Consider the following 55382-nt stretch of genomic DNA (forward strand, 5'->3'; position numbering starts at 1 on the left):
TGATGCGGGCGGCATCCTGATCGACGAGGGCGGCCTCCTCCTGGCTGAGCGAGTAGCCCAGCTCCAGCCGGATCTGGCCGTAGAGCCGGCTGAGCGCCGTCTGCAGCGTCTCCGCGACATAGGCGTCCTCATTGTGGCGGCGCACGAAGCTGGGGCCGAGGCGCAGCGGGAACAGGACGCCGCACAGCGCCGCGATGATCTTCTCCAGCGCCAGGCGGGAGGGGAAGCCCACCGAGCCATATTCCGCGTTGCGGCTGCGGGCCGAGCGCCAGGCCTCGCGCGCGTCGCGCAGCTGGCCGACGATCGCGTCCGTATCCCAGTAGATCCCGACGGAGCCCTCGTCGTCCTCGGCAACACTCATCCCGTTCTTCCTCGTGCGCGCGATCATCGTCATGGTGTCAGCTCAGGCTCGTCGGCAGCGCGTCGTAGCGGTGCGGGCGGACGACCTCGAACCCGCCGATCAGCGGCGCGGCCACCGCCGACGGCAGGGCGTCGTCGGCCGCATGCAGCTCCGGCCGGTCGTACATGCCGAGCGAGGCGGTGCGGAGCGGGGTCATCCGGAGATGCCCGCCCGCTGGACAAAGCGGTGCGCCGGGTGGATCAGCGCGTCGTGCGGGCGCAGCAGGAAGCGGCGGGCGACGTCGCCATAGCCGCGGTAGAGCAGACCGCCATTGGCGGCGATCAGGCGATCCCGGTGGCGACGATAATAAGCCGGCAGGCGGTACCAGGCGATGCCGGGCGCGCGGTGATGCGCGGCGTGCAGATTGTTGTTGAGGAACAGCAGCGCCAGCGGTCCCGCTTGCTCCACCACCGCAACCCGCCGCGCCGGATCCGCATCGGCGCGATGCTCCGCGAAGGAGCGCAGCAGCGACAAGGCGGTGCCGGGATAGACGAAGGTGAGCAGGTACAGCGGCAGATCGAAGCCGCACAGGCGCAGCCAGGCGATCACGCAGGCGACGCCGGCGAGGTGCGGCAGCCACTCGCGCGCCACGCCGCGCGGATCGGCGCGGCCGCGCGCGACCTCGCCGAGCAGGAAGCGGGCGACGGTGAGCGGCGGGCCGAGCAGCAGGCGGCCGATCAGCGGCGCCTGCGCCATCTCCGCCCAGCGGGACAGGCGACCGCGCCAGCCGGGTCGGGCGGCCAGGTAGCGCGATTCCGGATCGTCGAACGGATCGGTGACGGCAGCCGTCGCATGATGCGCCAGATGCGTGCGACGGTAGACGGCGTAGGGCAGCCACAAGGCGAGCGGCACCGCCCCGATCGCCGCATCAAGCCGGGCGATGCCGGTCGGGTGGCCGTGGATCGTCTCGTGCTGGAGCGAGCCGTGCCACGCGATCAGCCATCCGCCGGCCACGGGCAGCAGCCAGGCGGGCATGGCGGCGTGCCACCACGTCGCCGCGATCCACCCGCCGTAAATGGCGGCGGCCAGCAGGATCGTCGGGATCTCGATGCCGGCGGGGCGGCGGAGGGGGTTCATGCCGGGATGAAGCTGCATCTGTCTCGTCGCGCGGGGTGGATGGAGCCTATGTCTATCTAAAAGGTAGTAATGAGCCACTGGCCTTATCTATCCCGCGCGATAGCTCCGCTTGGCGGCATGGCGACGCGGCTGTGGAGGGCGGGTAACTTCGGTGGCTTGTGGAGCAGCAATGCCAGCTGATGATCAGACAGAGAAAGAAGGATAATCCTCTATTTGCCACTTGGTAAAGATAAGTGCTTCATCAAAATTTCCAGAATAAAGGACGATGTAAGTCGCTTGATGTTCTCGTGTCGGCGCGGTAGCGACCATGCGATACAGAAGACAAACCTTTTAGTCCCGGATGGCGGACTTGGTCGCGTCGCTTTGGCCTTAGTGGCGCTTTGCCTAACGGCATTGGTGGCGGGCATCGATCGGTAATTATGTAATTGAGTGAGCAAGCGATGGACGTATCCGGATCGGGACAGGCCGGCGCTCAGTTTTCTAGTTCAGCGAATGTCCGCCTCAAAAGCGCCGACGATCTCTTCGACAATTTGGCCAAATTGCCGGAGGGTTGGAATAACCGACTCGCCATCGACAATGCGTCCCTCGCCAAACGCTACCGTGAAAGAAACCTCCACGTGTGGGTTCGCGCCCGGCTCAATGTCCGTGAAGGTTACGAGTATTGCGCCGTCTTTAAGGGGGTAGGTGGCGTCGCCCAAGGCCATCGTCAGTCCAACGGACAAATCCCCTCCGCCAGCGGGCACCATGAAGCCGTAATCCCCGTCGATGATGGCCGCTCCAACCGGCACAAGAATTACGTGCTTGTCCAGAATGTCAAGATGGTGAAGCTTCCAAAGCAGTTCGCCTTTCCCTCCCTTGTATGGTTCGAGCTCGCTGATACGTTTCTGAGCAGGGGCGCTCAGGCGCCCTATTTTGCGCAGTCCGGCGGCTTTAAATCCATCTCGACTATCCGAGATTGGGAAGTAGGTTTCAGAGATGGCGGTTCTGCTGGTGTGCCCGTTCTCTCCAGCCAGCTCGACGGCAAGAACGTCAAGGGCAGACCGCAGGTTGTGGACGACGTCACCGACCATCGGTCCGAATGGCGCGGGGATCTCGGCCTTAACGCTAGCGCGGACCTCATACTTTCCAATCTTCGCATCAAAGTCCTCAACAATTCCATAAGGGCGACTCTCCATAAAGGCGTGAATGGCTGCGTTGAGCTCATCGAAATGGCGTTTGGACCTTTCGATCTTTAGCCTCGATTGATGATAGCGCGGCGTTGGAGTAAGCGGTTCGGTCATGGAAAAACTCAAAGTTTCAGATGGCGACACCTACTCCGAGGCGGAGACGGTGGCCCGACGCGAGGCTGAACTCAAGCGGATGCTCGCAACCCCCGCCAAGCCCCACGAAGCTATGCGGAAGAAGCGAGTCGAGTCTCAGGGAAAGTAGCGCTTACGGAGCGTCCCGATCGGCGCTGGCACGCCCGCCCACTTAGGCGGCGAGCTTATCAATCCGCCTATAGGTGAGGCGACGGCCGATCCCACCCTCAAGGATCATCGCGGCGCGCTGGCCGTCGTTCATGGTGTGCGTGCTGTAGCGCATGTCGAACTCCGCGCAGTCGCGGCCAAGGTGCGCCTCGCTCATGTCGTAATAGGTGCCGATCAAGCCGGGCTTGAACATCTAGAAGAAGTTTTCGACGGTGTTCGAGTGCTTGAAGCCGCCGGTCGTGACGTACTCCGATGCGCTGTGATTGACCGTGCTGTGGCCGTTAAACTCGCGGCCGACGCGGGTGTAAACGCCGCTCTCGTCGGTCATCAAATGCGAGGCGCGATCGACGTTCGTCACGATCAACGGGCCATGTCGATCTTATGACACGTCCCGATTGGTCACTCAAGTATATAAGTGCCGATCGGCTTTCTCGTTGTCTGACGCCGTAATGCTGGAGTTTGAAATCGCCACTGTCAGTGAAAGTCTGATGAAGAAATATGAAGAATCGCCTAAGGTTTGACGCTTCTGATCTCTGGAGCGCCGGAAGATGTCGCGCGGAGTTCATCCGGTCGCACGCCGCTGTATTGCCACCACGAGCGGCAGGAGCCGCATGGTGCGTGGCTCAGCGCGAGTGGGCGCCACATTGCGAGCTCTCTGATCGACAGCTAACCCTATGTAAGTGGTGCTTGCCGTATTGTTGATCGCCGGCGTTACTTCAGCGCGTCGAGCACCACCGATCGCGGCCGGTCGATCAGGATCTTGCAGGATGTGCCGGTGGTGCCGGCGCAGTCTCCGCCGAAGCCGGCCGGCTTCAGCGGCTGGGTGGTGCCGTTGGTGTAGGTGATGACCGGGTTGAAGCTCACCTCCACGCCGGCCGGCAGGTCGCCCTGACAGTAGAGGGATTCGTAGGGCACCGCCGTCTGCTGGCATTTCGGCGTCCAGCCGGGCACCATGTGGATCGACTGGTAGAAGCCCTTTGCGCCCTGCGTGTGCAGGGTGAACGGCCAAGTCTTGCGGCTGAACGTCGCCACGATCTTCGTCAGCTTGGCGGGGGTGAAGCTGCAGGTGGGATCGGAGGTGCAGCCGGCCACGCCCGTCCAGCCGTCGAAGCTGTAGCCGCTGGTCAGCGGGTGGGCGTAGAGGACCAGCTTGCTGCCTTCCGGCACGATCATGTCGCAGACGCCGGCCTGCCCCTCGCCGACATGCGCCTTGCACTGGATGAGGCCGGCGACATCGGGATATTTGCCGTCGACATAGCCATCGTCGACGACGCTGACCGTCACCTTGGTGCCCGTCGTCAGCTTGGCGCCGTCGCGCAGGATGCGCGGATCGACCTTCACCGGCCCGGTCGGCTGCGGCACCCGGCCGACCGGCGGCAGCGTGGCTGGGATACCGCCCGCCACGGCCGCGCCCGGCACCAGCAGGGACAAGGCGACAATCAGGCGGACGGCCATCGAAGCACCCCATGCGCAGGCGAAAAGATCTGTTGCCGCCAGCGTAGCCGGCCGCCGCCGCCAGTCAACCGCGCGCATGACGAAAAGGGTGGCGAGACCGGCATGATCTTCGCCGTTACTGTCGAAGATCGCAGCCGCCGAGCCGGAGCACTCGAAACCCGCCCGTCCAATTCGGACAGGGCGGTTCAGCAGCAGCGCGACATGCCGCCCGGCCCGCCGCCATAGCGGCGATCCACCCGGTCGCGGTGGAACTCCGCCAGGGTCATTACCGGCTCGCCGGGATGCTTCTCGCGCCGGTGGGCGACATAGTCGCGATAGTCCGGCACCCCCACCATCAGCCGGGCGGTGCGTGCCGCCAGGCGCAGCGCGTCACGCGGGAACGGCATCGCCAACCTCCCGCGTGGTGGGCCGGTCGCTCGCCATCGCGCGGCGGGCGCCGGCCACGCCGTAGAAAAGGATCGCGAGGACGACGGCCATGAAGAAGGCGCACAGCGCGGCATCGATGCGATCGTTGAGGATGATCCGCCGCATCTCCGCCGCGGATTTCGCCGGCGCCAGCAGCCGCCCCTCGGCCAGCGCGGCGGCGAAGCGGTGCGCGTGGGCGAGGAAGCCGATGCGCGGATCGGCATGGACCATCTTCTGCCAGCCCGCCGTCAGCGTGCAGATCAGCAGCCAGCCGGTCGGCACGATCGTCACCCAGGCATAGCGTTCCCGCTTCATCTTGAAGAGTAGGACGGTCGCGAGGGTGAGGGCGATCGCGGCGAGCATCTGGTTGGAGATGCCGAACAGCGGCCACAGCGTGTTGATGCCGCCCAGCGGATCGGTGACGCCGCTGTAGAGGAAGTAGCCCCACGCGCCGACCGCCATGGCGGTGGCGATCAGGTTGGGCAGCAGCCGGCTGGTATCCTTCATCACCGGCACCACGCTGCCGACCAGATCCTGGATCATGAAGCGCGCCACGCGCGTGCCGGCATCCACCGTCGTCAGGATGAACAGCGCCTCGAACAGGATGGCGAAATGATACCAGAAGGCCATCATCGCCGGCCCGCCGAGCATGCGGCTGAGGATGTGCGCCATGCCCACGGCCAGGGTCGGCGCGCCGCCCGCGCGCGACAGGATCGTGCTCTCGCCCACGTCGGCGGCGATCCCGTCCAGCATGGCCGGCGTCACGGCGAAGCCCCAGCCGGAGATCGCCCGCGCCGCCTCCGCGCTGGTCTGCCCGATCAGGGCGGCGGGCGCGTTCATGGCGAAGTAGACCGCGGGATCGAGCACGCAGGCGGCGATCAGCGCCATCACGGCGACGAAGCTCTCCGTCAGCATCGCGCCATAGCCGATGAAGCGCAGATCGCCCTCGCTGCGCACCATCTTGGGCGTGGTGCCGCTGGCGATCAGCGCGTGGAAGCCGGAGACCGCGCCGCAGGCGATGGTGATGAACAGGAACGGGAACACGGTGCCGGAGAAGGCCGGGCCGCTGCCGTCAACGAAGCGCGTGACGGCAGGCATCTGCAGATCGGGCCTGACGATCAGGATGCCGAGCGCCAGCCCGGCGATCACCCCGATCTTGAGGAAGGTGGAGAGATAGTCGCGCGGCGCGAGCAGCAGCCACACCGGCACCACCGAGGCGACGAAGCCGTAGACCATCAGGATCAGCGCCAGCGCCGGCCCGCCATAGGTGAACAGCGGCGCCAGCGCGGCGGAATGGGCCACCGGCTCCCCGCCCACGATCGCCGCCATCAGCAGCACGAAGCCGATGGCGGACATCTCGGCGATGCGCCCCGGGCGGACGAAACGGCCGTACACGCCCATCAGCAGCGCGATCGGGATCGTGGCGAACACGGTGAAGGTGCCCCACGGGCTGCCCGCCAGCGCCTTCACCACCACCAGCGCCAGCACCGCCAGCAGGATCACCATGATCATCAGCACGCCGACGAGCGCGATGGTGCCGGGCACCGCCCCCATCTCGCTGCGGATCATGTCGCCCAGCGAGCGCGCGTCGCGGCGGGTGGAGAAATAGAGGATCAGGAAATCCTGCACCGCGCCTGCGAACACGACGCCGGCGAGCAGCCACAAGGTGCCCGGCAGATAGCCCATCTGCGCCGCCAGCACCGGGCCGACGAGCGGGCCGGCGCCGGCGATCGCGGCGAAATGGTGGCCGAACAGCACGTTCCTGTCCGTCGGCACGAAATCCAGCCCGTCGTCGCGGCGGACCGCGGGGGTGGGCCGGGCCGGATCGACGGCGAGCACGCGGCGGGCGATGAACAGCCCGTAGAAGCGATAGGCGACGGCGTAGACGCACAGCGCCGCGACGACGATCCACAGGGCGTTGATCGTCTCCCCCCGGCGGAGCGCGACGACGGCGAGCGCCACCGCGCCGGCCAGCGCCACCGCCGCCCAGCTCAGCCGCCCGGCCAAAGTGGCGGGGATGATGCGATCGCCTGCGTTCGCCGTTCCGGGTCGCGGCAGTGTGGCGGCCATGCGTTCCTCTCCCTCATTAGCGGCAGCGCGCCTGATCCGCGCGTTGCACCAGCCCGCACGCCGCCGCAACCGTGCGGACCAGATCGCGCCGCTTCCGTCGCCGGGTGAGCCGCTGCATCCTCCGGCCGCCATGGCGCGTTGGCGCTGCGGCATGACGATCCTCATACCCATTCTCGGCGATCAGCTCTCCCACGGCCTCGCATCGTTGCGCGGCGTGGCGCGGGACGAGGCGGTGCTGCTGCTGATGGAGGTGGCGGACGAGACCACCTATGTGCGCCACCACAAGCGCAAGATCGCCCTGATCCTCTCCGCCATGCGCCACTTCGCCGCCGAGCTGCGCGCCGACGGGTGGACGGTGGACTATGTCCGCCTGGACGATCCGGCCAACAGCGGCAGCTTCACCGGCGAGGTGGCGCGCGCCGTGGAGCGGCACCGCCCCTCCGCGATCCGCATCGTCGAGCCCGGCGAGTGGCGCGTGCGGGCGATGATCGAGGGCTGGGCCGCGCGCTTCGGCATCGCGGTGGAGATGCTGGCCGACGACCGCTTCGTCTGCGGCATCCTGGAGTTCCAGACGTGGGCGCAGGCGCGCAACGATCTGGTGATGGAGTTCTTCTATCGCGAGATGCGCCGCAAGACCGGCCTGCTGATGCGCGAGGACGGCACACCAGAGGGCGGCCAGTGGAATCTCGACAAGGAGAATCGCGCGCCGCCGAAGCGCGGCCTCAACTATCCCGAGCCGATGCACTTCGCGCCGGACGAGACAACGGCCGAGGTGATGGCGCTGGTGGAGGCGCGCTTCGCCGGCCATTTCGGCCGGCTGGAGAAGTTCGCGCTGCCCGTCACCGCCGGGCAGGCGCGACGCGCGCTGGCGCATTTCGTCCGCACCGCGCTGCCCGATTTCGGCACCTATCAGGATGCGATGGTGACGGGGCAGGACTGGCTCTATCATAGCTGGCTCAGTCCGGCGCTGAACCTGGGCCTGCTTACCCCGCTTGAGGTGGCGCAGGCGGCGGCGCAGGCCTATGCGGCGGGCGCCGTGCCGCTGAACGCGGCGGAAGGCTTCGTCCGCCAGATCATCGGCTGGCGCGAATATGTGCGCGGCTATTATTGGATGGAGATGCCGGAGGTCGCGCAGGCCAACGCGCTGGGGGCCACGCGGGCGCTGCCCGAATTCTACTGGACCGGCGAGACGGACATGCTGTGCCTGGCCGAGGCCGTGCGCAACACGCGCGATCATGGCTACGCCCACCACATCCAGCGGCTGATGGTGCTGGGCAACTTCGCCATGCTGGCGGGCGTCAGGCCGCAGGACGTGGCGGACTGGTTCCTCGTCGTCTACGCCGACGCCTATGAGTGGGTGGAGCTGCCCAACGTGATCGCCATGAGCCAGCATGCCGATGGGGGCCGCCTGGCCACCAAGCCCTATGCCGGCGGCGGCGCCTATATCGACCGCATGTCGGACCATTGCGGCCGCTGCCGCTACGACGTGAAGCGGAAGACGGGGCCGGGGGCCTGCCCGTTCAACGCGCTCTACTGGGATTTCCTGGCACGCCACGAAGGCCGCTTCCGCCGCAACCGGCGCATGACGAACATGTACGCCACGTGGGACAGGATGAAACCGGACGCGCGCGAGGCGTACAGGGCGAGCGCCGCCGCCTTCCTCGACACGCTGGAGCCGGCCGCTGCCGGCTGGGCGCGCTAGCGGGCGGCGGCGCGTACCCCGATCAGTGGAGCAGGCGGCTCGCCGCCGGGCCACGCGCCTGATGCAGCGGCTCTATCATGTCGTCGAAGCGCAGGATGGTGCAGCGGCGGCCGCCCGCGTCGCAGCTCTCCTTCACCTCCGTCACCACGAGATGGTCGAGCGCGGCGAAGGCCGGGTGGCCGGTGAGCCGGCCGATCGGCTGGCGGAGCGCCGCCGCGCGGATCGCGGGCGACAGGCTCATGCCGGGCAGGGTGATGCTGGCGGCGCCGATCGTGTCGATCGTCATGTCGCCCTGGCCGTAGGGCATCGGCAGCAGCAGGGTCATCGCGATATGGCCGCCGTCGCGGCTGATCCCGCCGATGCGCAGCTCGTGATGGTCCGCGGCCGGCGCCGCCGGATCGATCGCGAAGTGAGCGAGGATCGCCCGGCAGCAGCCGCTGATCGTGGGCGGTGCGCGACGGATCGCGCGATCCTGAACCGGGCGTCCGCCCGCCGTACCGCGGCTGGTCTGCGCTGCCGGAGCCTTGTCCATCCCGTCCTCCATGGCCGGCGCTGGGGCACGGCAGTGCGGAGCCATGGCATGGACGTCTTAACGGGCGGTCAACGAACGCTCCGGCGGGCCGCGACGGGGACACCGTCATATTGGCGTAATGGCTTGGGCGGATGTGATTGCCTAAAGCAGTTGGCTGAAATATGCTGTCTTCGCGAATAAGCAACGGACGAGCGCCAACCGCTTGCAGTCTGATAAAAAGGTGTCGCCGGAACATGGATGACCTGCTGATCACTACCTTCGCGGAATCCCAAGAGATTGCCAGCGCAGCCGACGAGGTCGAGAAGGCCGTGTGGTCGCGCTTGGGATTTCTTAATTTCTCCGAGCCGTTCGTTCATTATTTTGACTTGATGGAGCAATATCCTGACTATCAGGTCGCCGTCGTCGATCGCAAGCGCGACTATGTCGTCGCTACCGGCAACCTGATCCCGCTGCACCATGACGACCCGACCGATCTGCCGGACGGCGGGTGGGACTGGGCGCTGGAGCAGGCGGCCCGGACGGTCGGCGTGGCGCCGAACATGGTGGTCGGCCTGTCGGTTTCGGTGCCCGATGCACATCGCAATCGCGGCCTGGCGCGGCTGGTGCTGGGCGCCATGCGCAACATCGTCGCCAGCAAGGGCCTCGGCACGCCGTATCTGCCGGTGCGCCCGACCATGCGGGAGCAGCATCTGGACGTGGACATCGCCGATTACGCGGCGTGGCGGCGGAACGACGGCAAGCTGTTCGATCCGTGGCTGCGCGCGCACGAGTCGGTCGGCGGGCGGATGATGGGGATCTGCCACTCCTCGATGGTGATCGACAAGCCGGTGGGCTTCTGGGAGGCGTGGTCCGGCCAGGTCTACGAGGCTTCGGGCGACTATCCGATCGCGGGCGGGCTGGCGCCGGTGGCGATCGATCTGGCACGCGGCATCGGCACCTATATCGAGCCGAACGTCTGGTATCACTGATCCGCCGGGCCGCTCGCGCGGTCAGGTCCGCACGCCGATCTCCCGCAGCGCGGCGAGCACGGGCAGGCCGAGGATGACGATGGCGAGGCCGATGCGCTGCACGCCGTGCACCGTCTCCTTCATCACCACGCTCGCCAGCAGCATCGTGACGGCGCTGGAGAGGGTGGCGACCACGCTGACCACGGCGATGCCGCCCTGGCGCAGCCCGCTATTGTAGCAGCCGTAGCCGGCGACGCAGCCGATCGCGATGCCCAGCACGATCAGCCAGGTGCGCCCGCCCTCCGGCGCGGCCAGCCGCGTCTGCGTCGGCCACAGCAGGGCGCAGAGGCCCAGCAGCAGGAAATTGCTCAGCAGCACGTCGAACACCGGCACGCTCGGCAGCACGTAGGTGGCGGCCAGCCAGATGGAGAGGCCGCTCGCCAGCGCGCTGCCGATCGCGGCGGCGGCGCCGGCGCGCGGCCGCAGCCCGCGCGCGCCGCCGCTCTCCAGCATCACCAGCAGCGCGCCGAGGCTGATGAGGCCGAGAATGAGCAGCAGCGGCAGCGACACCGCCTCGGTGCCGGTGGCGAGGCCGATGGCGGTGGCGACTATCGCATAGGATCCGATCAGCGGCGCGACCACGGCGACCCGGCCGTTCTGGAAGGCGGCGTAGAGCAGGCCGAGGCCGACCGCGTTGGACAGCGCGGCGGCGACCAGCATCGGCGCAACCCCGGCATCCAGCGTGGCCCATGGCAGCCGCCCTTCGGCCAGGATCGCGCAGAGCACGATCAGCGAGGCGGCGCCCTGCGTCCACACGATCGAGCCCTTCAGCGACAGCCTGTCGCCGAGCAGCTTGATGAGGAAATCCGCCGCCCCCCAGAAGAAGGCGGTCAGCAGGCCGAAGATCATTGCGCGCAACCGATCATGCGAAGAAGGCGAACGTCCGCGTCTCTATGCTCGCGCGGCCGGGCGTGCCCGGCGGGCAGGCGGGATCGTGGAAGGCGGCGTGGAAGCAGCCGTCGCGCCCGGCATAATCGTGGCCGAGGAACAGCAGCAGCTCGTCCGGCACCATGTCGCGATAGCTCCACCATGCCTGCTTTGGCGCGTGGCGGAGCAGGCGAAGCTCGGCGCGGTAGGTGCCGTTCTCGCCATAATCCTCGATGAACTCGCCCGCGCGCACATCCTCCGGCGCCACGCTGCGCACGTCGCACACGGCCAGCGGCCTGTCGTGCGGCGGCGGCGAGAGGACGCGCCAGGCGTGGATGCACAGCGTGCGGGACCAGCGCGTCGCCATGATCCGCGCATGATCCGCATCCGCCTGCGCCGGATCCTCGATCGCGCGGTCGCGGCTGTCGGCCATCAGCATCCGCGCGGTTTCCGCGGTGAAGTCGGAATGGACGTGCATCAGCGGGATCTGGGTGGTGGCGCCGCCGGGCAGGCGCATGACGCTGAGGTCGCAGATCACGCGATCGGCGCCCAGCGCGGCCGCGATCCTTGTCTGCACCGCGGCCAGATAGGGGCCGTTGCGCTGCGCCTCGTCCATGAAGTCGATCGCCGGCAGCGGGTGCGGGTGAAGCGCGAACCCCTCGCGTTCGATCGAGGCGGAGATCATCCGCGCATCGTGGATCGCCACCTCGCGAACGTCCTCGTCCAGCCGGGATCGTTCGGGCATGCTGGTGTGGTAGAGCGCCTCGCCCGGCGTGTCGCCGAGGAAGCGCAGCATCGCCCTGGTGTCGCCGTCCGCCATGGCGGCCTTCTAGCGGGGCCGCTTGCGGAAGGCGAGGCTCAGAAGCGCTGGCTAACCGTCAGGCCCGCCGTGCGCGCGAGGATCGGCCCCCACAAGGTCGCCGGCGACGTGCCGCCGCCATTGTCGGCGCCGGCGTAGCAGACCGCGTTCGTCACGTTGCGGACATAGCCTTCGATGCGCCACCCGGCATCGGCGGCATAGCCCGCGCGGGCATCGCCGCGCCCGCATGGCGGCACCCGCCCGAAGCCACGATCGTCGAACGAGCGGCGCGCCCGCCCGGCATAGCTGGCCTCGCCCTGCGCGTATATCTCGCCCGCACCGGCCGGCGCGTGGACGCGCAGGATCGCGCCGCCGGAGAGGGTGGGATTGCCGAGGCCGCCGCAATCGCTCGCGTCGCAGTCGCGGTCGCCGGTTTTGCGCGTATGCACCCATGCGCCCTCGATCGTGAGATCGATGTGGGCGCCCAGGGTCAGCGCGGCCTCCGCCTCCACCCCGGTGCCGCGCACGCGGCCGATATTCACCACCTGCGTGCTGCGCAGGTCCGGATCGAAGATGTTCGCCTGCAGATCCTTGTAGACATAGTGGAAGCCGGTGATCGCAGCGGTGCCGAGGCCGGCGGGCAGCCGGCCCTTCACCCCCAGTTCCACGCTGCGGATGCTCTCCTCGCCATAATCGTCCGGCCGGGTGCCGGCGGGGACGAGGCCGTGATCGTCGAGCGGCGCCGGCCCGATCAGGCTGAACGTGCCGAAGCCGCCGGCCTTGGTGCCCTTGGTGGCGCTGGCGTAGACCGTCCAGGCCCGGTTCGGCTGCCAGCGCGCGTAGAGCCGTGGCGAGAGGCCGTCCCAGCTCCTCGCGGCGCGGACGTAGCCGTCGGTGAAGTAGGTCGAGAGGAAGACGTTGCCGAGCGAGCTGGCGACCGGCGGCACGTCCAGATCGAAGCGCTTGCGATCGTGCGTCCAGCGCGCCCCGGCGCCGATCGTGAGCGTGGCGGTGGCGCTCCAGTCGATCGCACCATAGGCCGATACGCCGCGGTTGGCGCCGCGCGCGCGGTTGATGTCGACGAGCGTGCCGTCGGACGATGGCGTGTAGGCGCTGCCGTAAAAATCGGCGGTGAAGCTGTCGCAATCGGGATAGCCATAGGCCAGGCACACGATCGGCTCGGCGATGGCGTTGGTGAAGCGGCCCTTCACGCGCTCGCGATAGCCGGATACGCCAAGGTTCCAGCGCAGCGCGCGGGCGGGATCGGACGTGGCGGTGAACTCCTGGCTGGCATAGCTGCCATGCTGGCGCGCGCGATAGGTGTCGATCGTCAGCGGCGTGCCGTCATAATCCTCGACATAGCGGTAGTGGTGCGCGCGCACGCCGGTGAGCGACGTGAGCGTCCAGCCGCCCGCCTGTCGATCGATCCGCAGGGTGAGCGAACCGACGCGGGAATGATCGGTGAGGCGGGGCACGTCGCTGTCCACGTCGCGGCGGCCGCCACCGATCGTCAGGTCCGCCGCCAGGATGCGCAGCAGGTCCAGCACCTCGGCATCGCCGGCGCGGGCGCGGTGCGGCGTGCCGCCGATCTCGCGATCCTCATACTCGCCGGTGAGCCGCACCGTCGTCGTCTCGCCGCGATGGAGCAGCGAGGCGCGGACGGCGGCGACATCGCGCCCGCCGAGCGGGGCGGCAGCGGGGAAGGCGACGTTGTCGGTCGATCCGTCCTCGGTCTCGCGGTCGGCGGCGACGCGCAATGCCCATCCGTCGCCGAGCGCGGCGTTGTAGGCGCCCTGCACCTCCACCCGGTCGCGCGTGCCGAAGCGGCCCATGGCGTAGCCCGACGACGCATCGGGATCGGGCGCGACGGTGACGATGGCGAGCGCGCCGGAGATGGCGTTGCGGCCGAACAGGAACAGCTGCGGCCCGCGCAGCGCCTCGATCCGCTCGATATCGTAGGCGGTCGTGATCGCGGTGCCGGTGCGCCCCTGGTGGATGCCGTCGCGGAACACGCCGATCGAGGGATCGCCGCCGATGCCGTAATCGTTGGAGGCGATGCCGCGGATGGTGATGCCGTCGACGAAATTATTGTCGGCGAAGCCCGAGAAGCCGGGAGTGAAGCGGATCGCCGCCTTGGCATCGGACAGATCGGCCCCCTCCATCGCCGCACCGGACGTCACGGTGATCGCCGCCGGCACGTCGAGCAGCCGTTCCGGGCGCTTCTGCGCGGTGACGATGATGTCGCCCGCCTGATCGCCGCCGGCCTGATCGACGAGAGCCTGCGCGGCCAGCGGCTGCGCCAGGATGCCGAGCGCCGCGACGAGGATGCGCCGCGGGCACGCGCCCGTGATCGCGCATCGGGTGCCGGCCGTCATTTGATCGCCAGCCGCAGGGCGGGGGCGGGGGCGCTGGCCGGCGTCTCGGCCAGCGTCGCGGCGAGTGCGCGGAGATGCTCAGTCGCCTTCGCCGGCGGCAGGGCGCGGCCGTACAGCCAGCCCTGGATCTGGTCGCAGCCCAGCATCTTCAGGATCAGCGCCTCGCGCAGATGCTCGACCCCTTCGGCCACCACCTCGATGCCGAGCGCGCGGCCGACATCGATCACCGCCTTCACCAGCGAGGCGGAGCGCTGCTCCTCCAGCTTGCCGTCGCAGATGAAGCTGCGATCGATCTTCAGCTTGTCGAAGGTGAACTCCTGAAGGTAGCTGAGGCTGGAATAGCCGGTGCCGAAATCGTCGAGGCTCATCTTGAAGCCCATCGCGCTGATGCCGTGCAGCACCTTGCGCACGCTCTCGGTGGAATCGAGCAGCAGGCCCTCGGTGATCTCGAACACGATGCGGGTGGGATCGGCGCCGCTGGCGCGCAGGTGGCGGGCCAGCGCATCGAGCAGGCCCGGCGCCTTGATCTGTAGTGGCGAGAGGTTGATCGATATCCACAGATCCGGCCAGCGCAGCGAATCGCTGAAGGCGCGGCGGATCACCCAGTCGCCCAGCTTCAGCATGATCCCGGCGCTCTCGGCGATCGGGATGAACTCGCCCGGGTGCATCGGCATAGGATCGTCGGACGGCCAGCGCAGCAGCGCCTCCATGCCGGAGACTCGCGCCGCCCGGATATCGACGATCGGCTGGTAGTGCAGCTCGAAGCGGTCGGCCTCCAGCATGCTCAGGATGCGCGACTCGCGCTCCTTGCGCACGAAGATCTGGTCCCGCATGCCGCGGTGGTAGACGGTGCAGCGGGCGCGCCCGGCGTCCTTTGCGTCGTAGAGCGCGATGTCGGCATTGCGCATCAGATCGGTGGCGTCGCGGCTGTGATCGGGCGCGATCGAGATGCCGACCGACAGGCCGATGCGCGTGGGCGTGCCGCCGAGATCGAACGGCTCGTCGAACGCCTTCTGGATGCGCTCGCCGAACTCCTGCACCGAGAGCCACTTCTCGGAGTGCATCAGCGCGAACTCGTCGCCGCCGAAGCGCGAGACGAGCACGCAGTCCGGGAAGCCCTCACGCAGGCGGCGGGCGACCTCCTTGATCAGCACGTCGCCCAGCTCGTGGCCCAGCGTATCGTTGATCGTCTTGAAGTTATCGAGATCGCAGAAGGCCAGCAGCGTGCGGTTCTGCTCGATCAGCGCCGGCGCCAGCGCGGCATCGAGCCGTTGCGCGAACAGGCGGCGGTTGGGCAGCGCCGAGAGCGGATCGTAGTTGGCGAGAAAGCTCGCCTCCTGCTCCTTGTCGACGAGCGACCGCGTCATCCGCTGCATCCGCCGGAGCGTGAGGAACAGCAAGACCGCCGAGATCATGGTGATGACGACGAACAGCGGCAGCACATAGTGGAGCAGCGAGCGGCCGGGCTCGCGCGCAGTCCACTGGTAGCGCTGGATCGGCTGGCCCTTGTCCGTCGTGACGACATATTGCGCGGTGGACGTGATCGGTGCCGAGAGCGGCGTCGCGCGCAGATCGCGGATCAGCAGCGAATTGGCGATGTTGCGCAGCTGCCGGTCGCCGATGCGCACCGCGCTGACGATCAGATAGGGCCGGCCGCGCATCAGGCGCTGGTCGGTCACGGGCACCACCGTCATCACCGTGAGGATCACCGCCTGACCGAAATTCTCGACGATGTGCGACGTCCAGCGGCCCTGCGCGCCATCGCGCGAGATCTGCGAATATCGCTGCTGGTTGCTGGTGAACGCGTCGTCGCGCTGGCGCCGGCCGTCCTCGTTGCCGCTGCGCACGATCCGCACGAGTTCGCCAAGATCGCGCGAGTAGCCGCCGAGCGAGGCGGCCGGGATGCGGTGGCCGGCGGAATAGCCGTAGATCGGCCGGTTCTGCGGATCGAGGATCCAGATGGCGTCGTGGCCGTAGACCTTGGTGAGATACTCGCCGATCTCGTAGTCGAGCCACTGCTCGTCGCGCTTGCCGCCCTGCAGCTTCTGCACGGTCGTATCCCAGAAGGCGACGGTCTGGACGCCGCTCAGCGCATCGACTACGTCCTGGCTCAGCGCGTTGTCGACGAGCTGCGTCTGGGTGGAGACGGCGTCGCGGTTCATCGACAGCCCCGCGAGCGCGATGGCGACGATGCCGCCAAGCGCCAGCGCGAGCACGATCGCCGCGACGATGACTATCGGCTTTCCGTGACGGACGTCGCGGACGACCGAGGAAAGCTTAACCACGACTTGTCAGTCCTCTGGCATCGGTTACGATGCACTGATAGTCGCCGGACCTTGCAGCACCCTTTGACAAGATGGTTACTGCCGCGTTCAGCAAGATGACTGAGTTTAAATTAGGAGAGTGTGTGTGGCCGAGGCGTCGGCTGGGCCGGACCGGCGATGCAGCCGCCGTCGGCCACCGACGGCCATGCCTGGTAAATTGCCCCATGGTCTAGAATACGGTCGCGAGCGCGAAGGTTAAGCCGGTGCGGCCCAGCTTGCCCGCCTCACGCGACGATACATGCTCCGTGCCGACGACGGAGACGGAGGCGGAGAGCCGGCCGCTGCCGTAGCTGAGGCCCGCCTCCCAGTCCGTCTTGCCCTCGTAGAAGCCTTCCTCATAGCCGCCGCGCAGCCGCAGGCGCAGCGGCGTATCGCCGACGGCAACCTCGGCGCGCGCGCCGACATACGTGTTCGCGACCGCCACATTATGCTGCACCGGCGCGTAGGCGCCCTCGATCGTGAGCGTCGCCGGACCGATCACGCGAGCGACCTCCGCCTGCAGCTCGGCGAAATCGACGCGCGATCCGCGGGGATAGAGGTAGCCGGCGGCCGTCACGCTGTAGGTGAGGCCCGCCACCGTGCCCGATTTGCCGCCGTAGAGATCCACCTCGGTGTGCGCGCCGCCGTAGCGCGCGATGCTCGATCCCCAGGCGCCGGCGAACCACCCGCCGGGCAGGCCGACATCAAGGCCGCCCTGCACCGCCGGGTGCCGATTCGACGAGCTGATGCCGCGGAAGCGATAGTCCGAGACGAGGGCGAGATTGCCCGACACGTCCGCAGCGCCGGCCGCCACCGGGATCATCCCCAATGCGAGCGGACACACGATCCCGAGCGCGGCGAGGAGGAAGGAGGAGCGGGCGGCCATGCCTCCCTATGACGCGATCGAGTTAAAACGAGATTGTTCACCACAACAGCTTGTTAAGCCCGATCGGTCATGATCCCCGGCGAACTTCCGAGTAGGCAGCGTGCAGGGTCAACGGGCGAGACGGCACTTTCTGGCGCATGTCGTGCTGCCGGTCGCGCTGACGGTGACGGTCACCGCCGCGATCCTGGCGGCGCTGCTCGCCTGGTCCACCTACGCCGTCGATCGCGTGGCGACGCAGCGCCAGTCCGCGCTGTTCTCCGTCGTTCTGCGCGACAGCATCCGCGGGCTGGCGCACGATCAGGAGGCCTCGACGGTGTGGAACGACGCGGTCGAGCAGCTGCGCCGCACGCCCCCCGATCCGACCTGGCTGGATGCCAACCTGGGCGTCTGGTTCAATACCTATTACGGGCACGACCAGGTCTACATCGTCGATCCGCGGGATCGGCCGATCTACGCGATGCGCGGTGGGCGGCGTGTGGCGGCGGGCGCGTTCGGGCAGATCGACGCCGTCGCCAGCCCGCTGATCCGCGCCCTGCGCGGCGATCTGCGGTATGCCCGGGCGCCGCGCGACAGGTCCACGCTCAGCGCCGGGGCCGCCGATCTCGGCATGGTCCTGGGCCGGCCGGCGATCATCAGCGTGAAGCCGATCGTGCCGGAGACGGCGGCGGTCAGGCAGGCGCCGGGCACGGAATATCTCCACATCAGCATCCGCTTCCTCGACGGCGGCTTCCTGCGCCGCCTCGCCGACCAATATTGGTTCGACGGCGCCCGCTTCTCGGCCACGGGCGTGATCACGCCGCGCGAGACGGCGATGCCGCTGCGCACGCGCGACGGGCAGTTGCTCGGCTTCGTCGTCTGGCGGCCGTTCGTGCCCGGCGCCAACGTGCTGGCGCAGCTGGGCCCGGCGCTGGCCATCGGCCTGCTGGTGATCGGGCTGATCCTGGCGTGGCTGATGATGCGGATCCGGCGCGGCAACATGCAGCTTCAGAGCAGCCGGGCGCAGGCCGAGCACCTGGCCTTCCACGATACGCTGACGGGACTGCCCAACCGCGCCCTGTTCGACGATCGCCTGACGCAGGAACTGGCCCGCGTGCGCCGCGGGGAGGGCCGGGCGGCGCTGCTGTTCCTCGATCTCGATCGCTTCAAGCATGTCAACGACACCTACGGCCACCCGGCCGGCGACGAGCTGATCCGCGAGCTCGGCCGCCGGCTGAGCGGCGTCGTCCGCGCGAGCGACACCGTCGCGCGGCTGGGTGGAGACGAGTTCGCCATCGTCCAGACCGCCATCGCATCGCCCGCCGATACCGAGATCATGTGCCTGCGGATCATCGAGGCGATCGACGAGGCGTTCGACGTCGTCGGCGTCAAGGTGCAGGTGGGCATCAGCATCGGCGTCGCCTTCGCGCCGCTTCACGGCGTCGAGCGGATCGAGCTGAGCCGCAAGGCGGATATCGCGCTCTACCAGTCCAAGGCGCAGGGCCGCGGCCGCTTCACCATCTTCGCCGAGGAGATGGGCTCGACGATCCGCGTCCGCCGCGGCCTGGAGCGGGACATGCGCGGCGCTATCGATCGCGGGCAGTTCGCCGTGCACTATCAGCCGCTCGTCACGGCCGCCGACGGCACGCTGACCGGCGTCGAGGCGCGGCTGCGCTGGATGCACCCACAGGAGGGTGTGGTGCAACCGGAGACGTTCGTGCCGATCGCCGAGGAGTGCGGACTGATCGGGCCGATCGGCGAGTGGCTGCTGCGCGAGGCCTGCACCCGCGCGCGCGACTGGCCGGTCGCCACCCTCGCCGTCGACGTCTCCGTCATGCAGCTGCGCAAGCGCCGCTTCGCCGGGCAGGTGTGCGCGATCCTCGCCGAGACCGGGTTCGCCCCTGCCCGATTGCAGCTGGAGATCGCCGAGTCGCGCTTCATCGATCATGCCTCCGCCTGCCAGGCGAACATCGCCGCGCTGCGCGCCGCCGGCGTTCGGGTCGCGCTGGACGGGTTCGGCAAGGGTTTCACCGCGATCGGCCCCGCCGGCCGGTTCGCGCTGGATCGGGTGAAGATCGATCGCTCGTTCGTGCAGGCGATCGATGCCGGCGAGGGCGGCGCCCCGATGATCCGCGCGATCGTCGGCCTGGCCCGCGCGACCGGCGTGCGCGTCTCCGCCGAGGGCGTCGAGACGCCGGAGCAGCGCGGCCATCTGGCCGGGCTGGGCTGCGACGAGCTTCAGGGCGCCCTGACGGGCCGCGCGCTTTCCGCCGACGAGATGGAATGGCTGGTCGCGCCGGAGCGGGACGGCATGCCCGGCAGACGCGGCTTTTCCCTCGGCGCGACGCCGGGCTAGATCGCCCGTCCCGGATGCCGGTCGAATTTCGGCAGCAACCGCATGAGGTTAACCGGCGATTGAGGCTGACCGTTCAGCACAGCTTTGCAGCTTGCGCTTAGGGAAGAGGGTGGACCGCGAGGTTGCGTACAGGACCTCGCGGTCCCCTTCGTCAAGAGGGGAGGGTGCGCTTCGCGGAATTCGGGGGCGCACCCTCAACATCGCCTGCAAAGCTTACCGGGTTGCTGCCGAACATGGTTGGCGGCGGTTAACCCTGCGCCTAGAGCGAGGGCGAAAGGTGGGCGTGGCCGTGATGCTGGTGGTCGCCGGCATGATCGTGCCGGTCGTTCGCCTCCACCATCAGCAGGTTGACCGAGCCGGAGCGCACGCCCCGTTCAGCCCGCACGCCATCGGCGAAGGCGCGCACGGCGGCGGTAGCGCCCTTCAGCATCACGCTTTCCATCGTGTGGAAATGATCGAGCCGCACGGCGGTGCTGGCGGCGACGAGATCGTGATGCTCGTGCTGCATCTCCGCCAGCCGCTGCGCCAGCGCGCGGACCCGCCGATCGAACACGTAGGAGAGATTGGCGACGCAGAAGGCGGCATCGGCATGCTCCTCCCGCCACCGCTCGATACCGTCGCGCACCAGATCGCGCACCGCTTCCGACCGGCTCTGATAGCCGCGATCGCGCCGGATATCGTCCAGCGCGGCACTGAAGCCGTCACTCACAGAGATGGTGATCCGCTGCATCGTGGCTCCGCTATTTCCGGGTGGCGGCGAGCATACGTCAATTTACCTCTCGGCAAAGCCCCGGCCTGATGTAAGCAGTCGCCGGGGATTCTGCATAAAGGGGGCAGCAGTGGCATCGGCCGATCGATCCGGGGTGCGTGGCGCGCGCCGCATGACGCTGCTGGCGGGCATCGCGGCCGCCGGCGCGCTGGCGCCGGCCATGCCCGCCCGCGCCCAGGCCGTCGCGGCCGGCGACATGGCATCCCCGCACGGCAGGGACATCGTCGTCTACGGCCGCGCCCTCGCCCAGATCGGCATCGCCACCTCGGGCTCGCAGGGCGTGGTGGGCTATCGCGATTTCGAGGACAAGCCGCTGAGCCGGGTGGGGGAGCTCGTGGAGAACGTGCCGGGCGTGATCGCCACCCAGCACAGCGGCACCGGCAAGGCGAATCAGTATTTCCTGCGCGGGTTCAACCTGGATCACGGCACGGACTTCGCCGGTTTCGTCGATGGCGTGCCGATCAACATGCGCACCCACGGCCACGGCCAGGGCTATCTCGATCTCAACTTCCTGATCCCTGAACTCGTCGAGCGGATCGACTATCGCAAGGGGCCGTACTTCGCCGACGCGGGCGATTTCTCCGCCGCCGGCACGGTGAGCTTCTCCACCGTGGACCGGCTCGCCGAGCCGATGATCGAGGCGACCGCCGGCAGCTACGGCTACTACCGCGCGCTGGCCGCCGGCAGCGCGGCGGCGGGTGGCGGAGACCTGCTGGTCGCGCTGGACGGCACGCTATCGAACGGCCCCTGGGATCTCGACGAGGATCTGAAGAAGGTCAACGGCCTCGTCAAATACAGCCGCGGCACCGCCGATCGCGGCTGGAACGTGGGCGTCACCGGCTATCACGCCACCTGGAACGCCACCGATCAGGTGCCGCAGCGCGCGATCGACAGCGGCCTCATCAGCCGCTGGGGCAATATCGATCCCGCGCTCGGCGGCCGCACGACGCGGGTGGGGATCACCGGCAACGCCACCCTCGGCGAGACGCGGCTGAACCTCTACGGCCTCTATTATCGCTTTCGGCTCACCTCCAACTTCACCTATTTCCTCAACGATCCGGTGAATGGCGACGAGTTCAAGCAGCGCGACCAGCGCGGCCAGTTCGGCGGATCGATCCGCCACAGCATCCCCGCCACGATCGGCGGCATGCCCGTCACCTTCACCGTCGGTGGCGAGGGGCGGTGGGATCATATCGGCAAGATCGGCCTCTACAGCGCGATCGCCGGGCGGACGAGCGGCACCGTGCGGCAGGACAAGGTGGACGAATATTCGGGCGCCATCCACGCGGAGGGCACGGCCGCCCTCACCGATCGCCTGCGCCTGACGATCGGCCTGCGCGGCGACCTCTACGGCTACGACGTGCGCGCGCAGACGCTGGCGGCCAATTCCGGCAAAGGGTCGGACGGGATGCTCGGCCCCAAGGCGGCGCTCGCCTGGCGGGCGACCGATCACCTCGAACTCTACGCCAATTACGGCGAGAGCTTCCACTCCAACGACGTGCGCGGCGCCAGCATCCGCTTCGATCCGGTGACGGGCGATCCGGTGGATCGCGTGCCGGTGCTGGTGAAGGCGCGCGGCTACGAACTGGGCGCGCGGGCCGAGTTCCCGCGCTTCACTGCCTCGCTGGTGGCCTTCGGCCTGAGCCTCGGGTCGGAGCTGGTGTTCGTCGGCGATGGCGGCAGCACAGAGCCCAACGACGCGACCCGCCGCTACGGTGCGGAGGCGACATTGTTCTGGCGCCCGACCGACTGGCTGACCCTCGATGCCTCCGGCGCCGTCACCCACGCGCGCTTCCACGACGTGGCGCCGGGGCAGAACCGGATCCCCAATTCGGTGGACGAGGTGGTCTCGGCCGGCGCCGCGCTGGATGTCGGGCGCGGCTTCACCGCCTCGCTGCGCCTGCGCCACTTCGGCGCCGCGCCGCTGATCGAGGATGGCAGCGCCCGATCGGCGCCGACGACGCTCGTCAATCTCGGCACCTATTATACCGCCGGCCGGATCAAGATCGGCGCGGACGTGCTGAACCTGTTCGGCGCGCGCGATGCGGACATCAGCTATTTCTACGCCTCCCGCCTGCCCGGCGAGCCGGCCGAGGGGGTGGAGGACCGGCACATCCACCCGGTGGAGCCGCGCCAGCTGCGCGTCTCGCTGCGCTACCGGCTCTGAGGGCGCGCCGCCCGGCCCGGTGAGCGGCACGGGCGGCTTGCCCCGGCGCGCCGCAGGCGGCAAGCATCTGGCGACGCGGGCCTTTTGCCCGACCGCCCGGAACGCTGCCGATGCCGCCTGTCTCCCGTCGTGACTTCCTGCGCCGCGCCGCCGCCACCGGGGCCGGCTGTGCGCTCGTCGGCGGCGCTCCGGCCTGGGCGCAGCATGACGGCCACGGCCTGCCACGCGATCCCGCGATCCTCTCCGGCGGGGAGATCGAGCTGCGCATCGCCGGGCAGATGCTGACGGTCGGCGGGCGGCCGAGCCACGCGATCGGCATCAACGGCAGCGTGCCCGCGCCGCTGATCCGCCTGCGCGAGGGGCAGGACGTCGTGCTGCGGGTGATCAACCAGCTGGACGAGGAGACCTCGCTCCACTGGCACGGACTGCTGGTGCCGAGCCGGTTCGACGGGGTGCCGGGCATCTCCTTCCCCGGCATCCCCGCGCGCGGCACGTTCGAATATCGCTTCCCGATCCGGCAGGCCGGCACCTACTGGTATCACAGCCACTCGGGCCTGCAGGAGCAGATGGGGCTCTACGGCCCGATCGTCATCGATCCGGCCGGCGCCGATCCGGTCGCCTGTGATCGCGAGCATGTCGTCCTGCTGTCGGATCATGGCGATCTGCACGGCCATGCGATCTTCCGGAAGCTGAAGCAGCAGCCCGGCTACTTCAACTATCAGAAGCAGACGCTCGCCGGCCAGCTTCGCGGGCGGGACCAGGATGCGGGCGAGCGCCGCCGCTGGGGCGCGATGCGGATGGACCCGACCGACATCGCCGACGTGACGGGTGCGGCCTATACCTATCTGGTCAACGGCCACGGCCCGCGGGACCAGTGGAGCGCCGCCTTCCGCCCCGGCGAGCGGGTGCGGCTGCGCTTCATCAACGCCTCCGCCATGACCACCTTCGACGTGCGCATCCCGGGCCTGGTGATGACGGTGGTGCAGGCGGACGGGCAGGCCGTGCGGCCGGTGGCGGTGGACGAGTTCCAGTTCGGCCCGGCCGAGACCTACGACGTCGTGGTGACGCCGGACACGGAGGGGCCGTTCGCGATCGTGGGGGAGGCGATCGATCGCTCCGGCATGGCGGTGGCGACGCTGGCCGCCCGGTCCGGCGCCGTCGCATCGGCGCCACCGCTGCGATCGCGCCCGCTCGCGACCATGACGGACATGGGGATGGGCGGCATGGGCGACATGGGCATGGGCGGCATGGGCGACATGGCCCACCACCAGCACATGGCCGGCATGGACATGCAGATGGACATGGCGATGCGCGACTTCGCCAACGCGCCGCAGGTGGCGCGCGGGCCGGGCGTGCAGACGATCTCGCCCATGGCGGCGGACCGCAGCGGCGATCCGGGGCAGGGGCTGGCGGAGGCCGGCCACCGCGTGCTCACCTACCGCGATCTCGTCGCCCTTGCGCCCAATCCGGACGTGCGCGCCCCCTCCCGCGCGCTCGACATCCACCTGACCGGCAACATGGAACGCTACATGTGGTCGTTCGACGGCGTGAAGATGAGCGACGCGCGCGAGCCGATTCCCTTCGTCGAGGGCGAGCGGGTGCGCGTGACGCTGATCAACGACACGATGATGGGCCACCCCATCCACCTGCACGGCCATTTCTTCGAGCTGGTGACAGGCAAAGGCGATCACGGCCCACGCAAGCACACCGTGCTGGTCCAGCCCGGCGGCAGGATCAGCTTCGATCTCACCGCCGACGCGCTCGGCGACTGGGCGTTCCACTGCCACATGCTCTACCACATGCATGCGGGCATGATGCGTGTGGTGAGCGTGCGGCCCGCCGGCGATTGGGCGGACGGGTGAGACTGCGGCCGCTGCTGGCGCTGGCGCTGGCGTCCGTCGCGTCGATCGCGCGGGCGCAGGATCACGACCACCATCCGGGCATGACGATGCCGCCGCCTGCGCCGGTGGAGGTGGCTCCGGCGCGCCCGATCGGCACCGATGCCCGGCCGGGTTCGGCGTCGGCGCCCGCGCCGCCGGAGGACCGGTGGAACGATCGCTACTGGCCGGCCGAGGCGATGGCGGAGAGCCGGGCGCGGCTGGCCCGCGAGCATGGTGGGATGATCCTGTCGCAGGCGATGCTCAATATCCTCGAAGTCCAGCCGCGCGGCGGCCGGGCGGGCTATCGCTGGGATGGCGAGGGCTGGATCGGCGGCGACCTCGATCGCCTGACGATCAAGAGCGAGGGCGAGGGACGCGTCGGCCGCAGGGCGAGTGAGGCGGAGGTGCAGGCGCTCTACAGCCGCGCGATCGACGCTTATTGGAACGTGCAGGCCGGCGTTCGGCAGGATCTCCAGCCCGGCGCCAGGCACACCTACGCCACGCTGGGGGTGGAGGGCCTCGCCCCCTACTGGTTCGAGGTGGAGGGGGCGCTGTTCCTCTCGAACACCGGCGATCTGCTCGGCCGGATCGAGGCCTATTACGATCAGCGCATCACCCAGCGGCTGGTGCTGCAACCGCGCGTCGAGCTCGAAGCGGCGGCGCAGGACGTGCCGGAGGACCGGATCGGCCACGGCCTGTCCGAAGTCTCGCTCGATCTGCGCCTGCGCTACGAGGTGCGGCGTGAACTCGCCCCCTATGTGGGCGTCAGCTGGGAACGGTGGCTCGGCCGCACGGGCGATCTGGTGGCGGCGAGCGGCGAGGGTCGCGGCGGCACGCGGCTGGTGATGGGCGTGCGCGCCTGGTTCTAGGCGGGATCGACATCCAGCACTGGGAAGATGGCGACGTGCTTGCTCGTCACCCCGTACCTGTTCCGGGGTCCACGATGCGCTCGGGCGGATCGCTGGAGCAGCTTGCGCCGTCCGTGGCCGCCAGGTGGGCCCCGGAACGGGTCCGGGGTGACGGGATCTGCGGCTTCACGACGGATGCGGGAACGGACGTCGATCCCGCCTACGACGTGCCGTCCCGCGCCGCCTCGATCGCGGCGACGTCGATCTTGCCCATCGTCATCATCGCTTCCATCACGCGCTTGGCCACGGCGCGATCGGGATCGGCCATCGCGTCCGTCAGCTGCCGGGGCGTGATCTGCCAGGAATGGCCCCAGCGATCCTTGCACCAGCCGCAGGCGCTCGCGACGCCGCCATTGTCGACGATCGCGTTCCAGTAGCGATCCGTCTCGGCCTGGTCGTCGGTGGCGATCTGGAATGAGACCGCCTCGTTCGGCCGGAACGCCGTGCCGCCGTTCAGCCCGAGGAAGGGCATGCCGAAAACGGTGAACTCCACCGTCAGCTCCGTTCCCGCCTCGCCGCCGGGGAAGTCGGCGGGCGCGGCCAGCGCCGGGCCGACATGGCTGTCCGGAAAGATGCTGGCGTAGAAATCGGCGGCGTTGCGTGCCTCGCCATGATCGTACCACAGGCAGGCCATGATCTTGGGTGCGGCCATCGGTCCTTCCTCCTTGCTCGTTACGGCCGAGGATACGGGATATCGCCGGCGCTGCCACGCCGCCGTACGGCCCACGCGCACCCGCTTGTCCGGCGCGGATGCGCGTGGGAGAGGGGCGCATGGCCAAGCTCTATTTCTACTACGCGTCGATGAACGCCGGCAAATCGACCACCCTGCTGCAGGCGGCGTTCAACTATCGCGAGCGCGGCATGCGCGTGCTGCTGTTCACCGCCGCGGTGGACGATCGCTACGGCACGGGCGTGATCGCCTCGCGCATCGGCATCTCCGCACCGGCGGCGCCGTTCGACGCGGCGACCGATCTCCGCGCGATCATCGCGGCCGAGCATGACGCGGCGCCGGTCGCCTGCGCGCTGATCGACGAGGCGCAGTTCCTCAGCCAGGCGCAGGTGCTGCAACTGGCCGCCGTGTGCGACGAGCTGGACATACCCGTGCTCGCCTACGGCCTGCGCACCGACTTTCAGGCGCGGCTGTTCGAGGGGAGCATGTGGCTGCTCGCGCTGGCGGACATGCTGGCGGAGATCAAGGCGGTGTGCGCCTGCGGCCGCAAGGCGACGATGAACCTGCGGATCGACGAGACCGGGCGCCCGGCGCGCAGCGGGGCGCAGACCGAGATCGGCGGCAACGAACGCTACGTCGCCGTATGCCGCCGCCACTTCATGTCGCCGCAGATGCTGGCCGCACCGGGGGCTGACGCTTGACGGGCCGCCTCGTCCTGCGCGTCCGCGCCGGCGACCGGTCGGGGATCGTGGCCCGCACGGCATCGCCGATCACGGCGCACGGCGGCGACATCCGCGCCGCCGAGGTGGATGGCGGCGCCAATACCGGCGGCTTCGGCGCGAGCCACGGCATCGCCGCTGACGAGCTGGCGGTGATCGGGGGCGAAATCGCGGCATCCGTGCCCGGCAAGACGGCAGCGGCCTGAGGCGATGGCCGGCAGCATGCCTTGCGGAGAGCAGATGATGAGCGCCGCCGAACGGCCCGATCCGGCGGTTCCCGCCTTCCCAGCCGCCACGCTGACGGTGGACCTGCCGGCGATCGTCGCCAATTTCGCCCTGCTGGCCAAGCGTGCGGCGCCCGCCCCGCTGGCGGCGGTGGTGAAGGCGGATGCCTATGGCCTTGGCGCGGTGCCGGTGGCGCTGGCGCTGAAGCAGGCCGGTTGCACCTGCTTCTTCGTGGCGGAGCTAAGCGAGGCGATCACGCTGCTGCCGCACATCGGCGCGGGCTGCGACCTCTACGTGCTGAACGGCCTGCGACCGGGCGCGGAGGAGGCCTGCGCCGATCTGGGCGCGGTGCCGGTGCTGAACGCGCTCGATCAGGCGGAACGCTGGTCGGCGCTGGCCGGCGATCGCGGCACCCGGTTGCCGGCGGCGATCCAGGTCGACAGCGGCATGTCGCGCCTGGGCATGACATCGGAGGACGTGGACGCCCTGCTCGATCGGCCGGAGATCCTCGGCCGCCTGCGCCCGCTGCTGCTGATGAGCCATTTCGCCTGCGCCGACGATCCGGCGGCGGCGACGAACGGCCAGCAGATAGCGCGATTTCGGGCGATATCGGCGCGCTTCCCGGCGATGGCGCGGTCGCTCGCCAATTCGGCGGGCATCTTCCTCGGCGACGAGGCGCGGTTCGATCTCGCCCGCGCCGGCATCGCCCTGTACGGCGGCACGCCGCAGGAGGGCCGCGATGGCGAGATGGCGCGCGTCGTCGATCTGCGCGTGCCGATCATCCAGGTGCGCGAGTTGCCGGCGGGCGCGGGCCTGGGCTACGGCCTCACCGGCGCGGCTGAGCGGGCGCGGCGCATCGCCACCGTCGCCACCGGCTATGCCGACGGATGGCCCCGCCGGCTCGGCAATGTCGGCTCCGGCTTCGTCGGCGGCGTGCGGGTACCGATCGTCGGCCGCATATCGATGGACAGCATGATGTTCGACGTGACCGGCCTGCCCGACACGGCCGTGGCGCCGGGCGCCATGGTGGAGCTGCTCGGGCCGAACCAAGGCATCGACGATGTCGCGCGGGACGCGGAGACGATCGCCTACGAGATCCTGACCCAGCTCGGCCGCCGTTATGTCCGCCGCTACATAACGTTGCCGCCGCCCGCCGGCTGAGCTCGCGGCCCGTCAGCGGATCGGGCGGGCGCGCACCGGCGCGTCGGCCGCGCTGGCGAGATCGACGACGCACATCAGGCCGAAGCGCGCGTGCGGGCCGCAGGCGGCGCCGGCGCGGGAGAAGACCGGATCGAAGATGGCGAGGCGGTGGCTGCGGTCGGGCACGCCATCGTCGATGATGAGTTCGCGGACCACGGCGGCGGCGTCGCGCGGGCCGTAGGCGATCACCTCGCCGACCGCGAACGGCCTGAGGCCGCGCTTCAGCACGCGATCGAGCGGGGTCGACCCTTCCGGGCCGAGATGCCCCAGGAGACCGGCCGATCCCTGCCGCGCGATATGGTCGCCGGCCGCCCAGGCGAGCGCGGGCTGCGTGGCGAGCGGGCCGACCGGCGGCTGGCGGCGAAGCGCGGCGACCGCCTCGTCCAGCGCCGCCACGCCTTCCACCGTGATGCGATCGATCGGCTCGCCCGCTTCCCGCACGATCCGGCCGGCGTACCGGCGGCGAAATCCGGCGAGTTCGCGGGCATAAGCGGGCGGATCGGCGCGCACGCGGTTCAGTTCGGCCACGATCCCGGCGGCAGGATCGGGCGCCGCGGTGCCGGCCAGCATCATGGCGAACGGAAGCAGCAGGAACGGAACGGCCACGTGCCCGGATCAGTCTTCCGTGCCGAAGGTCCGCAGCAGGTAGGCGACCAGATCGCCGCCGGCCGCGGCGCGCAGATCGTCCGGATCGACGCCGTTCTCGATCGCCTCCGCCTCCCAGCGATCGGCGGCGAGCACGGCATCCTGATGGCTCAGCGGCGCATTGTCGCGCTTCAGGGTCCACTCGGTAAGGAAGTCGTCGGCTAGGCTGGACATGGCGTTTCCTTGTTGCGGGTCACGAACGGGCGAGGGGCCGGGACGATCCGCGGCCGACGGCGATCAGCAGCAGCGATCCGGCCGCCGCCGACACGATCGAGCCGAGCAGCACGCCGATCTTCACCTCGTCTATCAGGCGCTGGTCGGAGAAAGCGAGGCCACCGATGAACAGGCTCATCGTGAAGCCGATGCCGCAGAGCAAAGCGACGCCGTAGACCTGGGACCAGCGCGCCCCGGCCGGGCGGCGGGCGAGGCCGTAGCGCGCGGCCAGCCACACGCCGCCGAACACGCCCGCCTGCTTGCCCAGGAAGAGGCCCGCCGCCACGCCCAGCGGCAGCGGCGCCGCCGCCTGCGCCGGGCCGATGCCGGCCAGCGACACGCCGGCATTGGCAAAGCCGAACAGCGGCACCACGCCGAACGCCACCCACGGATGCAGCCCGCGTTCCAGCCGGTGGAGCGGCGAGCGGCGGGAGTCCGGCGCGCCGGGCGTCGCCTCCAGCGGGATGGCGAAGGCCGCCAGCACCCCGGCGACCGTGGCGTGCACGCCCGATGCGTGCACCGCCACCCACAGGCCGGCGGCCAGCAGCAGATAGGGCCACAGCGCCTTCACGCCGAAGCGGTTGAGGCCGAACATCACGCCCAGCAGCGTGGCGGCGGCCAGCAGCGCCGGCCCGCTGATCGATGCGGTATAGGCCAGCGCGATGATCGCCACCGCGCCCATGTCGTCGACGATCGCGACGGTGGTGAGGAACAGCTTGAGCGACGCGGGCGCGCGCCGGCCGAGCAGCGCCAGCACGCCGATGGCGAAGGCGATATCGGTGGCGGAGGGGATCGCCCAGCCGCGCGCCAGCCCCGGTTCGCCCGCCGCCACCGCCAGATAGACGAGTGCCGGCACCGCCATGCCGCCCGCCGCCGCGATCATCGGCAGCAGCCGATCGGACCAGGCGGCGAGATGGCCGTCGACGAACTCGCGCTTGATCTCCAGCCCGACGAGCAGGAAGAACAGCGCCATCAGCCCGTCGTTGATCCAGTGCAGCAGCGAGAGCGGGCCGAGCTGGCGATGCAGCGCGGCGAAGTAGAGGGCGGCGAGCGGGCCGTTTGCCACCACCATGGCCGCCACCGCCGCGAGGATCAGCACGATGCCGCCGGATGCCTCGGCGCGCAGGAAGGCCCGCAGCACGGAGCGCGGCCGGGCCAGGGCGATCACCGGCTAATTGTCGCTGCGGGGCGGGCGGACGGCGAAGGGCAGCGGCGCGATCGAGACCCCGTCCTCGATCAGGCCCTTGGCCTCGACGGGGGTGGCCACCCCGTGGATCGGGCGCTGTTCCGCCTCGCCATGGTGGATGGCGCGCGCCTCTCCGGCGAAGCGATCGCCGACATAGTCGGAGCCTTCCAGCGCCTTGCTCTGTGCCCGGGCCAATTTGGTCATGAACGCCTTCATCGCTTCCGGTGAGGGTTCCGGGGCGGTGGCGCCGGCGGACCGGACGACGGCGCGGCTGTTGCCCTTGGGCGCGACGTTCGGCGCCATCACCGCCTTGGCAACGTCGCCGCCGCCGCAGATCGGGCAGGAGACCAGGCCGCGCGCACGCTGCGCGTCATAGTCGTCGGTCGAGCCGAACCACGCCTCGAACACGTGGCCGCCGGTGGCGCAGGCGAGATCGAAGACGATCATGGCGCCAGCACCGGCGTCGGGATGGGCCGGCGGTGGCGCAGCGTCGGGATGCGCCCGCGCACCTCCGCGATCCGGCCGGCATCGATATCGATGCAGGCGACGCCCTCCGCCTCGCCCATGTCTAGCAGCACCTCGCCCCACGGATCGACGACGAGCGAGTGGCCGTAGGTGGTGCGGCCATCCCGATGCCGGCCCACCTGTGCGGCGGCGACGACGAAGGCGCCCGCCTCGATCGCGCGGGCGCGCAGCAGCACGTGCCAGTGCGCCTGGCCGGTGGGCACGGTGAAGGCGGCCGGCACCGCCAGCATCGTCGCGCCGGCATCGCTGAGCGCGCGATAGAGATCCGGGAAGCGCAGATCGTAGCAGATGCTGAGGCCCAGCGGCCCCCACGGCGTGGCGACCAGGGCCGTGCCCTCGCCGGGTGCGTAGGCCGCGGATTCGCGCCAGCTCTCGCCGGTCGGCAGGTCCACGTCGAACAGGTGGATCTTGTCGTAGCGGGCGCGGATGGCGCCGGTGCCATCGATCACGAAGGCCCGGTTGACGAGGCGGCCGTCCGCCCGCTCGCCGGCCAGCGCCAGCGAGCCGAGATGCACCCAGATGCGGGCCGCCGCCGCCGCTTGCCGCACGGCCGCCAGCACCGGATCACGCGCCTCGTCGGTCAGGCTGGCGGCGGCGCGGGGGCGATCGCGATCCAGCAGGTTGCTCATCTCCGGCGTGAACAGCATATCGGCGCCGTTCGCGGCGGCCTCGCCGATCGCCTGCGTCAGCGCGGCTGCGCTCTCCGCCGGATCGATGCCGGTGCGGCTCTGGAAGATCGCCGCGCGCATTAGGCCGCGAGCATCGGATCCAGCTTGCCGGCCCGTTCCAGGGCGGCGAGATCGTCCGATCCGCCGACATGGGTGCCATCGATGAACACCTGCGGCACCGTGCTGCGGCCGTTGGCGCGAGCCAGCATCTCCTGCCGCTTCGGGCCGCCCATGGTGATGTCGATCTCCTCGAACTCGACACCCTTGCCGGCCAGCAGCGACTTTGCGCGCGTGCAGTAGGGGCACATGAACTTGGTGTAGATCTCGACCTTGGCCATCGCTGTTCCTTTCGCCTGCGGCCACGCGTGATTTGGTGGCGGCTAATTGTCAATCGCGCGAGCATCCTCAACGCCTTCCAGCGGCACGCGGGCCCAGCAGAGCAGCCGAACACCGCCCGCGCCGGCCCGCTTCAGCGCGTGGGCGCAGGCATTGGCGGTGGCGCCGGTGGTGAAGACGTCGTCGATCAGCAGGATGTCGCGGCCGTGCACCGCCGCCGGATCGCGCACGGCGAACACGGACTGCACGATGCGCGCGCGGGCCGACCGGCCGTGACCGCCGAGGCTGGGCGTCGCCCGCACGCGCTGGACGGTATCGGGCGCGAACGCCATGCCCGTGCGCCGGGCGAGGGCGCGGCCGATCAGCGCCGACTGGTTGTAGCCGCGCGACCAGATCCGCCAGCGGTGGAGCGGCACGGGGACGACCAGCGCATCGGCCGGCCCGGCGATCCGCTGCAGCCGGCGGGCGATCGTCTCGGCCAGACCCGGGCGGCGGCCATGCTTCAGCCGCAGGGCGATCCGGCGCGGGATATCGCCATAGGCGACGGCGGCGCGCATACCGTCGATCGCCGGCGGATCGGCGAGGCAGCGGTCGCAGCGCGCGCCCGGCCCCTGATCGACGGCGAAGGGGAGGCCGCAGGTCTCGCAGGCGGGTCCGTCCTGAAAGTCGAGCGACTGCCAGCAGGACGCGCAGAAATCGTGATCGGCGGCCGTCACCGTGCCGCAGCCGGGGCAGCGCGGCGGCAGAGCGAAGGCGATGCCGGCAGCCGCCGCCGTGCGGAGGCCGGATGCGACGGTGGCGAGCGGGGCGGCCATCCGCCGCTTGTTCCGCACCGGCGCTGCGGGCACAAGCCGGGCATGACCATGCCAGCGCAAGGCCCGGAGATTTTCGATCGCGCGCGCCGCCGGCGGAAGCGCGATCGCGCGGTGGCGAGCCATGCCGACCACGCCTTCCTGCGCGACCATATCGTCGAGAGCCTGATCGAGCGGCTGGACCTGGTGACGCGCACCTTCGCCGACGCGCTCGATCTCGGCTGCGCCGACGGCAGCCTCTCCGCCGCGCTGCGCGGGCGTGGGATGCGGGTGGTCTCCGCCGATGCCGGCTTCGGCTTCGCCGTCGCCGCGCATGGCGTGCAGTGCGACGAGGATCGCCTGCCGTTCGCCGACGGATCGTTCGATCTGGTGGTGTCTGCCGGTGTGCTCGATCAGGTGAACGACCTGCCCGGGGCGCTGGCCCTCATCCGGCGCGTGCTGCGGCCGGACGGTCTGTTCCTGGGCGGCTTCGTCGGCGCCGGGAGCCTGGCCGGCCTGCGCGGGGCGCTGATCGCGGCGGACATGATGGCGGGCGGCGCGATCGCCAGCCGCATGCACCCGCAGATCGATCTGCGCGCCGGCGCGGACCTGCTGCAGCGCGCCGGCTTCGCGCTGCCGGTGGCGGACGGGGAGGGTCTGGACGTGCGCTACGGCGACGTGCTGCGGCTGATGGCCGACCTGCGCGGCATGGCGGCGACGAACATGCTGCTGGATCGCGCCGCGCCGCCGCTGGACCGTGCGCGGATCGCCGCCGCGATGGCGCACTTCGCCGAAGGCGCCGCCGCGGACGGGCGCGTGCGCGAGCGGTTCGAGATCGTGTTCCTGACCGGGTGGGCGCCCGCGCCAAGCCAGCCCGGGCCGGCGCGGCGGGGCAGCGGCAGCCAGTCTCTGGCAAGCGCGCTGCCCCGCCCGCGAAAGGATTGACGCGGCGTTCACCACGCTTGTCAGCGCGAATCGCGGCAGGCGCTGCTAGGCGAAGGTTATGCCGATCGTAACCCTGTGCCGTGTCAGATCAGCGCCTCGATCAGGCCGATCATCGGCCGGTCTGCCGGCGGCATCGGCAGGCCGTGCATCTCCACCGGCCGCACCCAGCGCAGCGCCGTGGCATGCAGCGGCCGCGGCTGGCCGCGCCACTTGCGGCAGGCGTAGAGCAGCAGCAGCAGGTGGCGATCGCCGAGCGCCGCGCTGGCGAACGTGGCCGGGGCGAGGCACGCCGCCTCCACGTCCAATCCTAGCTCCTCGCGCAACTCGCGGATCAGCGCAGCCTCCGGCGTCTCGCCCGCCTCCATCTTGCCGCCGGGAAACTCCCACAGGCCGGCCATCGACCGGCCCGGCGGCCGCTGCTGCAACAGCACCCGCCCGTCGGCATCGACCAGCGCCACCGCGACGACCGGCAGCATGAGCGGTCCGCTGTCCTCGTCCATCCGTTTCCTGCCCCGCGCTATCGCCGGCGCGGCCATGGCGTGTCGGCGCGCCGGCCGCAAGCTGCGGCGCTGCCGGCGGGGCGGGGCATCGGTGGAATATGGCTTCCTGGTGGCCTTGGTAGTGCTGGCGATCTTCGCCGCGATCGAGCTGCTCGGCCGCGCGAACCACGAGATCTGGACCAATGTCGCCGACAAGGTGACGGCGGCAAGTTAACCATCAATCACGATCGTGCCGTTAAATGTTCGGAAACCTCGGCCGTCTAGATGAAGTCCTGCCTATCCGGTCAATATCGGCGCGGCGGGGACGTGGAACATCCCAGATCTGGAACGAGACAGGAGACCAGTATGCAGAAGATTCGTCAGATGTTGAAGGACACCAAGGGCGCGACCGCGATCGAATACGGTCTGATCGCCGCCCTGATCGCGGTTGCCGCGATCACGACCATGTCGGCGCTGGGCAGCCAGCTGAACAAGACGTTCAACAACGTCACGTCGAACATGAAGTCCGGCACGTAACACCGGCGCCGCAAGGCGAAGAGATCGGGGCGGCGGAACCGGGTTCCGCCGCCCTTTTCCGTGTCCGCCACGATCGCCCATAAAAAAGCGGGCGGCGGATCGCTCCGCCGCCCGCCCATGTTCGGGATCAGGCTGCTCAGCCGGCCCGCGACAGCGGCATGACGGGGCGCGCCACATCCTCGCAGAGCCGGGGCGCCGCCACCGGATAGGCCGGCAGGCCGTGCGCGCGCAGCATGACCGAGCGGGCGAGGGGCAGCGTCGCCTCGCCGCTGGTCCAGCGGAAGCCGTCCTCGACCGTGTTCCAGCCGTCGGCCAGGCGCGGATCGTCGAGCTCGATGTCGGCGCCGTCCAGCTGGAGGGCGGTGACGCAGATGCCCAGCCGGCGCGTGTCGGTCGATTCCAGCAGCGTCTCGGCCGGCACGGCGGTGCGCGACACCAGCCGCAGCGCCTCTGCACCCTCCGGCACGGCGTAGACGAAGCAGCCGTCGTTCACCGCCAGCGGCGTGACGAGGATGTTGTCCGCCAGCAGCTGGATCGCCGGATCGGCCGTCATGCGCGCGCCCAGGTGCCGCGCCCGCTCGGTCAGCCAGGCGCGGATCGCGATCAGGCGCTCGCCCTCCGTCACCAGCGGCGCGCAGTGGCCAGCGGCCTCCGCCCCCTCGAAGCGCGGGTGCAGCGCGGCGACGGCGCCACCTTCCGCGAAGGCCCAGCGGTTGCCGACGTCGAGGAAGCTCTCCGACGGCATGTTCTCGGCGACGAGGATGTCGTGCGTCTCCAGCTCGACATGCCAGTAGGTCACGGCATCCACATTCTCGCGCAGGATCGTGCTGCCGTTGACGAGGAAGCGGGCCTGCACCAGCACCGTATCGAAGAACAGCGCGTGATCGGGCGAGATGCGCAGATCCCGCGCCGGCATGCCGGGCGCGACCGCGTTGGCGGTGATGCGGATCGGCTGCACCAGCTCCGGCTCGGGATGGCCGGCGCAATCGGTGCGGCGATGGCCGAGCCAGATTATCGGCCGGCGCCCGCCCGAGGCGGTGATCACCTCGTCGCCGATCGCGAGATCCTCGACCGCCACCTCGCCGCGCACCGTGCGGATCAGCGTGCCCGCCGCATAGCATGGGGTGTTCGGCCCGATCGGTGCGGTGACGTTGGCGTTGAGCACGGGCGTGGCCACGTTCAGCGCGGGCAGCGCCGGGGCGCCGGTGACGCCGATGACCACCGGGGTGATGATGTTCGCGGCGGTGACGGCGAAATAGTAGACGTAGTTTCCGCCCGACGCTGCCGAATAGCCGAGATAGGTGCCCTGCGCGCCGACCGAGGTGACGCCGGCGATGCTGATCGACGGCACCTGCACGACCGATCCTGGCAGATCGATGCTGCCGTTGATCGTCACCGGGGTGAGCCCGCTCAGCAGGCTGGTGCCGGTGAAGGTGTTGAGCAGGTAGGCGCCGGTCGTCGCCTGCGCTGCGCCGAATACGGTGTTGTTGAACGTGACTGCCATCCGAAGTCTCCCTGGTCCCTTACAGCGCTGCGACAGAATCGAGCCGATGGTCTGGCGACGCGGGGGAAAGCTGGCGGATGCAGGTTAACGGAAGGTTTAATCGAGCGAGGATGATGGTTAACCCGCCCATAACCCACAATAGAACCATTGATAATGAGCGGATATGGAGCAAATCTGTAGCCTGCAAACACAGTCCCATATCTGGTCTATACTTGAAAGTGGCTGTCGCAACATCGCACGGCTGAGTGGGAGATGCGATCGGGCACAGATTACTCCATTCCGGATCAGGTGAAGCGGATCGAAGCCGTGCCTGCCGGCGCGCGACCTCGCCCGCCCGGTCGCCCCGGTTCGCTTGCCACGCCGCCCGCGCCATAATAGACGCCGGCACACGGGCGGGTGGCCGAGTGGTTTAAGGCAGCGGTCTTGAAAACCGCCGTGGGTGCAAGCTCACCGTGGGTTCGAATCCCACCCCGCCCGCCGGGCGGCGCGACACCGGCGTCGCCGCAGCCGGGCGACCACGCGAAACTCTATGATCATCGGGATGTCGCTGGCTCCCTGAGTAGGATTCGAACCTACGGCCGCTCGATTAACAGTCGAGAGCTCTACCGCTGAGCTATCAGGGAACGACAGCGAGGCGCGCCTATAGCAGCGGCTTCGGCGGGGTGGCAAGCACCTATCGCCGGGCGATTTCAGGTGGCGAACTGCTCCATCGTGATGCGGTCGTCCAGCGCATGTTCGGGATCGAACAGCAGGGTGAGCGTGCTCGACCGATCGATCGCGACGCTGACGGTGGAGACGTCGCGCACCTCCGCCTGATCGGCCACGGCGCTGACCGGGCGCTTGATCGGATCGAGCACGCGGAAGGCGATGCGCGTGCGTTCCGGCAGGATGGCGCCACGCCAGCGGCGCGGGCGGAACGGGCTGATCGGGGTGAGCGCGATCAGCGCCGAGTCGAGCGGCAGGATCGGCCCCTGCGCGGAGAGATTGTAGGCGGTGGAGCCGGCCGGGGTGGAGGCGAGCACGCCGTCGCACACCAGCTCCGGTATTACGACGCGCTCGTTGACGATCACCTCCAGCTTGGCGGTCTGCCGCGTCTCGCGCAGCAGCGAGATCTCGTTGATCGCGGGGTAGGAGATGCGCTCCCCGTCCACCGTCACGGCATCCATGCGCAGCGGCGTGACGGAGAAGGTCTTGGCGCGGCCGATGCGGTTCTCCAGCAGGTCGGCGCTCCACTCGTTCATCAGGAAGCCGACGGTGCCGAGGTTCATGCCGAACACGGGCAGGATGCGGCGCCGCTCCAGCATGCCGTGAAGCGTCTGCAGCAGGAAGCCGTCACCGCCGAGTGCGACGGCCATCGTCGCCTGCTCGATCGGCACCCACTCGTAGCGGTCGCGCAGCTGCGTCGCGGCCTCCTGGGCCTGCGGCGTGGGCGATGCGATCAGGGCGAGCCGGTGCTCGACCGTCATCCGCCGGTGACGCTCATGTGGCGGGCGACGGCGGGCGCATCGGCGCGACGATCGATCCGGAAGGCGTGCTTCAGCGGCTTGATCGCCATCGCGCCGTCCAGCAGCGCATCCAGCGCCGGGCGGCCGCCTTCGCGCAGCGCCGCCTTCAGGTCGACGCGATCGTCGTGGCCGAGGCAGAGATAGAGCCGGCCGGAGGCGGTGACGCGGACACGGTTGCAGCCGGCGCAGAAGTTCTGGGTGAGCGGCGTGATGAGGCCGATGCGGGCGCCGAGCTCCTCGACGCGGTGGTAGCGCGCCGGGCCGCCGGTGCGATCGTCCAGCGGGGTGAGGGTGAAGCGTTCGGCCAGGCGCCGCTGCACGGCATCGAGCGGCAGGTAACGATCGGTGCGGTCCTCGTCGATGCTGCCGAGCGGCATCGTCTCGATCAGGGTCAGATCGTGCCCCTCGGCCGCGCACCAGCGCAGCATCGGCTCGATCTCGTCCTCGTTCAGGCCCTTCAGCGCCACCATGTTGATCTTGACGTGGAGGCCGGCGGCCTTCGCAGCGGCGATCCCTTCCAGCACCTCTTCCACCTTGCCCCAGCGAGTGATGAGGCGGAAGCGATCGGGATCACACGAATCGAGGCTGACGTTGATCCGGCGGATGCCGGCGGCGAACAGATCGGCCGACTGGCGGACGAGCTGGGTGCCGTTGGTGGTGAGGGTCAGCTCGTCCAGCCCCTGGCCGATGTGCCGGCCGATCATGCGGGCAAGCGTGGGCGCGCCGCGGCGGATCAGCGGCTCGCCGCCGGTCAGCCGGATCTTGGTGACGCCGCGGGCGATGAACGCCTCCGCCACGTCCGCCAGCTCCTCGATCGTCAGCACCTCCGCGCGCGGCAGGAAGGTCATCGCCTCCGACATGCAGTAGCGGCAGCGCAGATCGCAGCGATCGGTGACGGACAGGCGCAGATAGGTGATCCGGCGGCCGAAGCTGTCGGTGAGGGACCTCGTGGGTGGCGGCGCGACGGTCATCGCCTGCTAGGTAGGGCGCGGCACGGCGGCCGGCAAGCGCGATCGGGATTGGCGGCGGGGCTGCGGGCGGGTAGCAACGCCTATGCGATCGAGGGAGTATCGAGACGAGATGGTGCGGGCCGATCCGCCGCCGGCGGCGGGCTCGCCGATCTTCATGCTGTCCTTCCACCATCGCGATGCGCTGGCCGCCGTGGCGGGCGAGGCCGGCTGGCCGGTGATCGCGGCGCGGCGGGCGGGGGCGGCGGCGCGGCGCTTCGTCGGCAGCGGCGCATCGATCGCGGTGGTCGACGCGCGCGACGCCTTCGACGACGGGCTCGCGGCGGCGCGCGCGCTGGGGCCGGTGGTGGAGGCGAACGCGGCGGCGCTGCTGGTGCTGCTCGACCGCCACGACCTCACCCGGCTGGAGCGGCTGCACGCCGCGGGGGCGACGCACTTCCTGATGTCGCCGTTCGGCGAGATCGAGTTCGTCCAGGCGCTGCGCTTCGCCGCGCGCCACGCCGAGCGGCTGGCCGGCGGCCGGCGATCGCTGCGCGACCGGGCGGCGCTGATCGACGGCGAGGCGGAGGGCTGGCGCTGGCTGCCGGGCGAGCCGCACCTGCGCGTGGCGCCGCCGCTCGCCCGCCGCCTGGGCCTGAGCGGCGAGCGGCTGCCGCTGGCGGAGGCGGCGCGGTTGCTGGGCGCCGTCGGCCTGCACGTCGCCCGCCGCTCGATCGCGCGGCTGCTCGCCGATCGCCGGCCGACCGCCTTCGCGCACGAGATGCCGGGCGGTCGCATCGCCCACCACCTGAACCTGGCCGAGGACGGCGCCGTCGTCGCGCGGATCGAGGCGCTGGAGGAGCGACCCGACCGGGATGGGCGCAGCCGCGATTCGCTGACCGGGCTGACCGACGATGCCGGCCTGCGCCGCTGGATCGAAGCCTCCCCGCCGGAGGCGGACCGGCCGGGCTGCATCCTGATCCTGCTGGCGCTCGGCCGGTTCGAGGTGGTGAACTCCGCCTACGGCACGGTGGCGGGCGATGCGCTGCTGCGCGGCGTCGCCCGCCGGATCGAGCGGCAGGCGGCGGACGGCTATGGCCGGCCGACATGCGTGGCGCGCATCGGCGGCACCGAGTTCGCCGTCGCGATGGATGGCGGCGCGACGATGGCCGAGGCGACGGCGCTGGCCGATCGGCTGGCGGTGGCGATCACCCAGCCGTTCGCCGCGGGCGAGCGGATCGCCCGGCTGTCATGCCGCATCGGCATCGCCGCCGCCGAGCCGGGCGACGACGGCGAGGCGATGCTGCGCCGGGCCGGCGCGGCGCTGGCCCAGGCGCGATCGGCCGAGCCGGGCGCGATCCGCGTGCTCGACGCGAGCGGGGAGGCGGCCGCCGCCCATCACGGCCGGCTGGAGGCCGATCTGCGCGAGGCGCTGGCGCGCGAGGAGATCGAGCTGCTGTTCCAGCCGCAGGTCTCGATCGCGACGCGCGCGATCGTGGGGGTGGAGGCGCTGGCGCGCTGGCGGCACCCCGATCTGGGCGAGATCGGCGCCGAGACCCTGTTCTCGGTGGCGGAGCGATCCGACTATCTGGTGCCGCTGTCCGAACATGTGCAGGCGAGAGCACTGGCCCGGGCGGCGGCATGGCCGTCCACGCTCGGGCGGCTGCGGCTGGCGGTGAACGTGACCGCATCGGACGTCGCCCAGCCCGGCTTCGCCGACCGTTTCCTCGCGATGGTCGATGCCAGCGGCTTCCCGCGCGCGCGGCTGACGGTGGAGCTGACGGAGAGCGGGCTGATCGACGATCTGGGCCAGGCCGCCGGCCTGCTGGCGCAGCTGCGCGCCGGCGGCCTGCGCGTGGCGGCGGACGATTTCGGCACCGGCTATTCGAGCCTCGCCTATCTGAAGGCGCTGCCGCTCGATTATCTCAAGATCGACAAGCGGCTGGCCGAGGACATCGCCGGATCGCCGCGCGATCGCGTGGTGGTGCGCGGCGTGATCGAGATGGCGCGCTCGCTGGGCCTGGCGGTGGTGGCCGAAGGGGTGGAGACGGAGGCGCAGCTGGCGTTGCTGGCGGCCGACGGGTGCAACTATTATCAGGGCTTCCTGTGCTCGCCGCCGATCGACGAGGCTTCGCTTTCCGCCCTGGTCGATCAGGCGGCGGCAAGGCCGGCGCGCGGGCCGGCCGAGTAGCGCATCCAGCCGAAGAACAGGGCGGAGGAGGCGGCGGCGCAGAGCGCGACGAGCGACAGCCCCTCCGGCGGGAACGCCGCATCCGGCGCGGCGATGCGCCAGGCCGCCATCGCGGCGACCGGCAGGGCAATGCACCAGCCGGCGGTATGGCGGCGGATGGAGCGGGCGAAGACCAGGCCGATCGCCAGCAGCAGGCCGAACGAGGGCAGGCCGAACAGCAGCGCCGCCACCAGCACCAGCGGCGCCGCCCACACGAGGCTGCCGAGCCCGAGCGCACCGATCGCCCAGGCGACGAACCCGGCCGCGCTGCCGGCGAGCGCGCAGGCGGCGATGCGGGCGACGAGGGCGAGTCGATCATGCAGCGTCATGTGGTTAATCATGCCCCGGGACGGTTAACGAACCCTGATGCCCGCAATGGCTCCTCAGGATGAGCGGTTTCATCACATGCGAGTAAACCGACTTGATCCGCTCGATGTCGATCCAGTCTAGGTCAGGATCTTCGCCAGGCCTTTCGACAGTTGCAGCGCGCCGTTCAGCCGCGCCTTCGCGTCCGGCCAGGGGCGGGTGATGACGAGCTTGCTGTCCGGACGCAGCTTCGCCGTCTCCTTCAGGCGCTGCACATAAGCGAGCAGGCCCGGCAGATCGGGGAAGCGATCGTCGCGGAAGGTGACGAGCGCGCCGCGCGGGCCGACGTCCAGCTTGGCGATGCAGGCCTTGCGGCAGTTCATCTTGATCTGGATCACGCCGAGCAGATTCTCGGTTGCGTCGGGCAGCTTGCCGAAGCGGTCGATCAGCTCGGCGGCGAACGCCTCCACCCCTTGCGCGTCCTCGATCTCGTTCATGCGGCGGTAGAGGCCCATGCGCAGGTCGAGGTCCGGCACATACTCCTCCGGGATCAGGATCGGCGCGTCGACGTTGATCTGCGGCGAGAATTCGCGGCTGCTGGTGGCCGCCTCCTCGCGCAGGCCGCCGGCCTTGGCGTCCAGGATCGCCTCCTCCAGCATCGACTGGTAGAGTTCGAACCCCACCTCCTTGATGTGGCCGGACTGCTCGTCCCCCAGCAGGTTGCCGGCGCCGCGAATGTCCAGATCGTGGCTGGCCAGCTGGAAGCCCGCGCCCAGCGTGTCGAGGTCGGAAAGGACGTGCAGCCGCTTCATCGCCGCCTCGGTGATCGTGCGCGTCGCCGGCGTGGTCATGTAGGCGTAGGCGCGCGTCTTCGATCGGCCGACGCGCCCGCGCAGCTGATAGAGCTGGGCCAGGCCGAAGCGATCGGCACGGTGGACGATCAGCGTGTTGGCGGAAGGGATGTCCAGCCCGCTCTCGACGATGGTGGTGGAGAGCAGCACCTCGAACTGCTTGTCGTAGAAGGCGCTCATCCGCTCCTCCACCTCGGTGGGGGACATCTGGCCGTGCGCCACCACGTAGCGCACCTCCGGCACCTCCTTGCGGAGAAACTCCTCGATGTCCGGCAGATCCTTGATGCGCGGCGCCACGAAGAAGCTCTGCCCGCCGCGATAATGCTCGCGCAGCAGCGCCTCGCGCAGCACCACCGGATCCCACGGCATCACGTAGGTGCGCACCGCCAGCCGATCGACCGGCGGCGTCTGGATCACCGACAGCTCGCGCAGGCCGGACATCGCCATCTGCAGGGTGCGGGGGATCGGCGTCGCCGTCAGCGTCAGCATGTGGACGTTGGTCTTCAGCGCCTTCAGCCGCTCCTTGTGGGTCACGCCGAAGCGCTGCTCCTCGTCGACGATGACGAGGCCGAGGCGCTTGAACGCGATGCCCTTGGCGAGGATCGCGTGGGTGCCGATCACGATGTCCATCGTGCCGTCGGCCAGCGCATCCTTGGTCTTGCGCGCCTCAGCCGCAGGCACGAGGCGGGAGAGGCGGCCGACGTTCAGCGGAAAGCCCTGGAACCGCTCGACGAACTGGCGATGATGCTGGCGCGCCAGCAGCGTGGTGGGCACGACGACCGCCACCTGCATGCCCGCCATCGCCGCGACGAAGGCGGCGCGTAGAGCGACCTCCGTCTTGCCGAAGCCCACGTCGCCGCAGACGAGGCGATCCATCGGCGTGCCCTTGGCGAGATCCTCCAGCACGTCGCCGATCGCGCGGTCCTGATCCTCCGTCTCGGTATAGGGGAAGCGATCGACGAAGGCGGGGTAGCCGCCCGCATCCGGCTCGGCGAGATCGGCGGGGCGCAGCGCGCGCTCGGCGGCGGTCTTGATGAGTTCGCCCGCGATCTCGCGGATGCGCTCCTTCATCCGCGCCTTGCGCGCCTGCCAGGCGACGCCGCCCAGCCTGTCCAGCTGCACGCCCTCGCTCTCGCTGCCGTAGCGCGAGAGGATGTCGATATTCTCGACCGGCACGTAGAGCTTGTCGCCGCCGGCGTAGCTGAGCGCGACGCAGTCGTGCGGCGCGGTGCCGACCGGGATGGAGGTGAGCCCCTCGTAGCGGCCGATGCCGTGATCGGCATGCACCACGAAATCGCCGGGCGAGAGGGTGGCGAGCTCGGCGAGGAAGGCGTCGGCCGATTTCTTGCGTTTCGCGCGGCGGACCAGCCGGTCGCCGAGCATGTCCTGCTCGGTGAGGACGGCGACGTCGGGCGCGGTGAAACCGTGATCGAGCGGCACGACGACGAGGGCGACCTGCATCGATCCTCCCCGGGACGGGGAGGGGGACCGCTCGCGAAGCGGGTGGTGGAGGGTGAGCCCGGCTGGATGCGGCGCTCGCGGAGAGCCCCCTCCACCAGCCTTCGGCTGGTCCCCCTCCCCGTGTCGGGGAGGATCCGAGAAGGCGCCCAGCGCCTGCTGCCAGTCGTCCACCAGCGCGGTGTGTTCCAGCCCGTGATCCGTCAGCAGCCCCTGCAACCGATCGCGCGCGCCGCCCGAGTAGCTGGCGAGCACCACCTTGCGCTTCTGCCGGCGCAGCGCGGCGACATGGTCCGCCACCGCCTCGTAGACGTTGACCCCCTGCGTCCGCTCCGGCGCGAAATCGCGCGGGCCGTCCACGCCGAAGTCGATCACGCCGGCGCTGTCCGGCTCGTGGAAGCCGGTGGCCAGGTGGATCGGCCGATCGGCGATGGCGGCGGCCCACTCGCCCGGCTTCAGGTACAGCGCCTCGGCGGCGACCGGCCGGTAGCTGCCGGGATCGGACGACTGCGCGCGCACGCGGTTGCCATGATAGTCGGCGATCGCCTCGAACCGGCCCTCGGCCGATCCCTCGGCGCCGGCGTCGCGCACGATCACGTCGTCGCCGGCCAGGTGATCGAACAGGGTGGCCAGCCGCTCCTCGAAGAAGGGCAGCCAATGCTCCATGCCGGCCAGCCGCCGGCCCTCGCTGATGGCCTGGTACAGCGGATCGCCGGTGGCGGTGGCGCCGAACGCCTCGCGATAGGCGGCGCGGAAGCGCTTGACGCTGTTCTCGTCGAGCAGCACCTCCGATGCCGGCAGCAGGGTGAATCCGTCTATCCGGTCGATCGTGCGCTGGTCGGCGGGGTCGAAGCGGCGGACGCTCTCGATCTCGTCGCCGAAGAAGTCGAGCCGCAGGGCATGATCCTGGCCCGCCGGGAACAGATCGACCAGGCCGCCGCGAATGGCATATTCGCCGGCATCGGCCACCGTATCGGTGCGCATATAGCCGTTCGCCTGGAGCAGCTGGCCGAGCGAATCGCGGTCGATCCGCTCGCCGGGCGCGAGGCGGGCGACCAGCTGGCGGATGCGGAACGGCGTCAGCGTGCGCTGGGTGACGGCGTTCACCGTCGTCAGCAGGAGTTGCGGCCGATCGCGCTTGCGCTGGAGGGCGTGGAGCGTCGCCAGCCGCGCGGACGTGGCGCGCAGGGAGGGCGAGGCGCGATCGTAGGGCAAGCAGTCCCACGCCGGATATTGCAGCACCTCCAGCTCCGGCGCGAAGTAGCCGGCGGCATCGGCGATCCCGCGCATCGCCGCCTCGTCGTCCGCGACGAACACGGCGCGCGATCCCCTGGCCCAGGCGGCGCGGGCGAGATCGGCGAGCAGCCACGGCAGGAACCCGCCCGGCACGCCGGCCAGGGTGAGCGGGGCGGCCGCCTTCAGGATGCGGGCGAGATCAGTCATCGCGGCGATCTTCCGCGCCGGCATGGGACGGGGACAATCCGCAGGATGAGGGCGGGGCGTGGCGCCACGCGCCGACCATGCGCCCAGCCGCGCTCCCCCACCGACGGCTGCGCCGGCCCCCTCCCCGTGCCGGGGAGGACCTTCGGACGCTGGCCTCATCGCGGGATCGTCACGAAGTCGAGCCGGCGCAGCCGCTCCATCATCGGCCCGCGCCACCGTTCCGGCACCGGGATCGTGCCGATCGCCCAGCCCATGATGTCGACGTCCTGCTCCTCGATCAGCGCCTCGAACCAGGCGAGCTGGGCCTCGTCCCAATCGGGCGAGAGCGTGTCGAAATAGCCGCCGATCATGAAGTCGGCCTCCTTGGTGCCGCGATGCCAGGCGCGGAACTTCAGGCGTTTGAGGCGGGTGGCGCGATCCATCTTCGTCCTGACTGCAATGCGGCGCGGCCGGCGGACGCTGGCGGCGACCGTCGGCTGGGGTATATGCCCACCTAGCCATGCGCCCCGACATTCTCAATCCGCTGTTCGCCGAGGTGGAGGCGCTTAAGGGCGTCGGCCCGGCGCTGGCGAAACCGCTGGCCAGGCTGGGGCTGGCGCGCGCGATCGACGTGCTGTTCCACCTGCCGACCGGCTGGATCGACCGCAAGGCGGTGGACGTGCTCGACATGGCCGACGCCGGCCGCATCGTGACCGTGCGGGTGACGCCGGTGGACTATCGTTCCGCCATCGGCCGCGGGCCGTTCCGCGTGCGGGCGACGGACGGAGCCGGCAATTATCTGAGCGTCAATTTCTTCGGCGGCAAGCCCGGCTGGGGCCGCAAGCTGCTGCCGCTGGGCGAGGCGCGGATCGTCTCCGGCAAGCTCGACCTCTATGGGCAGGACTTGCAGATGGTCCACCCGGACCATGTGCTCGATCCCGCCGAGCCGATCGACCTGCCCGCGCGCGAGGCGGTGTATGCGCTGTCGGACGGCCTGAGCAACCGGCGCATGGCGCAGCTGGCGGAGCAGGCGGTCGGCCGCGCGCCCGATCCGCCCGAGTGGATCGAGCCCAGCCTGAAGGCGGCGCGCGGGTGGCCCGGCTGGCGCGACGCGATCGGCCGCATCCACGCCGATCCGGCGGACGCGCCGGCGCGAGAACGGCTGGCCTATGACGAGATCTTCGCCAACCAGCTGGCGCTGATGCTGGTGCGCGCCTCCACCCGCCGCCGGCGCGGGCTGCCGCTGAGCGGCGACGGGCGGCTGCGCGCCGGCCTGCGCCTGCCCTATGCGCCGACGGGCGCGCAGGCGCGTGCCATCGCCGAGATCGAGGGCGACATGCAGCAGGCGACGCCGATGCTGCGGCTGCTGCAGGGCGATGTCGGATCGGGCAAGACGCTGGTCGCGCTGATGGCGCTGCTGGCGGCGGTGGAGGCGGGCGCGCAGGCGGCGCTGCTGGCCCCGACCGAGATCCTGGCCCGCCAGCATTTCGACACCCTCTCGCGCCAGCTCGCCGGGCTGCCGGTCTCGGTGGCGGTGCTGACCGGGCGGGACAAGGGGCGAACACGCGAATCGACGCTGATGGGGCTGGCGGACGGATCGATCGACATATTGATCGGCACCCACGCGATCTTCCAGGAAGCGGTCGCCTATCGCCGGCTGGGGCTGGCGGTGGTGGACGAGCAGCACAAGTTCGGCGTCGCCCAGCGCATGATGCTGGCGCAGAAGGCCGCCATGCCGCCGCACCTGCTGGTGATGACGGCGACGCCGATCCCCCGCACCCTCACCCTCAGCCACTATGGCGAGATGGACGTCAGCCGGCTGGACGAGATGCCGCCCGGTCGGCAGCCGATCGAGACCAAGGTGATGTCGGTGGATCGGCTGGACGAGGTGATCGGCGGGCTCGCCCGCCACGTCGCCGGCGGCGGCCAGGCCTATTGGGTGTGCCCGCTGGTGGAGGAGAGCGAGGCGAGCGACCTGACCGCCGCAGAGGCGCGGGCCGCCGCGCTGGCGGAACGGTTCGGCGCGAAGGTGGGGCTGGTCCACGGGCGGATGAAGGGGCCGGAGAAGGATGCGGTGATGGCCGCCTTCCAGCGCGCCGACGTCGCCGTGCTGGTGGCGACGACGGTGATCGAGGTGGGGGTGGACGTGCCCAACGCCACCCTGATCGTGATCGAGGGGGCGGACCGCTTCGGCCTGGCCCAGCTGCACCAGCTGCGCGGCCGGGTGGGGCGGGGAGAGGGCCGATCGGTGTGCCTGCTGCTGTGGAACGGCACGGGCGGCGAAGCGGGCCGAACCCTCTCCGAAACCGCGAAACAAAGGCTGCTGACGATGCGCCGGTCGACCGACGGCTTCCTCATCGCCGAGGAGGATCTGCGGCTGCGCGGGGCGGGCGAGATACTGGGCACCCGCCAGTCCGGCGAGGCGGCGTTCCGCCTGGCGACCCCCGAGCAGATGGCCGCGCTGATCGAGACGGCGACCGACGACGCGCGCCTGCTGGTCGACCGCGACGGCGGGCTGGAGGGGCCGCGCGGGCAGGCGGCGCGGATCGCCCTCTATCTGTTCGAGCGGGATGCGGCGGTGGCGCTGCTGCGCGGCGGTTGATTCGGGGACGGCACAATTTCGCCCGCAAGGGGTTGAACCGGGCAGCGTCGCCCAGGCGGCGCCCTGATAGATTTGTCGCACGCCCTCCCATCGGGGTGCCGCGGCCAAGCGGAGAGAAGAATATGAAAGCCCTTCTGATCGCCACGAGCCTGTTGTTCGGAACCGCCGCGATAGCGCAGGACATGGGCGGCCAGATGCCGCCCGCCAACCAGCCCTCGCAGGGGCCGAACGCCGCGTCGCCGGCGCCGGACACGACGATGCCGGCCACCACGGACGCGCCGATGGCGGCGCCGGCCGATCCTGCCGCCGCCGCGCCGGATGCGGGCGCGCCCGCGCCGGCCGCCGATGCGCCGATGGCCGCGCCCGCCCCGGCAGCGGCCCCCGCGCCGATGGCGAGCGATCCCTCCAGCTATCCGCCCTGCACGCGCACGCTGAAGGACAAGTGCACCAATCGCGGCCGCAAGTAAGCGGTTCGGGGCGTAGCGGTCAGGCGGGCAGCCGCCTCAACCTGACCACCGCCTGATCGAGTGCCGAGAGAAAACGCGAGCGGTCCGCCTTCGAAAAGGGAGGTGGACCGCCGCTTATCTGATCCATCGCCCGCAAATCCGCCATCAGCGCGCGCGTGGCCACGGCATTGCCGATCGACGCGGCGTCGAATTGACGGCCGTTGTTCCCGATCACGGTGGCGCCAACCTTCACGCACCTGTCCGCCAGCAGGATGTCGGCGGTGACGACGATGCTGCGGTTGCCGGCATGGTCGGCGATCCAGTCGTCGGCGGCATCGAACCCGGCGCCTACCAGCACGCGGGCGAACAGCGGATCGGGCGGCACGCGGATATAGGTGTTGGTCACGAGGCGTACCGCCAGCGCGTGACGCCGCGCGACCTTGTAGACCTCCTCCTTCACCGGGCAGGCATCCCCGTCGACGAGGATGTGGATGCCGGTCAGGCCGTCATCCTGCCCCTCTGCCATCAGCGCGCGCGGCCGTAGGGCCGTGGCGCATATTGCTTGCGCGGTCCGCCGGTGTGCGGCCGGCCCCCCTCGCTCGGCCGGCGGCGGCCGCCCTGAACCGGCGGCGGCGCATCGCCGGCCGGCTCGATCAGCACGTCGTCATCGGCACCCGCCGTGCGCCGCAGGGACTCGGCGAAGCGATCGGCCACGGCGCGCGGGATCTGGAACAGCGTCTCGCGATCGCCGATGCGGATCGCGCCAACGTCGCTCTTGGTGATGTGGCCGCGGCGGCAGAGCAGCGGCAGCAGCCAGCGCGGATCGGCGTTGGCGCTGCGGCCGATGTTCATGCGGAACCACACCGTATCCTCGAAGCCCGGGCGCGGGCCGTCGGCGCGAGCCGGCCGCTCGTCCGGTCCGCCGGCGAACATCTCCTCCGGCTCGGGCAGGTTCTGGCGGTGGGTGCGGACGAAGGCGGCGGCGATCTCCTCGGCGCTGTGCCGCTCCAGCAGCTGGCGGGCGACGGCGAGATCCTCCTCCGCCGCGTCGCCGGGGGCGATCGTCTCCAGCAGGCGGGTCTGGTCGCGCGCGCGGATATCCTCGGCGGTGGGCGCCGGCACCCAGCTTGCCTTCACATTGGCCGCGCGCAGCATCCCCTCCGCCCGGCGCCGGCGCGGATAGGGCACGATCAGCACGCAGGTGCCCTTGCGCCCGGCTCGCCCGGTGCGGCCGGAGCGGTGCTGTAGCGTCTCCGGATCGATCGGCAGCTCGGCATGCACGACCAGGCCGAGATCGGGCAGGTCGATGCCGCGCGCCGCCACGTCCGTCGCCACGCAGACGCGCGCGCGCTTGTCACGCAGCGCCTGGAGAGCGTGGGTGCGCTCGTTCTGACTGAGCTCGCCCGAGAGCGCGACCGCGGCGAAGCCCCGCTCGACCAGGCTCGCGTGCAGGCGGCGGACATTCTCCCGCGTGGCGCAGAACACCATCGCGCCGTTCGCCTCGTAGAAGCGCAGGGTGTTGACCACGGCATGCTCGATATCGGCCGGCGCCACGGCGATGGCCCGGTACTCGATATCGGCGTGCGCCTTGCCGGCGGACATCGTCTCGATCCGCAGCGCGTCCTTCTGATAGGTGCGGGCGAGGATCGCGATCGGCTTGGGCAGGGTGGCGGAGAACAAGAGCGTGCGGCGATCGGCCGGCGTGACGTCCAGTATCTCCTCGATATCCTCGCGGAAGCCCAGGTCGAGCATCTCGTCCGCCTCGTCCAGCACCACCACCTTGAGGCCGGAGGTGACGAGGCTGCCGCGTTCCAGATGATCGCGCAGGCGCCCCGGCGTGCCGACAACGATGTGCGCCCCGCTCTGCAACGCGCGCTGCTCCGCCCGCACGTTCATGCCGCCGACGCACGAGGCGACGCGGCCGCCGGCCGGGCCGTAGAGCCAGGCGAGCTCCCGCTGCACCTGCATCGCCAGTTCCCGCGTGGGGGCGATGATGAGGGCCAGCGGCTCCCGCGCGAAGCCGAACTTGGGCTGGTCGCCGAGCAGGGTGGAGGCCATGGCGAGGCCGTAGGCGACGGTCTTGCCGGAGCCGGTTTGGGCCGAGACGAGCAGGTCGCGGCCCTGCGCCTCCGCGACCAGCACGGCCGCCTGCACGTCGGTGGGGGTATCATAGCCGCGCGCGGCGAGCGCCTCGCCGAGAAAGGCGGGCAGGGTGGAGAATGGCATTCATATTCCAGTGCGACGGGGGAGCGGCCACGGTGCGGCACGCGAGTTGCCACCGCTATAGCACTTGTCCGGCGCTCCATCCACTGGCCCACGCCCACTGGAAATTGTAGCCGCCGAGCCAGCCCGTCACGTCCACCGCCTCGCCGACGAAGTGCAGGCCGGGCACGGCCTTCGCCGCCATCGTCCTCTGGTCCAGTCCGGCCGTGTCGATGCCGCCGACGGTGACTTCGGCCTTGGCGAACCCTTCCGTGCCGGTCGGCGCGAACGGCCACGCGTTGAGCCGCGCGCCGAGAGCCGCGAGCGCCTTGTCCGCCATGTTGGCGAGTTCGCCCGGAGGCGCGATCGCCTCGGCAAGGCGGGCGGGCAGCATCTCGGCCAGCAGCGTGCGGGCCTGCGCGCGCGGCCGGGCGCGCTTGGCGGCGAGCAGGGCGGCGGCGGCATCCTCGCCGGGCCGGAGATCTAGCGCGATCGGCTGGCCATGCCGCCAGTAGGACGAGACCTGGAGGATCGCCGGGCCGGAAAGGCCGCGATGGGTGAACAGCGCCGCCTCGGCAAAGGCGGCGCGGCCGCACCGCGCGACCGCCGGCAGCGATACGCCGGAGAGCGCGCGGAACGCCATGTCCGGCTCGCCCAGGGTCAGCGGCACCAGCGCCGGGCGCGGCTCCACCACCTTCAGGCCGAAGCGGCGGGCGACATCGTAGGCGAAGCCGGTTGCGCCCATCTTCGGGATGGAAGGGCCGCCCGTGGCGATCACCAGCGACGGCGCGGTGACGGTGCCTTGCGCCGTGACGACGCGGAAATGATCCGCCCTGTCGATCGCCGCGACCGCGTGGCCGCAGCGTATCTCCACCCCGCCGACCTCGCACTCGCCCACCAGCATCGCCACGATCTGGCGGGCCGATCCGTCGCAGAACAGCTGGCCCAGCGTCTTCTCGTGCCAGGCGATGCCGTGACGATCGACCATCGCGACGAACTCCGCCGGCGGATAGCGGCCGAGCGCGGAGCGGGCGAAGTGCGGGTTGGCCGAGAGAAAGCGATCGGGCGCGGTGCCGAGGTTGGTGAAGTTGCACCGCCCGCCGCCGGAGATGAGGATCTTCTTGCCCGGCTTCTCGGCATGATCGATCACCACTACCCGCCGCCCGCGCTGCCCGGCGGTGAGCGCCGCCATCAGCCCGGCGGCGCCGGCGCCGATGACGATCGCGTCGTGGGTGGGGTTCGCCGACACCATATCGTTCCGCTCAGTCCCTCGTCGGGATGAGCGGCGGACGAGCGGACGTCCCCCTCACCGCGTCAGCAGGCCATGCTTCTTCTTGCCGAGGCTGATCTTCACCGGCGCGTCCTCTAGCCGCACCTCGAAGGCGGGATCGGCGATCACCACGTCGTTCAGGCGCACCGCGCCCTCGCCGATCTTGCGCCGCGCCTCGCCGTTGGAGGCGGCGAAGCCCAGCACGGTGAGCGCGGCGATGATGCCGATCCGCCCCTCCTCGATGCGCAGCGACGGCAGCGCGCCGCCGGCCGATCCCTCCTCGAACAGGCGCCGCGCGGTCTCGGCCGCCTCGTCGGCGGCGGCGCGGCCGCGGCAGAGCGCCGTCGCCTCGTTCGCCAGCACCTTCTTCGCCTCGTTGATGCCGGCGCCCTCGGCCGCTTCCAGCCGGGCGATCTCCTCCAGCGGCAGATCGGTGAACAGGCGGAGGAAGCGGCCGACGTCGCGATCGTCGGTGTTCCGCCAGAACTGCCAATAGTCATAAGCCGGCAGCGCATCCTCGTTCAGCCAGACGGCGCCGGACATCGTCTTGCCCATCTTGCCGCCGTCCGCTGTGGTGATGAGCGGGGTGGTGATGCCGAACACCTCCGTGCCATCCATCCGCCGGGCGAGCTCGACGCCGTTGACGATGTTGCCCCACTGATCCGATCCGCCCATCTGCAGCCGGCAGCCGGCCCGGCGCGACAGCTCAAGGAAATCATAGGCCTGGAGGATCATGTAGTTGAACTCGAGGAAGCTCAGCGACTGCTCGCGATCGAGCCGCAGCTTGACCGAATCGAAGCTCAGCATCCGGTTGATCGAGAAATGCTGGCCCACGTCGCGCAGGAACGGGATATATTCCAGCCGGTCGAGCCAGTCGGCATTGTCGACCATCACCGCGTCGGTCGGCCCGTCTCCGAACGTCAGGAAGCGGGCGAAGACCCGGCGGATCGAGGCGGCGTTGGCGGCGATCGTCTCCTCCGTCAGCAGCTTGCGCGCCTCGTCCTTGAAGCTCGGGTCGCCGATCTTGCCGGTGCCGCCGCCCATCAGCACGATTGGCTTGTGGCCGGCCTGCTGAAGCCGCCGCAGCAGCATGATCTGCACGAGGCTGCCGACGTGCAGCGACGGCGCCGTCGGATCGAAGCCGATATAGCCGGGCACGACGGTCCGCCCCGCCAGCGCGTCGAGCGCGGTGGCGTCGGTGATCTGGTGGATGTAACCCCGGCTGTCGAGCAGGCGCAGAAGATCGGAAGCGTGTTCGGTCATGGCGCGGGGGCGCCTAGCATGGGGGACGTATGTTGAACAGGCTCGGGCATTGAACAGGCGGGGCCGGTGAGCGGCGGGCCGCTGCTGGCGGTGGGCCTGATGTCCGGCACGTCGCTGGACGGCATCGACGCGGCGCTGATCGAGACGGACGGCGAGGGGCTGGCGCGGCCGATCGCCTTTCGCGGCGAGGCCTATTCCGAGCAGGCGCGGCGCACGCTGCGCGAGGCGACGGCGCTGGCCCTGGCCTTCGATCATCCCCGCCCCAATCCGGAGATCGCCGCCGCCGCCGAGCTGGTGACGCGCAGCCACATCCTGGCGGTGCGCAAGCTGCTGGTGGATGCGCGCGTCTCCCCCAACGACGTGGACGTGATCGGCTTCCACGGACAGACGATCGCCCACCGCCCGGCACGCGGCTGGACGTGGCAGATCGGCGACGGCGCCGCGATGGCGCGGGCGCTGGGCATCGCCGTGGTGAGCGACTTCCGCGCGGCCGACGTGGCGGCGGGCGGGCAGGGCGCGCCGCTGCTGCCGGTCTACCATCGCGCGCTGGCGGCCGATCTGGCGAAGCCGGTGGCGGTGCTGAACCTGGGTGGCGTGGGCAACCTCACCTATATCGGTGCGGACGACGCGCTGATCGCCTTCGATACCGGGCCGGCCAATGCCCTGATCGACGACTGGATGCTGGCCGAGACGGGGCGCCGCTACGACGAGGGCGGCGCCTTTGCCGCCACGGGCCGGGTGGACGAGACCGTGCTGACGGCGATGCTGGACAATGACTGGTTCGATCAGCCGCCGCCCAAGTCCCTCGATCGCGCCGACTTCACGATCCAGCCGGCGCGCGGCCTTTCCGCGGCCGACGGGGCGACGACGCTGACGGCGTTCACCGCCATCTCCGCCTCCTACGGGCTGCGGCTGCTGCCGGCGCGGCCGGGGCGGCTGATCGTCGCGGGCGGCGGGCGGCACAATGCGACCCTGATGGCGATGCTGGCGGAGGCGTGCGGCATCGTGCCCGAACCGATCGAGGCGCTCGGCTGGAATGGCGATGCGACCGAGGCGGAAGGCTTCGCCTATATGGCGGCGAGGCACCTGCGCGGGCTGCCGATCAGCTTTCCCGGAACGACCGGCGTCGCGACGGCCATGACCGGCGGCGTGCTGAGCAGGAGCTAGGGGCCGGCGTCGCTTGCGTGTCGCTACGACCAATCGCCAGCTTGCCGCATCGCCGCTCATACATTTTTAACCCGATTCGGTGCAAAGTTGTTCAGATCAGCGGCAGGCCGGCGTCAGGGCGGCAGGAGTCTGGCTATGAGCTTCAAGGCGAGGAATTTCCATTGCGAGGTCGTGCGGCAGCCGCCCCGCGACATCACGGAGCAGGATCTTCCGCCCCGGTTCAACCGCCGCTGGACGTCGGCGATGAAGGCCGCCGTTGTGGCCGCGATCGACGGCGATCTCCTTGACGTGCGCGAGGCCTGCCGACGCTACAATCTGGACGAGGAAGAGATCGCCCTCTGGCGTGGCATGCTCGGCCAGGACGCTGCGCCGGTCGCGGCGTCGCGGCCGATCCGCCAGATCGATCACGGCTACGGGCGCGCCAGCGGCACTCTGGGCGATCTGGTCGACATCCGGATCTGAACCGCGCCGGCCATCCGCCGAACCATCAACAATCGTGCGCCCGTGGGAGACCACAGGGCCGATGACGCGCGTCTAACGCATTTAAATATAACGACACTTCCCGTCAGCCACCGCGAGTTAACGCACGCTTAGGCACGTCCGACCAGAGTTGCTTAGCGATATAGGAGGATGACGAGACAGGTAACGACGGACCGAGGCTGAACTTTAGGAAGCAAGATGACACATTCGATGGTGAGCTATCCGGTGGAGGTCGCCTCCACCCTCTGCGGCGATCTGACCGAGGCCGATCTGCCGCCGAGCTACAACCGGCGCTGGTCGCCGATCATGAAGGCGCGGGTGGTCGCGGCGATCGAGTGCGGGCTGCTCAGCGCGCAGGATGCCGGCGAGCGCTACAATCTGGGGCAGGAGGAATTGCTGAGCTGGCAGCGCGGCCTGCTCCACTCCGGTCTCGAAGGGCTGACCCATGCCGGGCAGGTGCGGGTCTACAAGAGCGTCTATCAGGGCGAGCACGCCCCGGCCTGACACGTTCGGCCACTGACGATCCATGCATCGGCGCGCGCTCCCATCCTCGGGGGTGCGCGCCGATCCGCGTTCGGTCAGCCGCGTTCGGTGGCTGTCGCGATACCGCTGTCCGTCAGCACGCGGCCATGTCGTGCGACGAAGTCTCCATCAGCAGCTTAAGCAGCGCCTCCGCCTCATGATCGGGCGAGCTGGCGAGTGCGGGACGGAAAGCCTGGCGCAGGTTGCGCCCGACCTCGAAGAACGAATCCGGCTTGTCGAGCCACAGCGCCGGCGGAACCTGCATCATCTTGGACATGCGACCTGACCCTGTTTTCTTGATGAATCCGCATGTGATGCAGCCAGGTAAACAAAAGATTTCACATACTGGGGCGGGCTGGCCGATCAGACCAAAGTCTAGCCCGACTCGCGGTGGCCGGACGCGTCAGGCGCGCTCCGCCGCAAGCCCGGCGAGATGATCGATCGCGCAGGCGATCTCGCGATCGTCGGGCCAGGCGGCCTGCCCCTCGGCCAACATGGCGGCGGCATCCTCCAGCCGGCCGAGCCGCGTCAGATAGCGCGCCTGCCGCGTCCAGAAGCCCGCCTCATGCTCCGCCGCCGACGAGACCGCGCGCGCCTCGGCCAGCGACTGCTCGATGCCGCCGGTCGTCAGGTTCGATCGGCGCGATCGCGTCCGCTTGTGGATGCTC

Annotated in this window: 56 protein-coding genes and 2 tRNA genes (2 of these 58 running past the window's edge); 19 read left to right on the top strand and 39 right to left on the bottom strand. The window is 70.1% G+C overall.

The genetic code is table 11. The features are described 5' to 3' along the window. From epsC to GNT64_RS04815, 9 genes are all read right to left on the bottom strand, one after another. Nucleotides 1-361, bottom strand: partial view of a serine O-acetyltransferase EpsC gene (gene epsC / locus GNT64_RS04775; protein WP_156678470.1) — the 5' portion only. Its footprint begins 590 nt before the window's first position; 361 of the gene's 951 nt are visible here — the first part of the coding sequence; its start codon is at nt 359-361; its stop codon lies off the left edge, out of view. Nucleotides 362-398: 37 nt separating this feature from the next. Then, nucleotides 399-557, bottom strand: coding sequence for a hypothetical protein (locus tag GNT64_RS04780; protein ID WP_156678471.1), 159 nt, complete (start codon nt 555-557; stop codon nt 399-401). Continuing rightward, a complete protein-coding gene (locus tag GNT64_RS04785) occupies nt 554-1495 on the bottom strand; it encodes a fatty acid desaturase (RefSeq protein ID WP_231639270.1) in 942 nt (313 codons plus the stop codon). Before GNT64_RS04785 ends, GNT64_RS04780 begins: the two co-directional genes overlap by 4 nt. A 467-nt stretch (nt 1496-1962) precedes the next feature. Then, nucleotides 1963-2757 (bottom strand): hypothetical protein, encoded by a 795-nt coding sequence (locus tag GNT64_RS04790; RefSeq protein WP_156678472.1) that lies wholly within the window; start codon nt 2755-2757, stop codon nt 1963-1965. A gap of 190 nt (nt 2758-2947) precedes the next feature. Continuing rightward, the gene (locus GNT64_RS04795) at nt 2948-3136 is read right to left on the bottom strand and encodes a hypothetical protein (protein ID WP_156678473.1); all 189 of its coding nucleotides are present in this window, start codon (nt 3134-3136) and stop codon (nt 2948-2950) included. After that, nucleotides 3137-3301 (bottom strand): transposase, encoded by a 165-nt coding sequence (locus GNT64_RS04800; protein ID WP_156678474.1) that lies wholly within the window; start codon nt 3299-3301, stop codon nt 3137-3139. A 353-nt stretch (nt 3302-3654) separates the two neighbouring features. Beyond that, the gene (locus GNT64_RS04805; protein WP_156678475.1) at nt 3655-4398 is read right to left on the bottom strand and encodes an InlB B-repeat-containing protein; all 744 of its coding nucleotides are present in this window, start codon (nt 4396-4398) and stop codon (nt 3655-3657) included. 185 nt (nt 4399-4583) lie between these two features. Further along, complete coding sequence (locus GNT64_RS04810) at nt 4584-4784, bottom strand: YbdD/YjiX family protein (RefSeq protein WP_156678476.1); 201 nt, start codon at nt 4782-4784, stop codon at nt 4584-4586. Then, nucleotides 4768-6873 carry a carbon starvation CstA family protein gene (locus tag GNT64_RS04815; protein ID WP_156678477.1) on the bottom strand — a complete coding sequence of 702 codons (2106 nt, stop codon included), beginning with the start codon at nt 6871-6873 and terminating at the stop codon, nt 4768-4770. Before GNT64_RS04815 ends, GNT64_RS04810 begins: the two co-directional genes overlap by 17 nt. Before the next feature lie 151 nt (nt 6874-7024). On the opposite strand from GNT64_RS04815, the gene GNT64_RS04820 reads away from it, so the two are divergent. Further along, nucleotides 7025-8575: a cryptochrome/photolyase family protein gene (locus tag GNT64_RS04820; RefSeq protein WP_156678478.1), complete on the top strand. Its 1551-nt coding sequence runs from the start codon at nt 7025-7027 to the stop codon at nt 8573-8575. 22 nt (nt 8576-8597) lie between these two features. Here GNT64_RS04820 and GNT64_RS04825 read toward each other — a convergent pair whose 3' ends face one another. Beyond that, nucleotides 8598-9107, bottom strand: coding sequence for a hypothetical protein (locus tag GNT64_RS04825; protein ID WP_156678479.1), 510 nt, complete (start codon nt 9105-9107; stop codon nt 8598-8600). Nucleotides 9108-9175: 68 nt separating this feature from the next. Beyond that, the gene (locus GNT64_RS04830) at nt 9176-9463 is read right to left on the bottom strand and encodes a hypothetical protein (RefSeq protein ID WP_156678480.1); all 288 of its coding nucleotides are present in this window, start codon (nt 9461-9463) and stop codon (nt 9176-9178) included. 12 nt (nt 9464-9475) lie between these two features. Here GNT64_RS04830 and GNT64_RS04835 point away from each other — a divergent pair, with 12 nt between their 5' ends. Beyond that, nucleotides 9476-10075, top strand: coding sequence for a transferase (locus GNT64_RS04835; protein WP_156678481.1), 600 nt, complete (start codon nt 9476-9478; stop codon nt 10073-10075). A 21-nt stretch (nt 10076-10096) separates the two neighbouring features. On the opposite strand, the gene GNT64_RS04840 is transcribed toward GNT64_RS04835, so the two are convergent. The 5 genes from GNT64_RS04840 to GNT64_RS04860 form a co-directional block, all read right to left on the bottom strand. After that, nucleotides 10097-10963 carry a DMT family transporter gene (locus tag GNT64_RS04840; RefSeq protein WP_156678482.1) on the bottom strand — a complete coding sequence of 289 codons (867 nt, stop codon included), beginning with the start codon at nt 10961-10963 and terminating at the stop codon, nt 10097-10099. A gap of 13 nt (nt 10964-10976) precedes the next feature. Further along, a complete protein-coding gene (locus GNT64_RS04845; protein WP_156678483.1) occupies nt 10977-11801 on the bottom strand; it encodes a CmcJ/NvfI family oxidoreductase in 825 nt (274 codons plus the stop codon). Between the two features lie 38 nt (nt 11802-11839). After that, the gene (locus tag GNT64_RS04850) at nt 11840-14155 is read right to left on the bottom strand and encodes a TonB-dependent receptor (protein ID WP_156678484.1); all 2316 of its coding nucleotides are present in this window, start codon (nt 14153-14155) and stop codon (nt 11840-11842) included. Then, nucleotides 14152-16440 (bottom strand): bifunctional diguanylate cyclase/phosphodiesterase, encoded by a 2289-nt coding sequence (locus tag GNT64_RS04855; protein WP_156678485.1) that lies wholly within the window; start codon nt 16438-16440, stop codon nt 14152-14154. The genes GNT64_RS04850 and GNT64_RS04855 overlap by 4 nt, the downstream gene beginning before the upstream one ends. Nucleotides 16441-16648: 208 nt before the next feature. Continuing rightward, on the bottom strand, nt 16649-17344 hold the full coding sequence (locus GNT64_RS04860) for a TorF family putative porin (protein ID WP_156678486.1): 696 nt from the start codon (nt 17342-17344) through the stop codon (nt 16649-16651). 100 nt (nt 17345-17444) lie between these two features. On the opposite strand from GNT64_RS04860, the gene GNT64_RS04865 reads away from it, so the two are divergent. After that, nucleotides 17445-19676, top strand: a complete 2232-nt coding sequence (locus GNT64_RS04865; protein WP_156678487.1) for a putative bifunctional diguanylate cyclase/phosphodiesterase — start codon at nt 17445-17447, stop codon at nt 19674-19676. 259 nt (nt 19677-19935) lie between these two features. Here the strand turns inward: GNT64_RS04865 and nikR are convergent, their stop codons facing one another. Then, nucleotides 19936-20406 carry a nickel-responsive transcriptional regulator NikR gene (gene nikR, locus GNT64_RS04870; RefSeq protein ID WP_156678488.1) on the bottom strand — a complete coding sequence of 157 codons (471 nt, stop codon included), beginning with the start codon at nt 20404-20406 and terminating at the stop codon, nt 19936-19938. A gap of 133 nt (nt 20407-20539) precedes the next feature. On the opposite strand from nikR, the gene GNT64_RS04875 reads away from it, so the two are divergent. The 3 genes from GNT64_RS04875 to GNT64_RS04885 all read left to right on the top strand — a co-directional run bounded on the left by GNT64_RS04875 (nt 20540) and on the right by GNT64_RS04885 (nt 25361). Beyond that, entirely contained in the window at nt 20540-22612 is a 2073-nt protein-coding gene (locus GNT64_RS04875) for a TonB-dependent receptor (RefSeq protein ID WP_231639272.1), read from the top strand. A 110-nt stretch (nt 22613-22722) separates the two neighbouring features. Further along, on the top strand, nt 22723-24474 hold the full coding sequence (locus tag GNT64_RS04880) for a copper resistance system multicopper oxidase (protein WP_156678489.1): 1752 nt from the start codon (nt 22723-22725) through the stop codon (nt 24472-24474). After that, nucleotides 24471-25361 (top strand): copper resistance protein B, encoded by an 891-nt coding sequence (locus GNT64_RS04885; RefSeq protein WP_338420410.1) that lies wholly within the window; start codon nt 24471-24473, stop codon nt 25359-25361. The genes GNT64_RS04880 and GNT64_RS04885 overlap by 4 nt, the downstream gene beginning before the upstream one ends. A 199-nt stretch (nt 25362-25560) precedes the next feature. Here the strand turns inward: GNT64_RS04885 and GNT64_RS04890 are convergent, their stop codons facing one another. Continuing rightward, complete coding sequence (locus tag GNT64_RS04890) at nt 25561-26052, bottom strand: VOC family protein (protein ID WP_156678490.1); 492 nt, start codon at nt 26050-26052, stop codon at nt 25561-25563. Nucleotides 26053-26171: 119 nt separating this feature from the next. Between GNT64_RS04890 and GNT64_RS04895 the strand changes: the two genes are divergently transcribed. The 3 genes from GNT64_RS04895 to alr are packed head-to-tail and all read left to right on the top strand — an operon-like array spanning nt 26172 to nt 28175. Continuing rightward, entirely contained in the window at nt 26172-26771 is a 600-nt protein-coding gene (locus GNT64_RS04895; RefSeq protein ID WP_156678491.1) for a thymidine kinase, read from the top strand. Next, complete coding sequence (locus tag GNT64_RS04900; RefSeq protein ID WP_156678492.1) at nt 26768-26995, top strand: hypothetical protein; 228 nt, start codon at nt 26768-26770, stop codon at nt 26993-26995. Before GNT64_RS04895 ends, GNT64_RS04900 begins: the two co-directional genes overlap by 4 nt. A gap of 37 nt (nt 26996-27032) precedes the next feature. Next, on the top strand, nt 27033-28175 hold the full coding sequence (gene alr, locus GNT64_RS04905; RefSeq protein ID WP_156678493.1) for an alanine racemase: 1143 nt from the start codon (nt 27033-27035) through the stop codon (nt 28173-28175). Between the two features lie 12 nt (nt 28176-28187). Here alr and GNT64_RS04910 read toward each other — a convergent pair whose 3' ends face one another. From GNT64_RS04910 to GNT64_RS04940, 7 genes are read right to left on the bottom strand one after another with little or no spacing between them, the layout of a single operon-like run. Then, a complete protein-coding gene (locus GNT64_RS04910; protein ID WP_156678494.1) occupies nt 28188-28820 on the bottom strand; it encodes a CAP domain-containing protein in 633 nt (210 codons plus the stop codon). A 9-nt stretch (nt 28821-28829) separates the two neighbouring features. Continuing rightward, nucleotides 28830-29033 carry a hypothetical protein gene (locus GNT64_RS04915; protein WP_156678495.1) on the bottom strand — a complete coding sequence of 68 codons (204 nt, stop codon included), beginning with the start codon at nt 29031-29033 and terminating at the stop codon, nt 28830-28832. 19 nt (nt 29034-29052) lie between these two features. Continuing rightward, entirely contained in the window at nt 29053-30240 is a 1188-nt protein-coding gene (nhaA, locus tag GNT64_RS04920; protein ID WP_422396619.1) for a Na+/H+ antiporter NhaA, read from the bottom strand. Nucleotides 30241-30243: 3 nt separating this feature from the next. Continuing rightward, complete coding sequence (locus tag GNT64_RS04925) at nt 30244-30705, bottom strand: DUF1178 family protein (RefSeq protein ID WP_156678496.1); 462 nt, start codon at nt 30703-30705, stop codon at nt 30244-30246. Then, nucleotides 30702-31532: a carbon-nitrogen hydrolase family protein gene (locus tag GNT64_RS04930; RefSeq protein WP_156678497.1), complete on the bottom strand. Its 831-nt coding sequence runs from the start codon at nt 31530-31532 to the stop codon at nt 30702-30704. Before GNT64_RS04930 ends, GNT64_RS04925 begins: the two co-directional genes overlap by 4 nt. Further along, entirely contained in the window at nt 31532-31789 is a 258-nt protein-coding gene (gene grxC / locus GNT64_RS04935; RefSeq protein WP_156678498.1) for a glutaredoxin 3, read from the bottom strand. The genes GNT64_RS04930 and grxC overlap by 1 nt, the downstream gene beginning before the upstream one ends. A gap of 42 nt (nt 31790-31831) precedes the next feature. Further along, nucleotides 31832-32602: a ComF family protein gene (locus GNT64_RS04940; RefSeq protein ID WP_156678499.1), complete on the bottom strand. Its 771-nt coding sequence runs from the start codon at nt 32600-32602 to the stop codon at nt 31832-31834. A gap of 42 nt (nt 32603-32644) precedes the next feature. Here GNT64_RS04940 and GNT64_RS04945 point away from each other — a divergent pair, with 42 nt between their 5' ends. Beyond that, nucleotides 32645-33523, top strand: coding sequence for a class I SAM-dependent methyltransferase (locus GNT64_RS04945; RefSeq protein WP_156678500.1), 879 nt, complete (start codon nt 32645-32647; stop codon nt 33521-33523). 83 nt (nt 33524-33606) lie between these two features. On the opposite strand, the gene GNT64_RS04950 is transcribed toward GNT64_RS04945, so the two are convergent. After that, nucleotides 33607-34023 carry a (deoxy)nucleoside triphosphate pyrophosphohydrolase gene (locus GNT64_RS04950; protein WP_156678501.1) on the bottom strand — a complete coding sequence of 139 codons (417 nt, stop codon included), beginning with the start codon at nt 34021-34023 and terminating at the stop codon, nt 33607-33609. A gap of 34 nt (nt 34024-34057) precedes the next feature. Between GNT64_RS04950 and GNT64_RS04955 the strand changes: the two genes are divergently transcribed. Beyond that, the gene (locus tag GNT64_RS04955) at nt 34058-34237 is read left to right on the top strand and encodes a Flp family type IVb pilin (RefSeq protein WP_156678502.1); all 180 of its coding nucleotides are present in this window, start codon (nt 34058-34060) and stop codon (nt 34235-34237) included. 131 nt (nt 34238-34368) lie between these two features. Further along, on the top strand, nt 34369-34539 hold the full coding sequence (locus GNT64_RS04960; protein WP_156678503.1) for a Flp family type IVb pilin: 171 nt from the start codon (nt 34369-34371) through the stop codon (nt 34537-34539). Nucleotides 34540-34675: 136 nt separating this feature from the next. On the opposite strand, the gene GNT64_RS04965 is transcribed toward GNT64_RS04960, so the two are convergent. Further along, nucleotides 34676-36043, bottom strand: coding sequence for a Hint domain-containing protein (locus GNT64_RS04965; protein WP_156678504.1), 1368 nt, complete (start codon nt 36041-36043; stop codon nt 34676-34678). A gap of 390 nt (nt 36044-36433) precedes the next feature. Here GNT64_RS04965 and GNT64_RS04970 point away from each other — a divergent pair. Beyond that, nucleotides 36434-36520, top strand: a tRNA-Ser gene (locus GNT64_RS04970). Between the two features lie 71 nt (nt 36521-36591). On the opposite strand, the gene GNT64_RS04975 is transcribed toward GNT64_RS04970, so the two are convergent. From GNT64_RS04975 to moaA, 3 genes are all read right to left on the bottom strand, one after another. Further along, nucleotides 36592-36666 (bottom strand) — tRNA-Asn (locus GNT64_RS04975). A gap of 66 nt (nt 36667-36732) precedes the next feature. Beyond that, complete coding sequence (locus GNT64_RS04980) at nt 36733-37509, bottom strand: NAD kinase (RefSeq protein WP_156678505.1); 777 nt, start codon at nt 37507-37509, stop codon at nt 36733-36735. After that, nucleotides 37506-38519 carry a GTP 3',8-cyclase MoaA gene (gene moaA / locus GNT64_RS04985; RefSeq protein WP_156678506.1) on the bottom strand — a complete coding sequence of 338 codons (1014 nt, stop codon included), beginning with the start codon at nt 38517-38519 and terminating at the stop codon, nt 37506-37508. The genes GNT64_RS04980 and moaA overlap by 4 nt, the downstream gene beginning before the upstream one ends. 109 nt (nt 38520-38628) lie before the next feature. On the opposite strand from moaA, the gene GNT64_RS04990 reads away from it, so the two are divergent. Next, nucleotides 38629-40686, top strand: a complete 2058-nt coding sequence (locus tag GNT64_RS04990) for a putative bifunctional diguanylate cyclase/phosphodiesterase (protein ID WP_231639274.1) — start codon at nt 38629-38631, stop codon at nt 40684-40686. Here the strand turns inward: GNT64_RS04990 and GNT64_RS04995 are convergent. The 3 genes from GNT64_RS04995 to GNT64_RS05005 all read right to left on the bottom strand — a co-directional run bounded on the left by GNT64_RS04995 (nt 40647) and on the right by GNT64_RS05005 (nt 45205). Beyond that, the gene (locus GNT64_RS04995; protein ID WP_231639276.1) at nt 40647-41054 is read right to left on the bottom strand and encodes a hypothetical protein; all 408 of its coding nucleotides are present in this window, start codon (nt 41052-41054) and stop codon (nt 40647-40649) included. The two genes, GNT64_RS04990 and GNT64_RS04995, sit on opposite strands and share 40 nt — an antisense overlap. A gap of 117 nt (nt 41055-41171) precedes the next feature. Further along, nucleotides 41172-44783 carry a transcription-repair coupling factor gene (mfd, locus tag GNT64_RS05000; protein ID WP_156678508.1) on the bottom strand — a complete coding sequence of 1204 codons (3612 nt, stop codon included), beginning with the start codon at nt 44781-44783 and terminating at the stop codon, nt 41172-41174. Between the two features lie 155 nt (nt 44784-44938). Next, nucleotides 44939-45205, bottom strand: a complete 267-nt coding sequence (locus GNT64_RS05005; RefSeq protein ID WP_156678509.1) for an FAD assembly factor SdhE — start codon at nt 45203-45205, stop codon at nt 44939-44941. 77 nt (nt 45206-45282) lie between these two features. Between GNT64_RS05005 and recG the strand changes: the two genes are divergently transcribed. Continuing rightward, nucleotides 45283-47364: an ATP-dependent DNA helicase RecG gene (gene recG, locus GNT64_RS05010; RefSeq protein ID WP_156678510.1), complete on the top strand. Its 2082-nt coding sequence runs from the start codon at nt 45283-45285 to the stop codon at nt 47362-47364. A gap of 122 nt (nt 47365-47486) precedes the next feature. After that, nucleotides 47487-47831 carry a hypothetical protein gene (locus tag GNT64_RS05015; protein ID WP_156678511.1) on the top strand — a complete coding sequence of 115 codons (345 nt, stop codon included), beginning with the start codon at nt 47487-47489 and terminating at the stop codon, nt 47829-47831. 19 nt (nt 47832-47850) lie between these two features. Here GNT64_RS05015 and GNT64_RS05020 read toward each other — a convergent pair whose 3' ends face one another. Genes GNT64_RS05020 through tyrS form a run of 4 tightly spaced genes read right to left on the bottom strand, consistent with a single transcriptional unit; the run spans nt 47851 to nt 52545 of the window. Then, nucleotides 47851-48336, bottom strand: coding sequence for a YaiI/YqxD family protein (locus GNT64_RS05020; protein WP_156678512.1), 486 nt, complete (start codon nt 48334-48336; stop codon nt 47851-47853). Next, entirely contained in the window at nt 48336-50036 is a 1701-nt protein-coding gene (locus GNT64_RS05025) for a DEAD/DEAH box helicase (protein ID WP_156678513.1), read from the bottom strand. The genes GNT64_RS05020 and GNT64_RS05025 overlap by 1 nt, the downstream gene beginning before the upstream one ends. Nucleotides 50037-50091: 55 nt before the next feature. Continuing rightward, nucleotides 50092-51264, bottom strand: a complete 1173-nt coding sequence (locus GNT64_RS05030; RefSeq protein ID WP_156678514.1) for a BaiN/RdsA family NAD(P)/FAD-dependent oxidoreductase — start codon at nt 51262-51264, stop codon at nt 50092-50094. A 54-nt stretch (nt 51265-51318) separates the two neighbouring features. After that, complete coding sequence (gene tyrS, locus GNT64_RS05035) at nt 51319-52545, bottom strand: tyrosine--tRNA ligase (protein WP_156678515.1); 1227 nt, start codon at nt 52543-52545, stop codon at nt 51319-51321. Between the two features lie 81 nt (nt 52546-52626). Between tyrS and GNT64_RS05040 the strand changes: the two genes are divergently transcribed. From GNT64_RS05040 to GNT64_RS05050, 3 genes are all read left to right on the top strand, one after another. Next, the gene (locus GNT64_RS05040) at nt 52627-53712 is read left to right on the top strand and encodes an anhydro-N-acetylmuramic acid kinase (protein ID WP_277873270.1); all 1086 of its coding nucleotides are present in this window, start codon (nt 52627-52629) and stop codon (nt 53710-53712) included. A gap of 135 nt (nt 53713-53847) precedes the next feature. After that, entirely contained in the window at nt 53848-54174 is a 327-nt protein-coding gene (locus tag GNT64_RS05045) for a DUF1153 domain-containing protein (RefSeq protein ID WP_156678516.1), read from the top strand. A gap of 216 nt (nt 54175-54390) precedes the next feature. Continuing rightward, a complete protein-coding gene (locus tag GNT64_RS05050) occupies nt 54391-54696 on the top strand; it encodes a DUF1153 domain-containing protein (RefSeq protein ID WP_156678517.1) in 306 nt (101 codons plus the stop codon). Between the two features lie 112 nt (nt 54697-54808). Here GNT64_RS05050 and GNT64_RS05055 read toward each other — a convergent pair whose 3' ends face one another. Together GNT64_RS05055 and GNT64_RS05060 are read right to left on the bottom strand one after the other, a co-directional pair. Then, nucleotides 54809-54991, bottom strand: coding sequence for a hypothetical protein (locus GNT64_RS05055; protein WP_156678518.1), 183 nt, complete (start codon nt 54989-54991; stop codon nt 54809-54811). Nucleotides 54992-55117: 126 nt separating this feature from the next. Then, nucleotides 55118-55382 carry the 3' portion of an O-methyl transferase gene (locus tag GNT64_RS05060; protein WP_231639278.1) on the bottom strand. Its footprint extends 641 nt past the window's final position, so the window shows 265 of its 906 coding nt (coding positions 642-906); its start codon lies beyond the right edge, outside the window — the gene reads right to left on this strand; its stop codon occupies nt 55118-55120.

The sequence above is a fragment of the Sphingomonas profundi genome (genome assembly GCF_009739515.1).
GTDB lineage: Bacteria > Pseudomonadota > Alphaproteobacteria > Sphingomonadales > Sphingomonadaceae > Alterirhizorhabdus > Alterirhizorhabdus profundi.

What these genes read in the sequence shown, in the direction of transcription:
- tyrS (WP_156678515.1), bottom strand. Translation starts at nt 52,545, where the DNA reads ATGACCGAACACGCTTCCGATCTTCTGCGCCTGCTCGACAGCCGGGGT.
- GNT64_RS04940 (WP_156678499.1), bottom strand. Translation starts at nt 32,602, where the DNA reads ATGGCCGCCCCGCTCGCCACCGTCGCATCCGGCCTCCGCACGGCGGCG.
- GNT64_RS04990 (WP_231639274.1), top strand. Translation starts at nt 38,629, where the DNA reads ATGGTGCGGGCCGATCCGCCGCCGGCGGCGGGCTCGCCGATCTTCATG.
- GNT64_RS04925 (WP_156678496.1), bottom strand. Translation starts at nt 30,705, where the DNA reads ATGATCGTCTTCGATCTCGCCTGCGCCACCGGCGGCCACGTGTTCGAG.
- GNT64_RS05025 (WP_156678513.1), bottom strand. Translation starts at nt 50,036, where the DNA reads ATGCCATTCTCCACCCTGCCCGCCTTTCTCGGCGAGGCGCTCGCCGCG.
- GNT64_RS04995 (WP_231639276.1), bottom strand. Translation starts at nt 41,054, where the DNA reads ATGACGCTGCATGATCGACTCGCCCTCGTCGCCCGCATCGCCGCCTGC.
- alr (WP_156678493.1), top strand. Translation starts at nt 27,033, where the DNA reads ATGAGCGCCGCCGAACGGCCCGATCCGGCGGTTCCCGCCTTCCCAGCC.
- GNT64_RS04780 (WP_156678471.1), bottom strand. Translation starts at nt 557, where the DNA reads ATGACCCCGCTCCGCACCGCCTCGCTCGGCATGTACGACCGGCCGGAG.
- GNT64_RS04785 (WP_231639270.1), bottom strand. Translation starts at nt 1,495, where the DNA reads ATGCAGCTTCATCCCGGCATGAACCCCCTCCGCCGCCCCGCCGGCATC.
- GNT64_RS04845 (WP_156678483.1), bottom strand. Translation starts at nt 11,801, where the DNA reads ATGGCGGACGGCGACACCAGGGCGATGCTGCGCTTCCTCGGCGACACG.
- GNT64_RS05055 (WP_156678518.1), bottom strand. Translation starts at nt 54,991, where the DNA reads ATGTCCAAGATGATGCAGGTTCCGCCGGCGCTGTGGCTCGACAAGCCG.
- GNT64_RS04890 (WP_156678490.1), bottom strand. Translation starts at nt 26,052, where the DNA reads ATGGCCGCACCCAAGATCATGGCCTGCCTGTGGTACGATCATGGCGAG.
- GNT64_RS04895 (WP_156678491.1), top strand. Translation starts at nt 26,172, where the DNA reads ATGGCCAAGCTCTATTTCTACTACGCGTCGATGAACGCCGGCAAATCG.
- GNT64_RS04965 (WP_156678504.1), bottom strand. Translation starts at nt 36,043, where the DNA reads ATGGCAGTCACGTTCAACAACACCGTATTCGGCGCAGCGCAGGCGACG.
- GNT64_RS04945 (WP_156678500.1), top strand. Translation starts at nt 32,645, where the DNA reads ATGACCATGCCAGCGCAAGGCCCGGAGATTTTCGATCGCGCGCGCCGC.
- GNT64_RS05050 (WP_156678517.1), top strand. Translation starts at nt 54,391, where the DNA reads ATGACACATTCGATGGTGAGCTATCCGGTGGAGGTCGCCTCCACCCTC.
- GNT64_RS04960 (WP_156678503.1), top strand. Translation starts at nt 34,369, where the DNA reads ATGCAGAAGATTCGTCAGATGTTGAAGGACACCAAGGGCGCGACCGCG.
- GNT64_RS04805 (WP_156678475.1), bottom strand. Translation starts at nt 4,398, where the DNA reads ATGGCCGTCCGCCTGATTGTCGCCTTGTCCCTGCTGGTGCCGGGCGCG.
- GNT64_RS05015 (WP_156678511.1), top strand. Translation starts at nt 47,487, where the DNA reads ATGAAAGCCCTTCTGATCGCCACGAGCCTGTTGTTCGGAACCGCCGCG.
- GNT64_RS04930 (WP_156678497.1), bottom strand. Translation starts at nt 31,532, where the DNA reads ATGCGCGCGGCGATCTTCCAGAGCCGCACCGGCATCGATCCGGCGGAG.
- GNT64_RS04830 (WP_156678480.1), bottom strand. Translation starts at nt 9,463, where the DNA reads ATGAACGAACGGCTCGGAGAAATTAAGAAATCCCAAGCGCGACCACAC.
- GNT64_RS05005 (WP_156678509.1), bottom strand. Translation starts at nt 45,205, where the DNA reads ATGGATCGCGCCACCCGCCTCAAACGCCTGAAGTTCCGCGCCTGGCAT.
- GNT64_RS04840 (WP_156678482.1), bottom strand. Translation starts at nt 10,963, where the DNA reads ATGATCTTCGGCCTGCTGACCGCCTTCTTCTGGGGGGCGGCGGATTTC.
- GNT64_RS04850 (WP_156678484.1), bottom strand. Translation starts at nt 14,155, where the DNA reads ATGACGGCCGGCACCCGATGCGCGATCACGGGCGCGTGCCCGCGGCGC.
- GNT64_RS04980 (WP_156678505.1), bottom strand. Translation starts at nt 37,509, where the DNA reads ATGACGGTCGAGCACCGGCTCGCCCTGATCGCATCGCCCACGCCGCAG.
- GNT64_RS05020 (WP_156678512.1), bottom strand. Translation starts at nt 48,336, where the DNA reads ATGGCAGAGGGGCAGGATGACGGCCTGACCGGCATCCACATCCTCGTC.
- GNT64_RS04915 (WP_156678495.1), bottom strand. Translation starts at nt 29,033, where the DNA reads ATGTCCAGCCTAGCCGACGACTTCCTTACCGAGTGGACCCTGAAGCGC.
- GNT64_RS04790 (WP_156678472.1), bottom strand. Translation starts at nt 2,757, where the DNA reads ATGACCGAACCGCTTACTCCAACGCCGCGCTATCATCAATCGAGGCTA.
- grxC (WP_156678498.1), bottom strand. Translation starts at nt 31,789, where the DNA reads ATGGCCAAGGTCGAGATCTACACCAAGTTCATGTGCCCCTACTGCACG.
- nikR (WP_156678488.1), bottom strand. Translation starts at nt 20,406, where the DNA reads ATGCAGCGGATCACCATCTCTGTGAGTGACGGCTTCAGTGCCGCGCTG.
- GNT64_RS04880 (WP_156678489.1), top strand. Translation starts at nt 22,723, where the DNA reads ATGCCGCCTGTCTCCCGTCGTGACTTCCTGCGCCGCGCCGCCGCCACC.
- recG (WP_156678510.1), top strand. Translation starts at nt 45,283, where the DNA reads ATGCGCCCCGACATTCTCAATCCGCTGTTCGCCGAGGTGGAGGCGCTT.
- mfd (WP_156678508.1), bottom strand. Translation starts at nt 44,783, where the DNA reads ATGACTGATCTCGCCCGCATCCTGAAGGCGGCCGCCCCGCTCACCCTG.
- GNT64_RS04795 (WP_156678473.1), bottom strand. Translation starts at nt 3,136, where the DNA reads ATGTTCAAGCCCGGCTTGATCGGCACCTATTACGACATGAGCGAGGCG.
- GNT64_RS04810 (WP_156678476.1), bottom strand. Translation starts at nt 4,784, where the DNA reads ATGCCGTTCCCGCGTGACGCGCTGCGCCTGGCGGCACGCACCGCCCGG.
- GNT64_RS04950 (WP_156678501.1), bottom strand. Translation starts at nt 34,023, where the DNA reads ATGGACGAGGACAGCGGACCGCTCATGCTGCCGGTCGTCGCGGTGGCG.
- GNT64_RS04860 (WP_156678486.1), bottom strand. Translation starts at nt 17,344, where the DNA reads ATGGCCGCCCGCTCCTCCTTCCTCCTCGCCGCGCTCGGGATCGTGTGT.
- GNT64_RS05045 (WP_156678516.1), top strand. Translation starts at nt 53,848, where the DNA reads ATGAGCTTCAAGGCGAGGAATTTCCATTGCGAGGTCGTGCGGCAGCCG.
- GNT64_RS04820 (WP_156678478.1), top strand. Translation starts at nt 7,025, where the DNA reads ATGACGATCCTCATACCCATTCTCGGCGATCAGCTCTCCCACGGCCTC.
- GNT64_RS05030 (WP_156678514.1), bottom strand. Translation starts at nt 51,264, where the DNA reads ATGGTGTCGGCGAACCCCACCCACGACGCGATCGTCATCGGCGCCGGC.
- GNT64_RS04815 (WP_156678477.1), bottom strand. Translation starts at nt 6,873, where the DNA reads ATGGCCGCCACACTGCCGCGACCCGGAACGGCGAACGCAGGCGATCGC.
- GNT64_RS04955 (WP_156678502.1), top strand. Translation starts at nt 34,058, where the DNA reads ATGGCGTGTCGGCGCGCCGGCCGCAAGCTGCGGCGCTGCCGGCGGGGC.
- GNT64_RS04825 (WP_156678479.1), bottom strand. Translation starts at nt 9,107, where the DNA reads ATGGACAAGGCTCCGGCAGCGCAGACCAGCCGCGGTACGGCGGGCGGA.
- moaA (WP_156678506.1), bottom strand. Translation starts at nt 38,519, where the DNA reads ATGACCGTCGCGCCGCCACCCACGAGGTCCCTCACCGACAGCTTCGGC.
- GNT64_RS04835 (WP_156678481.1), top strand. Translation starts at nt 9,476, where the DNA reads ATGGAGCAATATCCTGACTATCAGGTCGCCGTCGTCGATCGCAAGCGC.